The 57,671-nt window shown below is 44.1% G+C and carries 53 protein-coding genes, 1 riboswitch and 1 other annotated feature (2 of these 55 running past the window's edge); of the genes, 9 read left to right on the top strand and 44 right to left on the bottom strand.

Annotated features, from left to right (window positions below):
- On the top strand, positions 1–454 hold the 3' portion of the coding sequence (locus tag HFM85_RS00765; RefSeq protein WP_173736825.1) for an AraC family transcriptional regulator. The gene continues 365 nt to the left of window position 1, outside the view; the window shows 454 of its 819 coding nt (coding positions 366–819); its start codon lies beyond the left edge, outside the window; the stop codon is at positions 452–454.
- A 134-nt stretch (positions 455–588) separates the two neighbouring features.
- Here HFM85_RS00765 and HFM85_RS00760 read toward each other — a convergent pair whose 3' ends face one another.
- The 5 genes from HFM85_RS00760 to HFM85_RS00740 all read right to left on the bottom strand — a co-directional run bounded on the left by HFM85_RS00760 (position 589) and on the right by HFM85_RS00740 (position 6,391).
- Positions 589–2,190: an ABC1 kinase family protein gene (locus HFM85_RS00760; RefSeq protein ID WP_173736824.1), complete on the bottom strand. Its 1,602-nt coding sequence runs from the start codon at positions 2,188–2,190 to the stop codon at positions 589–591.
- Positions 2,191–2,259: 69 nt separating this feature from the next.
- Entirely contained in the window at positions 2,260–2,685 is a 426-nt protein-coding gene (locus HFM85_RS00755) for a hypothetical protein (protein ID WP_243251449.1), read from the bottom strand.
- Positions 2,686–2,726: 41 nt separating this feature from the next.
- Positions 2,727–3,104: a diacylglycerol kinase family protein gene (locus HFM85_RS00750; RefSeq protein ID WP_173736823.1), complete on the bottom strand. Its 378-nt coding sequence runs from the start codon at positions 3,102–3,104 to the stop codon at positions 2,727–2,729.
- A 263-nt stretch (positions 3,105–3,367) separates the two neighbouring features.
- Positions 3,368–5,683, bottom strand: a complete 2,316-nt coding sequence (locus tag HFM85_RS00745) for an ABC transporter permease (protein ID WP_173736822.1) — start codon at positions 5,681–5,683, stop codon at positions 3,368–3,370.
- Between the two features lie 9 nt (positions 5,684–5,692).
- Positions 5,693–6,391, bottom strand: a complete 699-nt coding sequence (locus HFM85_RS00740) for an ABC transporter ATP-binding protein (protein WP_173736821.1) — start codon at positions 6,389–6,391, stop codon at positions 5,693–5,695.
- Between the two features lie 232 nt (positions 6,392–6,623).
- Here HFM85_RS00740 and HFM85_RS00735 point away from each other — a divergent pair, with 232 nt between their 5' ends.
- From HFM85_RS00735 to ilvN, 3 genes are all read left to right on the top strand, one after another.
- The gene (locus HFM85_RS00735) at positions 6,624–7,910 is read left to right on the top strand and encodes an HlyC/CorC family transporter (RefSeq protein ID WP_173736931.1); all 1,287 of its coding nucleotides are present in this window, start codon (positions 6,624–6,626) and stop codon (positions 7,908–7,910) included.
- Positions 7,911–8,099: 189 nt separating this feature from the next.
- Positions 8,100–8,339: a binding site (T-box leader), on the top strand.
- A 100-nt stretch (positions 8,340–8,439) separates the two neighbouring features.
- On the top strand, positions 8,440–10,158 hold the full coding sequence (ilvB, locus tag HFM85_RS00730; protein ID WP_173736820.1) for a biosynthetic-type acetolactate synthase large subunit: 1,719 nt from the start codon (positions 8,440–8,442) through the stop codon (positions 10,156–10,158).
- Positions 10,159–10,170: 12 nt separating this feature from the next.
- Entirely contained in the window at positions 10,171–10,680 is a 510-nt protein-coding gene (gene ilvN, locus HFM85_RS00725) for an acetolactate synthase small subunit (protein ID WP_015526065.1), read from the top strand.
- A 447-nt stretch (positions 10,681–11,127) separates the two neighbouring features.
- Here the strand turns inward: ilvN and HFM85_RS00720 are convergent, their stop codons facing one another.
- From HFM85_RS00720 to pcrA, 15 genes are all read right to left on the bottom strand, one after another.
- Positions 11,128–12,090, bottom strand: coding sequence for a carbohydrate kinase family protein (locus tag HFM85_RS00720; protein ID WP_173736819.1), 963 nt, complete (start codon positions 12,088–12,090; stop codon positions 11,128–11,130).
- Complete coding sequence (locus tag HFM85_RS00715) at positions 12,074–13,438, bottom strand: MFS transporter (protein WP_117823769.1); 1,365 nt, start codon at positions 13,436–13,438, stop codon at positions 12,074–12,076. The genes HFM85_RS00720 and HFM85_RS00715 overlap by 17 nt, the downstream gene beginning before the upstream one ends.
- 18 nt (positions 13,439–13,456) lie before the next feature.
- Positions 13,457–13,849, bottom strand: a complete 393-nt coding sequence (locus HFM85_RS00710) for a VOC family protein (protein ID WP_173736818.1) — start codon at positions 13,847–13,849, stop codon at positions 13,457–13,459.
- A gap of 9 nt (positions 13,850–13,858) precedes the next feature.
- Positions 13,859–14,887 (bottom strand): zinc-dependent alcohol dehydrogenase, encoded by a 1,029-nt coding sequence (locus HFM85_RS00705; protein ID WP_117823768.1) that lies wholly within the window; start codon positions 14,885–14,887, stop codon positions 13,859–13,861.
- Positions 14,888–15,288: 401 nt separating this feature from the next.
- Complete coding sequence (locus tag HFM85_RS00700; protein WP_330594661.1) at positions 15,289–16,413, bottom strand: ROK family transcriptional regulator; 1,125 nt, start codon at positions 16,411–16,413, stop codon at positions 15,289–15,291.
- A gap of 378 nt (positions 16,414–16,791) precedes the next feature.
- Entirely contained in the window at positions 16,792–17,343 is a 552-nt protein-coding gene (locus HFM85_RS00695; RefSeq protein ID WP_173736817.1) for a flavin reductase family protein, read from the bottom strand.
- 1 nt (position 17,344) lies between these two features.
- Positions 17,345–18,202 (bottom strand): dCTP deaminase, encoded by an 858-nt coding sequence (locus tag HFM85_RS00690; RefSeq protein ID WP_173736816.1) that lies wholly within the window; start codon positions 18,200–18,202, stop codon positions 17,345–17,347.
- On the bottom strand, positions 18,189–18,788 hold the full coding sequence (locus HFM85_RS00685; protein ID WP_173736815.1) for a nucleoside/nucleotide kinase family protein: 600 nt from the start codon (positions 18,786–18,788) through the stop codon (positions 18,189–18,191). The genes HFM85_RS00690 and HFM85_RS00685 overlap by 14 nt, the downstream gene beginning before the upstream one ends.
- A 37-nt stretch (positions 18,789–18,825) precedes the next feature.
- Positions 18,826–20,559 (bottom strand): 23S rRNA (uracil(1939)-C(5))-methyltransferase RlmD, encoded by a 1,734-nt coding sequence (rlmD, locus tag HFM85_RS00680; protein WP_173736814.1) that lies wholly within the window; start codon positions 20,557–20,559, stop codon positions 18,826–18,828.
- Between the two features lie 210 nt (positions 20,560–20,769).
- On the bottom strand, positions 20,770–21,000 hold the full coding sequence (locus tag HFM85_RS00675; protein WP_173736813.1) for a hypothetical protein: 231 nt from the start codon (positions 20,998–21,000) through the stop codon (positions 20,770–20,772).
- 218 nt (positions 21,001–21,218) lie between these two features.
- Positions 21,219–21,572, bottom strand: a complete 354-nt coding sequence (locus HFM85_RS00670) for a CGGC domain-containing protein (protein ID WP_173736812.1) — start codon at positions 21,570–21,572, stop codon at positions 21,219–21,221.
- Between the two features lie 36 nt (positions 21,573–21,608).
- Positions 21,609–22,364 (bottom strand): ABC transporter ATP-binding protein, encoded by a 756-nt coding sequence (locus HFM85_RS00665; RefSeq protein ID WP_021651662.1) that lies wholly within the window; start codon positions 22,362–22,364, stop codon positions 21,609–21,611.
- Positions 22,364–23,449 carry a FecCD family ABC transporter permease gene (locus HFM85_RS00660; protein ID WP_330594660.1) on the bottom strand — a complete coding sequence of 362 codons (1,086 nt, stop codon included), beginning with the start codon at positions 23,447–23,449 and terminating at the stop codon, positions 22,364–22,366. The genes HFM85_RS00665 and HFM85_RS00660 overlap by 1 nt, the downstream gene beginning before the upstream one ends.
- Positions 23,450–23,463: 14 nt before the next feature.
- Positions 23,464–24,558 carry an ABC transporter substrate-binding protein gene (locus tag HFM85_RS00655; RefSeq protein WP_021651660.1) on the bottom strand — a complete coding sequence of 365 codons (1,095 nt, stop codon included), beginning with the start codon at positions 24,556–24,558 and terminating at the stop codon, positions 23,464–23,466.
- Between the two features lie 106 nt (positions 24,559–24,664).
- A riboswitch (cobalamin riboswitch) is annotated at positions 24,665–24,954 on the bottom strand.
- A 101-nt stretch (positions 24,955–25,055) separates the two neighbouring features.
- Entirely contained in the window at positions 25,056–27,299 is a 2,244-nt protein-coding gene (gene pcrA / locus HFM85_RS00650; protein WP_173736811.1) for a DNA helicase PcrA, read from the bottom strand.
- A 159-nt stretch (positions 27,300–27,458) separates the two neighbouring features.
- On the opposite strand from pcrA, the gene HFM85_RS00645 reads away from it, so the two are divergent.
- Positions 27,459–28,079 (top strand): DUF1836 domain-containing protein, encoded by a 621-nt coding sequence (locus HFM85_RS00645; protein WP_173736810.1) that lies wholly within the window; start codon positions 27,459–27,461, stop codon positions 28,077–28,079.
- A gap of 82 nt (positions 28,080–28,161) precedes the next feature.
- On the opposite strand, the gene HFM85_RS00640 is transcribed toward HFM85_RS00645, so the two are convergent.
- Complete coding sequence (locus HFM85_RS00640) at positions 28,162–28,479, bottom strand: YerC/YecD family TrpR-related protein (protein ID WP_173736809.1); 318 nt, start codon at positions 28,477–28,479, stop codon at positions 28,162–28,164.
- A 252-nt stretch (positions 28,480–28,731) separates the two neighbouring features.
- Between HFM85_RS00640 and HFM85_RS00635 the strand changes: the two genes are divergently transcribed.
- Genes HFM85_RS00635 through HFM85_RS00625 form a run of 3 tightly spaced genes read left to right on the top strand, consistent with a single transcriptional unit; the run spans position 28,732 to position 30,877 of the window.
- Positions 28,732–29,409: a YesL family protein gene (locus HFM85_RS00635; RefSeq protein WP_173736808.1), complete on the top strand. Its 678-nt coding sequence runs from the start codon at positions 28,732–28,734 to the stop codon at positions 29,407–29,409.
- On the top strand, positions 29,409–30,350 hold the full coding sequence (locus HFM85_RS00630; protein WP_173736928.1) for a TIGR01212 family radical SAM protein: 942 nt from the start codon (positions 29,409–29,411) through the stop codon (positions 30,348–30,350). Before HFM85_RS00635 ends, HFM85_RS00630 begins: the two co-directional genes overlap by 1 nt.
- 14 nt (positions 30,351–30,364) lie before the next feature.
- Positions 30,365–30,877 (top strand): DUF4364 family protein, encoded by a 513-nt coding sequence (locus HFM85_RS00625; RefSeq protein ID WP_173736807.1) that lies wholly within the window; start codon positions 30,365–30,367, stop codon positions 30,875–30,877.
- A gap of 48 nt (positions 30,878–30,925) precedes the next feature.
- Here HFM85_RS00625 and HFM85_RS00620 read toward each other — a convergent pair whose 3' ends face one another.
- The 11 genes from HFM85_RS00620 to infC form a co-directional block, all read right to left on the bottom strand.
- Positions 30,926–32,248 carry a replication-associated recombination protein A gene (locus HFM85_RS00620; protein WP_173736806.1) on the bottom strand — a complete coding sequence of 441 codons (1,323 nt, stop codon included), beginning with the start codon at positions 32,246–32,248 and terminating at the stop codon, positions 30,926–30,928.
- A gap of 243 nt (positions 32,249–32,491) precedes the next feature.
- A complete protein-coding gene (locus HFM85_RS00615; RefSeq protein ID WP_173736805.1) occupies positions 32,492–33,256 on the bottom strand; it encodes a polysaccharide deacetylase family protein in 765 nt (254 codons plus the stop codon).
- A gap of 102 nt (positions 33,257–33,358) precedes the next feature.
- Positions 33,359–33,979, bottom strand: a complete 621-nt coding sequence (locus HFM85_RS00610) for a cytidylate kinase-like family protein (RefSeq protein ID WP_119239317.1) — start codon at positions 33,977–33,979, stop codon at positions 33,359–33,361.
- Between the two features lie 10 nt (positions 33,980–33,989).
- Positions 33,990–34,700, bottom strand: a complete 711-nt coding sequence (locus HFM85_RS00605; RefSeq protein ID WP_119239318.1) for an ABC transporter ATP-binding protein — start codon at positions 34,698–34,700, stop codon at positions 33,990–33,992.
- A 13-nt stretch (positions 34,701–34,713) separates the two neighbouring features.
- A complete protein-coding gene (locus HFM85_RS00600) occupies positions 34,714–35,472 on the bottom strand; it encodes an ABC transporter ATP-binding protein (protein WP_119239319.1) in 759 nt (252 codons plus the stop codon).
- Positions 35,473–35,474: 2 nt separating this feature from the next.
- On the bottom strand, positions 35,475–36,548 hold the full coding sequence (locus tag HFM85_RS00595) for a branched-chain amino acid ABC transporter permease (protein ID WP_173736804.1): 1,074 nt from the start codon (positions 36,546–36,548) through the stop codon (positions 35,475–35,477).
- Between the two features lie 10 nt (positions 36,549–36,558).
- Positions 36,559–37,443 (bottom strand): branched-chain amino acid ABC transporter permease, encoded by an 885-nt coding sequence (locus HFM85_RS00590; protein WP_015526088.1) that lies wholly within the window; start codon positions 37,441–37,443, stop codon positions 36,559–36,561.
- Between the two features lie 96 nt (positions 37,444–37,539).
- On the bottom strand, positions 37,540–38,697 hold the full coding sequence (locus HFM85_RS00585) for an ABC transporter substrate-binding protein (RefSeq protein ID WP_173736803.1): 1,158 nt from the start codon (positions 38,695–38,697) through the stop codon (positions 37,540–37,542).
- 237 nt (positions 38,698–38,934) lie between these two features.
- Positions 38,935–39,291, bottom strand: a complete 357-nt coding sequence (rplT, locus tag HFM85_RS00580; RefSeq protein ID WP_015526090.1) for a 50S ribosomal protein L20 — start codon at positions 39,289–39,291, stop codon at positions 38,935–38,937.
- A gap of 33 nt (positions 39,292–39,324) precedes the next feature.
- Positions 39,325–39,522 carry a 50S ribosomal protein L35 gene (rpmI, locus tag HFM85_RS00575; protein ID WP_019162770.1) on the bottom strand — a complete coding sequence of 66 codons (198 nt, stop codon included), beginning with the start codon at positions 39,520–39,522 and terminating at the stop codon, positions 39,325–39,327.
- Between the two features lie 83 nt (positions 39,523–39,605).
- Positions 39,606–40,100 carry a translation initiation factor IF-3 gene (infC, locus tag HFM85_RS00570; RefSeq protein WP_021977873.1) on the bottom strand — a complete coding sequence of 165 codons (495 nt, stop codon included), beginning with the start codon at positions 40,098–40,100 and terminating at the stop codon, positions 39,606–39,608.
- Positions 40,101–40,699: 599 nt separating this feature from the next.
- On the opposite strand from infC, the gene HFM85_RS00565 reads away from it, so the two are divergent.
- The gene (locus HFM85_RS00565) at positions 40,700–41,020 is read left to right on the top strand and encodes a DUF1540 domain-containing protein (protein ID WP_173736802.1); all 321 of its coding nucleotides are present in this window, start codon (positions 40,700–40,702) and stop codon (positions 41,018–41,020) included.
- Positions 41,021–41,125: 105 nt separating this feature from the next.
- Here HFM85_RS00565 and ftsZ read toward each other — a convergent pair whose 3' ends face one another.
- The 12 genes from ftsZ to HFM85_RS00505 form a co-directional block, all read right to left on the bottom strand.
- A complete protein-coding gene (gene ftsZ, locus HFM85_RS00560) occupies positions 41,126–42,277 on the bottom strand; it encodes a cell division protein FtsZ (protein WP_173736927.1) in 1,152 nt (383 codons plus the stop codon).
- Positions 42,278–42,627: 350 nt separating this feature from the next.
- A complete protein-coding gene (locus tag HFM85_RS00555) occupies positions 42,628–43,917 on the bottom strand; it encodes a cell division septal protein (RefSeq protein ID WP_173736801.1) in 1,290 nt (429 codons plus the stop codon).
- The gene (gene murA, locus HFM85_RS00550) at positions 43,914–45,194 is read right to left on the bottom strand and encodes a UDP-N-acetylglucosamine 1-carboxyvinyltransferase (protein WP_330594657.1); all 1,281 of its coding nucleotides are present in this window, start codon (positions 45,192–45,194) and stop codon (positions 43,914–43,916) included. The genes HFM85_RS00555 and murA overlap by 4 nt, the downstream gene beginning before the upstream one ends.
- Before the next feature lie 29 nt (positions 45,195–45,223).
- Complete coding sequence (locus tag HFM85_RS00545) at positions 45,224–46,324, bottom strand: FtsW/RodA/SpoVE family cell cycle protein (RefSeq protein ID WP_173736799.1); 1,101 nt, start codon at positions 46,322–46,324, stop codon at positions 45,224–45,226.
- A 57-nt stretch (positions 46,325–46,381) separates the two neighbouring features.
- Positions 46,382–47,737, bottom strand: coding sequence for a UDP-N-acetylmuramoyl-L-alanine--D-glutamate ligase (gene murD / locus HFM85_RS00540; protein WP_173736798.1), 1,356 nt, complete (start codon positions 47,735–47,737; stop codon positions 46,382–46,384).
- Positions 47,738–47,751: 14 nt separating this feature from the next.
- Positions 47,752–48,708 carry a phospho-N-acetylmuramoyl-pentapeptide-transferase gene (gene mraY, locus HFM85_RS00535; protein ID WP_119239324.1) on the bottom strand — a complete coding sequence of 319 codons (957 nt, stop codon included), beginning with the start codon at positions 48,706–48,708 and terminating at the stop codon, positions 47,752–47,754.
- A 65-nt stretch (positions 48,709–48,773) separates the two neighbouring features.
- Complete coding sequence (locus tag HFM85_RS00530) at positions 48,774–50,549, bottom strand: peptidoglycan D,D-transpeptidase FtsI family protein (RefSeq protein WP_173736797.1); 1,776 nt, start codon at positions 50,547–50,549, stop codon at positions 48,774–48,776.
- Between the two features lie 67 nt (positions 50,550–50,616).
- Positions 50,617–52,581, bottom strand: coding sequence for a peptidoglycan D,D-transpeptidase FtsI family protein (locus HFM85_RS00525; RefSeq protein ID WP_330596713.1), 1,965 nt, complete (start codon positions 52,579–52,581; stop codon positions 50,617–50,619).
- A 124-nt stretch (positions 52,582–52,705) separates the two neighbouring features.
- Complete coding sequence (locus HFM85_RS00520; RefSeq protein ID WP_173736796.1) at positions 52,706–53,278, bottom strand: FtsB/FtsL family cell division protein; 573 nt, start codon at positions 53,276–53,278, stop codon at positions 52,706–52,708.
- 22 nt (positions 53,279–53,300) lie between these two features.
- Positions 53,301–54,239, bottom strand: a complete 939-nt coding sequence (gene rsmH / locus HFM85_RS00515) for a 16S rRNA (cytosine(1402)-N(4))-methyltransferase RsmH (protein ID WP_173736795.1) — start codon at positions 54,237–54,239, stop codon at positions 53,301–53,303.
- A gap of 35 nt (positions 54,240–54,274) precedes the next feature.
- Complete coding sequence (gene mraZ, locus HFM85_RS00510) at positions 54,275–54,706, bottom strand: division/cell wall cluster transcriptional repressor MraZ (protein WP_119239329.1); 432 nt, start codon at positions 54,704–54,706, stop codon at positions 54,275–54,277.
- 304 nt (positions 54,707–55,010) lie between these two features.
- On the bottom strand, positions 55,011–57,671 hold the 3' portion of the coding sequence (locus tag HFM85_RS00505) for a glycoside hydrolase family 2 TIM barrel-domain containing protein (protein ID WP_173736794.1). 387 nt of this gene lie beyond the right edge of the window; the window shows 2,661 of its 3,048 coding nt (coding positions 388–3,048); its start codon lies off the right edge, out of view; the stop codon is at positions 55,011–55,013.

Raw genomic sequence — 57,671 nt, 5'->3', positions numbered from 1 at the left:
GCAAAACCTCCTTGACACCTTTTCCGAAAACAACGGAAACGGCCTTGCCTCCGCAGGAAACCTCCTCCTGATGCTATCCGTCATGCAAAAAAAGCCTTCCGAAAGCAGAACCGACATCTCAACCCTCTACTTTCAGCAAGCTTCCGAATACATCAGGAACAATTACGCCTACCCTATCCATATCTCTGACGTGGCACGCTACGTAGGAATCGAACGTTCCTACCTTTACCGTATCTTTATGGAACACGAAAACACATCACCAAAACAATATCTCCTGAAACACCGCCTCCAGATGGCAGCCCAGCTTCTCTGTTCTTCCTCCTGCACAATCACAGAAGCAGCACTCTCCTGCGGTTTCCGGGACGCCCCATCCTTCTGCAACTATTTCCGACAGGGAACCGGCTACACTCCAAAGGAATTCCGCAAATCCTACAGCGGAACTATCTACATCTGACCAGATACCTGCACTCCGTCATTTTTCTGCCTGATGAAAGATAATATCTCTTAACTGCAGACAGTCCGGAACAATTTCATAACAGCAAAAAAGACAGAAACCATCCTGCAGACTCTGCAAATGATCTCCGTCTTTTATTTTTTTCCTGAAAAGAAATGCTTGATAAACACATACAAAACAATAATAAAAGCAAACACATAACCAAAGGCACCCAACGCCGGAATCCCCCACAGCTTTGGTTTCATATCCGTAGTACAGATAATGCTGGAACTGATCAGAAGTGCCATCACCCACAACCCCATCACAATATTCCGCACCAGCCGGCGCAAAAGCCACGCCAGATCATCCGAGGCATGAAGATCCAGATTGATCTTCGTCTGCCCTTTCATACAGCCCTGAAGAAAATCTGCTGCCAGAGAAGGAATATCCACTGCACGTTTCAGGGACCAGGCAAGATTTTTTCCTTCTTTTTTTATCTCACGCTTCCAGTTCCCGTTGCTGAACAACTGCTCCTTGAGCCTTGCTGCGGCAATCTGTGTCATATTGATCTCCGGGCAGATCTCAGCCAGAACCCCTTCAACATGGGTCAGTCCTCGCGCAAGCATGGTCAGTCCGTGAGGCATCATGATCTTATTCTCCTTCATGACCTCCATCAGATCCACCATGACTTCTGCCACATCAATGTTTCCCATATCTGCAGTACCGTATTTATCCATAAGTCCACGGATATCCTCATAAAGCTTGCTGGAATCCGGTTTGCCTTTAAACTCACCAAGAGCCAGGACTGCATCCTGGATCTTGCCTATATTGTTCATGGCAACACCTTCGATGGCTTCGCTGATCAACTGGCGGTCACGCTCCGTCAGCCGTCCCATCATTCCCATGTCGATCCAGACGATTTTTCCCTCCTGGATCCTTACGTTTCCTGGATGCGGGTCTGCGTGGAAAAAGCCGTCCTCCATCACCTGTTTGATAAAATTATCCACATATTTCGTTCCGACCTCATTAAGATCATAACCATTGGCCAGAAGATCAGCCTTATCATTGATAGCAAAACCGTCAATATATTCCATCACAAGAATATGCGGCGAAATATACTCACGGTATAGGATCGGCACTTTCACAAAAACCACATCTTTGTTCTTTTTTGCAAATTCTGCCATGTTTGCAGCTTCCGTCAGGAAATTCATCTCCTCCTGGGTCACAGTCCACAGTTCACTTAAGACCATGTTCAAATCCACCATACCCTTAATGCTCACCGGTGGCATCAGACGTACAGCCTTGTGCATCAGACCGATATCCCTGGCCATGGTTTCATAGATTCCTTTTCGCTGAACCTTGATCACAACCTCTTCGCCTGTTTTCAACGTGGCCCGATGCACCTGGGCAATCGATGCTGCTCCCAGAGGTTTCTGCTCAATATACTGAAATTCTGCCTGCCACGGACAGCCCATGGACTCTTCCAGTACCTCGATCACCTGGGAAAAAGGCATCGGCGGTACATCAGAGCAGAGCTTCATCAGCTCATCACAGTATCTCTTTGGAAGAATATCAGAACGGAGGGACATGATCTGACCCAACTTGATATAAGTTGGGCCCAGATCTTCCAGTATGAGCCGGAGCTTCTCAGGAGAAACGCCCCGGGTGATTGCATGCTTTTTCAGAACGGCTGTGATCTCTCTCAGCCGTTCTCCATATCCGTTATTTTCTTTCTTCTCCTGTTCTTCTCTGCCCATAAGCTTCTCCGTTTACTGCTTCGTCTGCGTTGTCGTTTAGTCAATCGGATATTTACGATCCGCAGTCGGTTACTCTGCTGCTTGTTCTTCGCTCCCGGTATCTTCTGCATTTTCTGTTTCCGCAGAAGCTTCCTGTACAACTTCCTCTGCCGGTTCTTCTGTTGTCTCGGCTTTCTCCTCAGCAGCCTCGGCCTGCATGCGCTCGATCTGCGTCTTCACAGCAGCCAGCTGCTCCGGTGTCAGCCTGGAAATCGTTGCCTTCAGTTCTTCCTGATCATTCTTTCTGGCTGCAGATTCCTTTACAGAATCAGCAGCTGTCTTAACCGTTGATTTGATGTTATGCTTCAGCTCCTGATTAAGAACCTTACCCTGTTCAACCGTAAGCTCACCCTTTTTTACCAGTTCATCCAGAATTTCTTTGGATTTCTCTGCTGTCACTGCTGCTGTACCAATACCCACCAGTAAAATTTTCTTCAGTCCTTCACCTAATTCCATAATATTTTCTCCTTTCCTGAAACAAAAGTTTTCTGTTCCTGTCATATTCCCAGAAAAGCAAGTCCCTTGGGAACAAAAATGATCAATCCGACGATCGCTGCCATGATCGCTGCGATCAGTACTGCTCCGGCTGCTGTGTCCTTGGCGATCTTTGCCAGAGGGTGACGTTCCTCTGTGACCAGATCCACAACAGCTTCCACTGCCGTATTCACCAGTTCCAGCGCCATCACCATTCCGAACAGTCCTAGGCAGATGCACCAATCTGTCACGGAAATCCCAAGGATCAGTCCTGCGATCACCACAAGCGCTGCCACCATACAGTGGATCTTCATATTTCTTTCCTTGCGGATGCAGGTAAAAATCCCCTGAAACGCATATCCGAAGCTTTTATACAGCGGATCCTTCTTTCTGCCTGCCATGTTCCTCACCTGATTTCCTGTTTGAATTATTCCCTCCAACGGGAAGTATGGGATTATTATAACAAGTTTGTAGTAATATTTCCAGTATTCCGGAAAATTTATGAATATTTAAGGAGTATATGTGGTTATTCACAGATAACTGTTTAAGCGGATAAAAGCATCCGCATTCGGTTAAACCACACATACTCCTGATCCTGTTGTATATTCTGTAAAATTTTCGGATATCCTGAAGTATTTTTCCGGATATATACGAATGTCACATATTATTCCACATTTTTCAGTGCTTCATCCATAGGCACATGACGGATCCTCCGGAATTCCAGCACTGCTACCACTGCATAGGCTGCGATTCCGATCCCCATCATTTTCACATAGATCATGGGATCCACCCACATGGTGATCCATCCCGAAATACTGGAAAGCATCATCTCTCTGAATAGCACTTCCATGATCTGCCGTTCAACCGGAAGGCTTAACAACAGGCAGAACATCACCACAAATGATGTAGAAAGTATATACAAACGACTGATCTCGCCATTTGTATAACCCAGGATCTTGGTCATGGAAATCGACTGGGCATTTTTTTCGATGATAACCTTGGAAAGCAGATAGATCACCACCAGAAAAATGATCACGGAAAATCCATACATCATTCCCATCATATCTCCCATGGAAACATCTAGCTGCCTGGATATTTTTGTAAGAGCTTCCAGGTCAATGACAGAACCGATATATTTTGAAGGGATATCCCTGATCTCTGTATCGGAAAAATATCCTCCAAAGTGATCATCCCCAAGATCAAACGCCTCATTCAGCTTATCACGTTCCATAAATACACAGAGGCTTGCCGCATAATCATAGATCCCATCTACTTTAAAGGAATACTCATCCTTCTCGTATTTTTCCTTCAAAGTTATGGTATCCCCCTCCTTGATCCGGAATTTATCTGCATAAGCACTGGAAATATAAACACCCTCTCCCGAAAGATCTGCACGGATATACTTGCTATCCGGCTCTACACCATAGAGAGTGATCTCCTCACTTTTATATTTACCAGGCATAGTATTCAGGGAATATGCAGAAAATTTTTCTGCATCCTTATTATCCGTTCTGGTATCCATATAATATTCCATAAGAGAACTCATGGCATCCGCTTTATTTCCTGAATAGGCACTTGCCGGAACCGAAAGCATGTACTGGTATTTCGCCAGCATATTTTCCTGGATCTCAAGCTGATAATGATCCAGCGTAGACGGAAGAAGCATTCCGAAAAACAGCAGCAGATTTGCGAAAATAACTCCCACAAACAGCACCAAATAACTGCTGACATTCTGAAAGATCACCCGGAGGCGAAATCTGGAAAAAATTCCTATCTTCGGGCTTAAATACACTGCACGTTTCTGTTTTTTACCGGAAAAATCCCTTCGCAGGAACTTCAGAGGCGAAAGCTGCAGGCGGTACCTGAGCACCGCATGATCGATCAGTATCATAATGATGACCGGAACTACAGTTGTCAGAAGAAAGGCATCTGCATTCCATACGGTCACATAAGTCGGCAGACTATAGCTCCCGTAATACATGTCTGCACATACACCCTTAAATACGGTATATCCAAGAATATTTCCGATCAGGGCACCTGCCAGCGTGACCAAAACCGGAAGCGTTATATAATGAAGGATCAGCTCCCGTCTGGTATAACCGGATGCACGTAACGTACCGATAACACCGGCTTCCTTTCGGATCGTATTGCTAATGGTAATTCCAAACACAAAAGCCATGATCACGATCACAATATAAAGAAGCGTGATGACCATTGCCCTGTCTCCGCCCATATCATCGCCGGTGAAAATGATCGCCTGGTTAAGATAACGTGGGACAAAGGCTTCCAGGGCTACCACTTTGCCGATATCTTCCATGAGATTTTCGGAAATCTTCTTCTCCTCTTTTTCGTTTTTTGGCTGATGATCATATATCCATGCATAATTGTACCGGAGCTTTTCCTGATCCAGGTTTTCAAATTCCTCCGGAGTTACGATCGCCACACCAAACTTTACAGAATCAAACATGGAATCATTATTATTCTGAAACAGGGCACTGTAATCCGAAAGTGCCACCAGGCCTGTGATCTTCCAGGATTTTTCACCTCTGATCAGGGTATCTCCTACCTTAAGACTGTTGTTATCCGCATACATACGGTCAATGGCGATCTCGCCCTGCCCTGACGGCATTTCTCCCTTCATCAGGCAGACCTTATTCACCTTCTCACGGTTTTTAAAAAAACGCATGGTGCTTCCGTTATCCAGATCTTCTTCTATATAGTAGTTCGCATAAAGCTTAACACCGGCAGCTTCAATATCCTTCCACTGAGAACTGTAAATCTTTTCCGCAGTACGGAAATTTCCGTTTTCGATGTTATATTTATCAAAGCTCTCATTATAAGCCTTCAGCATGCTTCCATCGGCTACCAGAAAGCCGGACACAAACCCGATGGTCAGTACCATCAGCAGGAAAACCACCAGATATTTTCCAAATTCCCCTTTCAGTTCTCTGGGGATACGCTTACGTAAAGGATTCTTCATAATGCCCCCTTACCATTCCAGGTCAGCAGCCGGAATCTTCTGCTCATTCTGATAGTTTCTGCGAATCATACCGTCACGAAGCTTTACCACACGGTCTGCCATATCCTTGATGGCATCGTTGTGAGTAACCATGACTATGGTATTTCCGTATTTGTGATTGAGTGTTTCAATCAGCTTCAGGATTTCCTTGGAGGTGTTGTAATCCAGCGCACCGGTAGGCTCATCGCAAAGCAGAATATCCGGATTTTTTACAATGGCACGGCCAATGGCGGTTCTCTGCTGCTGGCCTCCCGAAAGCTGGTTCGGAAGCTTCCGCTGATGTTCATAAAGTCCCAGTGTCTCCAGCAGCTCATCCACATCCAGCGGTCTGTCACTTAAATAAGCACCAACTTCAATATTCTCCCTCACAGTCAGATTGGGGATCAGATTATACATCTGAAAAATATATCCAAGATGTTTTCTGCGGTAGAGAGAAAGCTTCTTTTCCTTCATATCCCCCAGCTGTTCTCCCTGAATGGTAATGCTGCCTGCATCTGCTCCGTCAATGCCGCCGATGATATTTAACAGAGTAGATTTTCCGGAACCGGACGGTCCCAGAAGCACACAGAATTCTCCCTTTTCAATTTCCAGATCGATCCCCTTTAGAACATCTACGTAGCTCTCTCCTGCCCCGAAGGATTTTTTTATTCCTTTTATTTCCAGAAACATAAACCTCTCCTTCCATTCCTGTTCATTTCTTTTTTATATATGAATACAAATATATGTTAGTTCAGACTTACTCTTTTGTCAAGAAGCAGACTTATTTTTGTATTTTTTCCATATATCTATATGCGCTGTATCAGTCCGGCTCTTGCCAAAATCCGATAAAACATATATAATGGAGAAGTATCTGTATATTTTTAACCAAATAATCTTATTTTTAAAGGAGTGAATATTGAAAGTGGACCCCAGCGACACTTACCAGATAATCATATTACTTATTCTGCTGGCATTGTCAGCCTTTTTCTCATCTAACGAAACCGCGCTGATGTCGGTAAACAAGATCCGTCTCCGCTCTCTTGCAGACGAAGGAAACAAGCGTGCAGCCATGGCTCTCGATATCCTGGAGAACCAGACTCCCAAGCTTCTCAGTGCGATTCTCATCGGAAACAACATTGTGAACATTTCGGCTTCTTCCCTTGCAACCACACTTGCATACAGCTTTGGCGGCTATATGGTCAGCATCGTAACGGTGATCCTGACGGTTCTGATCCTGATCTTCGGCGAGATCACCCCCAAGAACTACGCAACCATTAACTCTGAAAAGATCACCCTCCGCTATATCCCGGTCTTTAAATTTCTTATGACCATCATGACACCGGTGATCTTTATCATCAATCTCTTTTCAAGAGGTGTGATGCGCCTGATGCGTGTGGATCCGGATGCAGCCGACAAGGCCATGACCGAGGAGGAGCTTCGTACCATCGTGGACGTCAGCCACGAGGACGGTGTCATTGAATCCGACGAAAAAGAAATGATCTACAATGTGTTTGATCTTGGAGATGCCACAGCCAAGGATATCATGGTTCCAAGAGTACATGTTACCTTTGCAGATGTGGAATCCACCTATGATGAACTAATCGATATTTTCCGCGAGGATAAGTTCACACGTCTGCCGGTTTATAAGGACAGCCAGAATAACATTGTGGGAATCATCAACATGAAGGATCTTCTTCTTTACGACAAAAATGAGGAATTTGTTATCGATCATTTCCTCCGAAAGCCGCATTTCACTTACGAAACAAAAAGCATTTCCGATCTTCTTGTGGAAATGAAGGACTCCACCTTCAACATTGCCATTGTACTGGATGAATACGGTGATATGGCCGGATTGATCACACTGGAGGACATCCTGGAGGAGATCGTGGGCGAGATCCATGACGAATACGATGAGAAGGAGGACGAGCTTGTCCAGAAAATTTCCGACCGGGAATACATCATCGAAGGCTCCATGCATCTGGATGACGTAAATGATCATCTGGGTACGGAACTGGATTCCGAGGATTACGATTCCCTGGGTGGATTTATCATCGAACATCTGGATCGTCTGCCTGTTGCCGGTGACGAAGTGATCACCGAGGACGGAATCCATCTGATCGTAGAAAAGCTGGATAAGAACCGTATCGAGAAAGTGCATGTCTACCTTCCGGAAAAAGAGCCTGAAACACCGGAAAATACCGAATCCTGAGTAAGCAGGCTCCAACTCCGTAACAATAAACAGCTGATGTACCGGAAAATACTTAATATTTAATACTTAATATCATCCATATCGGAACTGTTATCGGAATTCCCGGCTCACCCATTGAGCCATCATGATTTCTGATTGACAGTTCCGATATTTTATATTATAATAATATAAAATTTTTATCTATATTTACTAAATGCAATGACAGGGAGTAGTACATAGTCTCCGGATGCCCAGAGAGAAGATGGCCGGTGAGAATCTTCGTGACAGAGCTATGGAAGTAGCCCTCGAGCAGTGGACTGAACCATGAATTTTCATGCAGTAGGCTCCAACGTTATTCCTACGTTACAGGGAAGCAGTATATTTGTACTGACAGAGAGCAGAGTTTTACCTCTGAAAACAGGTGGTACCGCGGAATCATCCGTCCTGAGCATATTTATTCGATATGCCGGGACTTTTTTATTGGAAAAAATATTCCGTGGCAACCCTTATCTGCTTAACTATCCACATCACCAAAGGAGGGAACCAATTCATGAAACAGATTTCCGGAAACAAATTGCTTGTAAAAGCCTTAAAAGAAGAAGGCGTTGATGTTCTGTTCGGTTATCCTGGTGCCTGCACCATTGATATCAGCGACGAATTATATAAACAGAGCGACATTGACATCATCCTGCCGCGCCATGAGCAGGCCCTCGTCCATGAAGCTGACGCCTACGCCAGAACAACCGGAAAAGTCGGCGTATGCCTCGTTACCAGCGGCCCTGGTGCCACCAACCTTGTGACAGGTCTTGCAACTGCCAACTACGACAGCGTTCCACTTGTATGCTTCACCGGCCAGGTAGCCCGTCACCTGATCGGAAACGATGCTTTCCAGGAGGTTGATATCGTAGGAATCACAAGAAGCATTACAAAATACGGAGTAACCGTCCGTAATCGTGAAGATCTTGGCCGTATTATCAAAGAAGCATTCTACATTGCACGTACCGGACGCCCCGGCCCTGTTCTCATCGACCTTCCGAAAGATGTGATGGCAGAGCTTGGAAGTGCCGAGTATCCTAAAAGCGTCAATATCCGTGGCTACAAGCCGAATACCAGCGTTCACATTGGTCAGCTGAAACGAGCTCTCAAAATGCTCCAGAAGGCAAAGAAGCCTCTGTTTCTTGCAGGTGGCGGTGTGATCATCTCCCGCGCGCAGGAGATTTTTACTCAGGTTGTTGAGAAAACTCAGGTTCCGGTTGTTACTACTGTTATGGGACGTGGCGCGATTTCTACCAGAAACCCTCTGTTTATCGGAAATCTTGGCATGCACGGTGCTTATGCTGCGAACATGGCAGTCAATGAATGTGATCTCCTTTTCTCCATCGGAACGCGTTTCAATGACCGTATCACAGGCAAGCTCCATGAATTTGCACCGCATGCACAGATCGTCCACATTGATATTGATACTGCTTCTATTTCCAGAAACATCCATGTTGATATTCCGATCGTTGCTGACGCAAAAGAAGCCATAACCAAGATGAACGAATATGTTCAGGAATGCAGCACCGACAAATGGCTGAAACAGGTCCAGGAATGGAAAGAAGAACATCCGCTCACCATGAAAGACCGTGGTATGATGGGGCCTCTGGATATCATCGGCGAGATCAACCGTCAGTTTGATAAAGCAATTCTTGTTACAGATGTTGGACAGCATCAGATGCTTGTAAGCCAGTATGCGGACATCACCGAGAACCGTCAGCTGATCATGTCCGGCGGACTTGGAACCATGGGTTACGGCCTTCCAGGTGCTATCGGTGCAAAGATTGGAAATCCAGACACACCTGTCATCTCTGTTTCCGGTGACGGCGGCATGCAGATGAATATCCAGGAGCTTGCCACCGCTGTTCTGGAAGAGCTTCCGATCATCTGCTGCATTTTTAATAATGAATATCTGGGAATGGTCCGCCAGTGGCAGAAACTTTTCTATGGAAAACGCTACGCTATGACAAACTTAAAAGCCGGTGCCCTCTCCCGCCGTACAGAAGGCCAGGAGTATCCGGAATACACACCAGATTTCATCCGTCTTGCAGAAAGCTATGGGGCAAAAGGTATCCGCGTAACTGAAAAAGATCAGATTGCGGCTGCTTTCGAAGAGGCTAAGAAGAATACAAAAGCTCCTACGATCATCGAATTTATCATTGATCCGGAGGAAATGGTTTACCCGATGGTTAAGCCGGGTGGTACTCTGGCTGATCTGATCATGGATTGTTAGGAGGAATGAAAAATGGATAAAGGAATGAAAAAAAGATGGATCTCTCTTTACGTTGAAAACCAGGTTGGTGTTCTTTCCAAGATTTCCGGTCTTTTCTCCGGAAAGTCCTATAACCTGGACAGTCTTACAGTTGGAACTACTGAAGACCCGACCGTTTCACGAATGACTATCGCTACTGTCAGTGATGATGAGACTTTTGAGCAGATCAAAAAACAGCTGAACCGTATGATCGAGGTTATCAAGGTCATTGACTTTACAGATGTATTTGTCCGTATGAAAGAGATTCTTTATATCAAAGTCAAAGGCTGCTCACCGGAAGATAAAGTGGAACTCTTCCAGATTGCCGAAACTTTCAAGGCCCGTGTCATCGACTACGGCAAAGACAGCCTGCTCCTGGAATTCGTCCAGACCGCAACCAAAAACGACGCAGTCATCAAGCTTATCAAAGAAGAGTTCAAGCATATCGAAGTTGTCCGCGGCGGAAGTGTCGGAATTGAGTCCATCAGCATGATGGAGAGGTAAAAACTGAATAATACTCCGACAGAAAAACACGGGGCTGATGCTTTAACGATTAATAAATCGTGAGAGAGTATGAAATTTTTCTGTAAAATAATGTTTAGAAGGTTCTTCTATGATACAATAAATATCATTAGGAGGACCTTTTGTTATGGCAAGACAAAAGAAACCTGTACATCGAGTACAAATGACCGAAGGAAAACGAGACATCATCCATCAGCTCCTGGAAGAATACGGACGTCTCCAAGAGTAACGAATAAACTGGCGAATAAGACGGGCGGAAAAACGCCTGCTCTTGACATGCCATTCAACAACTGTTATATATAAAACAAGGGTGAGACGCCTGATTTTCAGACTTACCACCCTTACATATCATAGAAGAATCTTATTTACAGACTTTTTCTCACAGTCTCGGAGAATTTTTACAGCCCCGAGTTTGTTCATATACCTTCATTATTTCTGCATAAATTCAAACACCGCCTCTTTCGTCGGAATCGCAGGGATTCCCCCTCTCTTTTGCACACACAATCCAGCAACTGCATTTCCCAAAACAGCACACTTTTTGATTTCTTCCCATTCCATTTTTTCAACATTCTTATTCATGGAAAGGATACTGCATAATACGCCTCCCCAGAATGAATCACCTGCCCCAGTCGTGTCGACCGCATGTATCTGAAATGCTTTGATGATTTCTTTTCTGCTTTTTGTCGCCATAAGAACGCCCTGTTCTCCCAATGTAATGGCAACCAGCTTTGGTCCCATGGCAAGGAGTTGATCTGCAGCCTGCTCATAACTTTTCGCCTCTGTCAACAGAGTACTCTCTTCATCCGATACCTTCATGACATCTACCAATTCTATGACAGATCTCATTTTTTTCACTGCATCCTCTTTGCTCTTCCAAAGAGACGGTCGATAATTTGGATCATAGGAAATAAGTACACCCGCTGCTTTTGCCATTTTTACCGCTTCGATCGTTGTACTTTCTGCCGGTTCATCTGTCAGCGATAATGATCCAAAATGAAAAACTCTACAACCTGAAATTAATGTCTGATCCAGTTCTTCTTTTTTTAGCTGTGTATCTGCACCCGGTTTTCTTGCAAAAGAAAAATTTCGTTCTCCATTTTCACCGATTTCCACAAATGCCAACGTTGTAAAATAACCCGGGTCTTCAACAATAGCATCTGTATTGATTCCTTCCTTTTGCAATGTCTTCTTTAAAAATTTACCATGCATATCGTTTCCAACTTTTCCAATAAAAGATGTGTGATACCCAAAGTGGCTTGCAACAGTTAGAAGATTTGCCGGAGCACCTCCGGGATTCTGTTCGAACAATTTCCTCCCATCCTGACTATGTCCTGCTTCCGTAAAATCAATCAGCAATTCTCCCAATGCCACGATATCAACTTTTTCTTCCATTTTTCAGTTCCTCCACAATCTCGTTATAACGTTTTTTATTTAACCGGTAGAAAAATAATACAACCGCAGTCACAATCCAAAGTGCACCTGGAATCGTCGTAAATGCATGTTTCATAATTGAAAGTACAGTTGCATTTTGTGTCTGATTTGCAATATAACCATATTTTCCAAGTAATCCTGCTAAAAGTGCTGTTCCAACTGCCATTCCGATTTTATTTCCAAGTGAAATAAATGCATACTGAAAGCCGTCATTTCTAAGTCCGGTTTTCCACTCCCCATATTCCACACAGTCTGGAATAATTGCATAGATTGCGGTATTAAATCCAGAGAAGAAAAACTGTGTGAGACCAGATAATGCATAAAAAATAGCTGGTGATTCTTTGGCATTGAAGAAAAACATAGACAACATTGAAATTCCTGTAAATAAAGCAAAGAGAGATGCTGTTCTTCCTTTGTTATTCAACTTGCGGAATACTGGTTGAAAACAGGCTGCCCCGATGATAGAAGGAATAATGATGCACATCGAATAAGTTGTGTAGTAGGAGGCATTCCCTTCCACATATGTAAAATAATACAGAATATCTGCGTTTCTACCATATAATGTAAATCCAAACAATATCTGTCCTACCAATGCAAGAAGATATGGTCTATTCTGCATGACTGCTTTCAACTGAACCTTTACAGAAATTTTTTCTTTTTCCGGAGTGATCACTGCCTCTTTCGTCTTCGCAAAGCAGAAGAAATGACAGGCTGTAAAAATACATCCATATATGACCGCAACCGTCAGATATCCTGTCTTTGCACTATGACTGCCGAATTTGCTGAGCAGTGGAACTGTGATAATATTTAACACCCCAATTGCAATCATCGCTGCAACCGAACGGGATGTATTTATTTTTGCACGTTCATCAATATCCTGTGTCATAGCACCACACAAGGTTCCATACGGAATATTCACACAGGTATACCCCAAAACCAGCAGACAATATGTAATTACCATATAAATGATCTTTCCATTCTGCGGCCAGTCGGGTCTTGCCCAGAACGTCATAACAAGAAGAATCGCTGTAATTGGTGCCGCTACTAACAGCCATGGACGGTACCGTCCCCATCTCGATTTTGTTTTATCCGTAAGTCCCCCGACGATTGGATCATTGATTGCATCCCAGAATCTTGAAAAAAGCATAAGTGCTGAAACAGCCGCCATACTGATTCCGAACACGTCTGTATAAAATATCATCAGAAAATTACTGACGAACATCCAGCTGAAATTACATCCAACATCACCAAACCCATATGCAATCTTACTGATCAGCGGTACTTTTCCATTTTTGTTTTCGCTTCCCATATGTCCCTCCTATTTTTATCAGAGTTTCTGACAGAACTCTATTCTTTCCTCATTTGGTCCCTTAATCATAAAAAACTTCACACCATTTTCCCAAAATGGTAGTTCTTCGATTCCGTCTGTAATAATTGTGTATTTTTCATTGCGGATTTTCTGATACATACTTTCAATATCTTCCACATCAAGTGCAACATGTTGGTATGCACCGTCTGACATTGCCGCCTGCCCATTTTCAAAAGTCTCTATACAGTAATTTTCTATCTGTAAAAATGCCACTTTTTCCCCTGCTTTTTCATTATAAGACTGCATAATCACTTCAAATCCAAGACTCTTATAAAACTCAACTGTTTTCTGTAAATCGTTTGTCGGAAGCCCGACATGGGCAACTCCGACAATTCCATATTTATTTTCCATATACGCTCCTTACTTTTCACTGACATTGATAATTACTTTCATCGTTGTCTCACGGTTATCATCAATATACTGGTATGCCTTCAGATAATCTTTAAAAGCAAATGTCTTTGAGATAAGCGGTTTCAAATGCACTTTGCCCTCATTTACCAGTCTGATTCCATCTATATAATCATCATGGCGGTACATCATCGTGCTCTTAATGTCAAGTTCGTGGTCATTTGCCACTGCAAGATCTACTTCTGCCATTCCTGCAAAAACAGCCACCAGTACGATCGTGCTTCCTTTTCTTGCATATTTAATTGCCTGTCCCATTGTGATATTGTTTCCAGCACAGTCGTAGATTACATCCGCCTTATCCGGTCCAAATGCTTCGATCATTGCCTCACCGAAGTCTTTATTTTTGGTATTCACACACACATCAATTCCACATTCTTTTGCCTTTGCCAGTCTAAGATCACTGATATCTGTGATCATCACTTTCGCTGCCCCCATTCCTTTTGCTGCCTGTGCCACGAGATTTCCAATCGGTCCTGCTCCAAGAACTGCAATATTCATGCCAGCTACATCACCTATCTGTTTTACACCATGAACTGCCACAGCAAGAGGTTCAATCATAGCGCCTTCTTCATAGGACATATCTTCTGGAATAGGTGTTACTTTCGATGCATCCACTGCAAAATACTCAGATGCTGTTCCTGTCGTCTGAAATCCCATTACTTTTAATTCCTCACAGAGATTATACTTTCCATGACGACATGGATAGCAATGTCCACAATATACCTGAGGCTCTATCGTCACCTTCTGTCCCACATGAAACTCTGTGACATTTTTTCCAAGTTCTGTGATCTCACCTGAAACCTCATGTCCCTGTGTTACCGGATATTTTGTAAACGGATGTTTTCCATGATAAACATGAATATCTGATCCACAGACACCAATATTCATAATCTTTACCAACACCTGATTTTCCTTTACCTCCGGAACCGGAACCTCTCTGAAAATAATTTCTCCTGGATTTGTCATTACCTGCTGTAACATAATTGTTTCCTCCTTTTTATGTTGTTTTATTTTGTGTTTTATAAAATATTTTATTAAAGTAATTATATTATTGCCATGTAAACACAATTTGTCAATATGTTTTTTCATATTTTTATATATTTCATAATTTTAAAACACATTTTTTGTATATTTTTCACAATTAACACGCAAAAAAACGGAAAGGAAACCGTAGTTACTGTTTTCTTTCCGTTTTTTACTATAATATCTTTTTTTAATTTTACACAACTTCTCGTTTTTCCCACATATAAAGCGGACATCCTCATTCGCTTTGTAACCTGTCAGTGGGAGCTTTTAACTCCAACAAACTAAACATCCCCTTACCCTACACGTAATGCCCTACGCACCAGATGCGGTGTACTGCTTATCTGAGTTCAAAAAATTTACAATTCTACCATATGTTTTGTAAAAAAGTATTTCGCGGCTCCAACAGCCGACGCTTCTTTCTTATACGAACAATTTTTCAAGTATGAAACATCATGCTCAAAGCCATTATATGCCATCACTTTTTCTCCCAGTGGTATCATATAATCTGACAATACACCTCCCACATCACCTCCTAGTATGATATCCATATCATAAGCCATCCGCAAATTTGATATCAAAACAGCAAGATGATCCAGATACTCATTCCATGTCTGCAAAATTTTTTCATCACCACTTTCAATTTTTTCCATAAATGCATCCAGTGACTGCCTGTTATCTTGTGTCAGTACACTTGCAGCACAATATGCATCTGCACATCCTGATTTACCACAATAACACTTTCTTCCACCGGGAACGAGTATCATGTGACCAAACTCCCCTGCTTTCTGGTTCTGCCCTCGAAACAGCTTTCCATCTATGCAGAATGCACCTCCTAAGGTGTGGTTCAAAGACAGATATATCGCATTTGGATACTTTTGCTTTTTTTCTGCAAGCATTGCAGCATTAGCATCGTTTTCAAAATATACTGGAATTTCCAAAGCCTGCTCTAAAAAGCGCAGACTATAATTCTCTATACCTAAAGCATGAGATTTTAAAACAATCCGTTCTTTCTGATCAATAATTCCTGGAATCGCCACTCCAATCCCAAGTAGCGTATCCTTCGCTAATTCGCCTTCAAGAAAAGTTTTGACCTTTTGTGCCACCTCTGTACAATAGGATAATTCTGCCGTAAATTTTAAACGGATGCGATCTTTTTTTATAATCTCATCTCCAAGATTTACTAATACCATTTCTATATGATTCGCTGTAATCAAAATTCCCATTGCATGACAGTATGACTTATTAATACCTATACTTTTTGCCTTCCTTCCACCGGTTGAAGCATATTCCCCAGTTTCTTCCAACACCCTTTTTTCTAACAAGTCATTCACATTTGCTAACACAGTCGGCATACTCAAGTTTAACTCTTTTGCGATTCCCGCCTTGGATGTAACATGATTGTCTAGCACATAATTAATTATTTTTTTTCTTGTTATATTTTTTTTATCTTTATTTTCCGTTTTCTTACCCTCTTTTATCAAATATATTATAAAAGAATTATATGCTTTTTTATTCTTCTTGTAAAGTAATGTTTTATAATAAATCTCCGACAGAATTTATCTTATAAACAGCAAAAAGCTCCCGAAGGAGCTTTCCACGCTTTAGATATACACCAATTCTTTTAACACAATCTCTTGTGGCTTCTGTCGGGACAAAAGAACTACCGTCTCAACATGAGTATCAAATCAAAACATATCCCCACAAAATTACGGCAATATGGGCAATATTTATACAGTAGTAAGACCGCTCGTACATCCCTTGTCCCACAAAATTATGAATAAATTTGTAGTCATAATCAAAATTCTAAATTTTCACTTAAAATATTTATACTCAAAAACACATTATCAGAATAATCATCTTTATATTGTATCATGTGTCTTACCATAAACTCCCAATATTTGTTTATTCAATGAATAATAGTTAGGTCGAAAATATGTTACAGGGTTTAAAGACTCATGTAAATTTGTTCCACTTATATGCTCATCAACTAATTTTTCAACTACTCTTGCCACTATTAAATGATGGCTTCCCAACTCTAATACTCTTTCTACTTCACATTCAATATTTATTGGACACTCTAGTATTAAGGGAACATCTATCATTTTTCCTGGAATTTTTGTTAAATTACATTCTCTAAACTTATCATGATTTTTACCCGAAAATGTTCCACAATAATCTGCTATTTCCAGAAGATTTTCGTTAATAATATTTGCGGTAAAACATCCTGAATTGCATATAAGATTATATGAAAATCTTGTTGGTTTTACTGAAATAGTTATATATTCTGGATGAGAACATGCTATACCAGACCAAGAAACGGTAAATACATTTTCTTCATTACCAAATTTTGAAGTTATCAGCAAGATAGGGCACGGATATAATAATAATTTGTCTTGTAATTTCTTTTTCATCTTATCTTTCCCTTTCACTTTTTTCCGAGATTTTATAAAAATACCAGCTCATTATTATATATAAAACAGATAAAATTACCATTATTACAATTGCCCACATTTTATTATCCATAAAACCGATTATACCAATTCCGACAGTTATTGCAAAACCAAAAATTGACTGGAAAAGGGTATTTAATTTAGCTGAAGAAGTTTTCCTCTCTAATAAAGACTTTTTCTTTGGCTTTAAACGCTTTATACACTCTTGAGTTCTCTCATCATATTGCTTTCTATCGCTAGATTTAATTACAGGCAATTTATATCTATCTTCCAAAGCGAATGTGCCATTGTATGGATTTTCATTGTGATTTGTCTTTTCAACAATAAGTTGCGCTAATTTTTGATATGGGAATATCTTTAATACGGTATTTGAATTATTTTTAATCTGTAAAGCAGCAATTGAGTTTATTCCACTTGAAAATTTCTCTTGTGTACAATGAACCGATAATCCAAAACGAGAAAAAGTACTCCTCCCACTAATTCTACCAATTAAATCACCAACCAAATTTATTCTTTCTAAGGTATCGACGAATAATAATGCTCCTGGTTTTAAATCATAGCCAGTTTCAGCATTTAATTGCACTTCCTCAAAATATTTCTCAAAATTTTCATCCGAAAGAGTATTAACAAACTGATAATCATTTGATAAAATATAACCTTTATTATTAATTCTTAAGTCTATTGAATCATTTCCTATTTGTTCAATTGAAAAGTCATCGTAAATTGTGGTTATTAAAATGCTATCCTCACCTATATGATTTTTTAAATCCTCCTCAGAAGTACGCAAAATGCTCATTATTCCTGTCTTATCTATTACCATTTTTTCTTTCTCCTTCTATGTAATTTATAATAACATTGCACTTTTTTTCTATGGGCAACTCTTCTGGTATTAATTCGATGTTCATAAACTCAGCTAGGCTCGAATTAATAGTTTTCAAATATGCACTTTTAGTAGTCTTTAACCATTTTAATGATTTTTTATTTGAATCTCTAATTTGTCCCTTTTTGGGGTCTACATCAAGTATAAATACTTTCTGTGGGAATAATTTTACTTCAAAAAAAAGTAATATTGTCAACAGCCTGTTATTTTCTAAAGCTTTAGGATAGAAATAGCATATATTACTTAAAAAACATCTATCCATAATTATAATTTTATCTCTACTTTTATTATTAATTTTAAATAAAATATAGTTTTTGTAACTAAGTAATAAATATATAGGAACTTGCAACATATAAAATTTCTGCATAATTGCACTTGACACTATCCTATCTATAAACTTTCCTTTATGAGTTCGTTTATAAACTATACTTTTTTCGCCAAAGTAACGACAAATTTCATTAATTAATGTTGTTTTACCTGATCCATCTATACCCTCTATAGCCACAACAATTTGACTTTTATTCAACTAATTCCTCCTTTAACCCAATATTATAGATATCACTTTAAATAACTCCATAATATCTCAAAGCATCCTTTATCGCTTCCACTTTCTCTGCCGTTGGATGCTTCCTCGGCTGTTTCAATTCTTCTACCGCATTAGGAGCATCACACATCGGCAAGCCTAAATCTCTCTTTACCTCTGCGATATATGTGGTATGTACTTTGAAGCCGTATTTAGCTTCTATGTACTCCTTTATCATTTTGTAGGTCACTCGTTCTTTGGGCTTATAGCTTTCCGCTCTTTTAGCAATATTATCAAGGGGAACTTTTCCCTCACCCTCGCCAAACTCAACTTTTACGTTGATATGTCCGTCTGGCTTTTTGTGGGAAAGCAGTACGACCGTCTCCACATGAACTCCCTGACAGAACTGATCAACTGCACAGGCGTTGGTCATCTCGTATCCGGCTTCATAAAATGCCGGAAGGTCTCTCACAAGGCTTGTAACCTTGCAGGAAATGTATACGATCTGGTCTACTCCGTAAGCCAGGATCTTTGGAAGGGCTTTAGGGTGAACGCCATCTCTTGGTGGATCAAGGATGATCATATCCGGTTTCTCCGGCACCTCGTCCAGAACCTTCAGCACGTCTCCGGCAATAAAACGACAGTTATTGATGCTGTTAAGTGCAGCGTTTTCTCTGGCGGCTTTTACCGCATCTTCCACGATCTCCACACCGATCACCTCGCTGGCAACGGACGCCGCAAGCTGGGCAATGGTGCCGGTTCCGCTGTAAAGATCAAACACCACCTTATCTCTGGTATCTCCTACATATTCCCGCACTTTGGAGTAAAGGATCTCCGCAGCCAGGGAATTTGGCTGAAAGAAGGAAAATGTACTGATCTTAAATTTCAGCCCAAGAAGTTCTTCATAGAAATAATCCTTTCCATAAAGGATCTTCGTCTCATCGCTTTGTACCACGTCAGATAAAGAATCATTTAAAATGTGCATGATTCCCACGATCTTACCTTCCAGCGGAAGTGTGAGAAGCTGCTCTTTCAGAGACTCCAGATCATATTCTTCCTGGGTAGTCGTTACCACATGCACCAGGATCTCGCCGCTTGTCACACCTCGTCGTATGAGAAGATGGCGGAGATATCCTACATGCTGAAGCTTCTTATAAAAACTGGCATTTCGTTCCAGGAAAAACTCCCGCACACAGACAAGGATCTTCGTCATATCCGGATGCACCAGCTTACAGTCATCCGTGTTCAGGATATCGTAAGTGCTGCCCTTCTTATGAAGCCCAAGGGACAGCGGCCCATCCTTATACTCATCCCCAAAGGAAAACTCCATCTTATTGCGGTACCCGAACTCAATGGGACTGCCGTAGATCCCATCCCAGTGATATAAATGCTCTGTAGCCTCAGCTTCTTCTGTCCCATCACCGTTCTTCCCGATCTTAGCCAGGCTCTCTCTTACTGCCCCATCCAGAAGTTCTCTCACCTGACGCTCCTTCATCTCCTTCTGTGCCTCATAGCTCATGGTCTGGTACATACAGCCGCCGCATGCCGGAAACTCCTGACAGGCAGGTTCTCTTGTTTCCAGGGGAGATTTCTCCAGGACCTCCAGAAGACGTCCTTCCGCCCGGCCGGAACGTTTCTTATTGATCATAAACCGGACTTTCTGTCCCGGGATTCCGTTTTTTACAATTACTTTCTGGTCATCAACCCAAACAAAACCTTTGTTTGGAAATTCCACTTTTTCTATAATACCTTCGTAAATTTCACCTTTTTTCATAAATCCTCTTTCTGTTTTATAACCAGCAGACAATAATTCGAACATTCAGGATCCTCTTTACTGTCTGCTCATGAACGCCAGCGTTTCACGGTCCGTCTTCAAAAATCAAGCCCCGGTATCGCGCCGGGGCTTCAATTATCCGCTTCTCATATTCATACATAACAGACAGCCATTCTGCTCTGCTCAAAACAGCCTCTGCAGCGAAAGTTCTTACTCTTCCTCATCCTCGAAATAATCATCGAAATCATCATCAAAATCCTCTTCGAAATCTTCCAGATAATCCGGAGCGAAGAAACGGTATACTGCAAATGCAATACCTGCAACAGCTGCAACTGCACCGATGATCGCCAGTACCCAAAGGACTGTGTTCTTGTCTTTCTCTTCTTCTTTCTTCTTCAATGTTGCAAGCAGCTCTTCAAGTTTTGTTGTATTGAAATTCATAACACTGCACCATCCTTTCTTTCTGTTCGGCTGTACTTTCTGTCAGTAAATCTACAGCGCAGCGTTTTTTGAGGTCGCTGCACCCGAGCCTTTTTTAATGTCCTTATTATACCACCATATGTCTGGTTTTACCAGAACTTACACAAATTTTCGCAGAAACATTCTGTAAAAAAATCGCCGTATTTCTGGCATTTCCGGAAAGATACGGCGGTTTTCTCTTATTCTTTATGGGTTCCTCGGATCACTTTGATCCCGCGTTCTTCTATCAGACCGCAGATCTGTGTTATCCGCGGACATTCCTTTTTTTCCTCATTCAGACGGCATACCCCGACATGGATGACGCTGATCTTTTCACTGACCAGCCGGTCTGCCTTTTCCAAAATCCCCTCATCTTCAGCAGGTTCTTTTTCATTGGTTTCTTTGCATCCGTTGCATGTCATCACAGCTGCCAGAATCGTATCTTCCGGATAGCCGGAAAAAAAATCTCTTCTTTCCCGAAATGCAGACAGACATCCTGCCCTGGTACACACATCATTAGAATTAAGGCATGTCAAAATCCCGATCTTTTTCATCTTTTTCCCTCTATGCATCCCGCCTCACAGCCAGAATCATAAAAACAAAATATGCATCTTTCCGCGGCTGTCGTAAACGATCTCCGCTTCTACTTTATAGATCCTGCGGATCAGCTCCGGGGTCAAGACTTCTTCCGGCGTTCCGTAACCTTCCAGAACTCCGTCCTTCAGTACATAGATCTTATCACAGTATGCTGCTGCAATATTCAGATCGTGAATAGCGGAGATCACGGTTACATTAAGTTTTTTCACCAACTCCATCAGCATGATCTGGTGGGTAATGTCCAGATGATTGGTAGGCTCATCCAGAATCAGTGCAGAGGTCTGCTGGGCAAGTGCTCTTGCCAGGATCACCCTCTGCTGCTCTCCTCCGGAAAGAGTGGAAAAGGTACGGTCTGCAAACGCCTCCATCTGTACGGTTTTCAGCGCTTCATCCACGATCTGGTAATCTTTTGCATTGTCCCGTTCCAGAGTCTTTTTATGAGGCGCACGCCCCATAAGAACCACCTCGCGGACCGTAAAATCAAAATTATAATAATTGTGCTGTGCCACCACGGCCATTTTTTTCGCAGAGCTTCGAACACTCATGGAATGAAGCTCCTCGCCGTCCAGATACACGGCTCCTGCGTCTGGTTTCAGAATACGGTAAATGCATTTCAGCAAAGTGGATTTTCCGCTTCCGTTTGGTCCGATGATTCCTACCAGTTCCTTATCCTGGGATTCCATGGAGATTCCCTTCAGGATCTGTCTGGCGTGAAAGCCAACCTGAATATTTTCTGTGGTGATCTTCATTACCGGGCACCTCCGAATCCATAGGATTTCCGCACAAGCAGATAAATAAAGCAGGGAGCACCGATAATGGATACCAGCACACCGATGGGCATCTCGGAATTTTTAAGGATCACACGACATGCCACATCGCACCAGATCAGAAACGATGCACCAAGAAGCGCACTTAAGGGGAGCAGTTTTCTGTGATCTGTTCCAAAAAGGATCCGGACCACATGAGGGATCACCAGTCCCACAAATCCGATCACACCGGCACAGTACACGGCAAATCCGATCATAACAGAAGCAACGATCAGATAAAAAGTCCGCAGTCTGTGCAGATCTGTTCCAAGGGTAATGGATACGTCATCTCCCAGAAGCATCAGATTCAGGTTCCGGTACTGCGTCCAGAAAACAGCCACGCACACCAGCGTAACCGGAAGCATTACACCCACTCTGGTCCAGCTTGCTCCGGCAAGACTTCCCATGCTCCACTTCATAACTTCTGTTGCCGCATTTTTGTCATTGGTAATATAAATGACAAAATTGGAAAAAGCAGAACAGACTGCGCTGACCGCCATTCCCGCAAGGATCAGTTTTGCGGAAGTTGCCTTTCCACCCATGTTTGCAATGGCGATCACCGCAAAAGAAGTGATCATCGCGCCAATGAAAGCTGTGATTCCCACAGAGTTTCCGCCAAGAAAGCTTCCGATTCCAAGCATGATGGCCAGTGTGGCACCCAGAGATGCACCAGATGAGATACCCAGCACATACGGGTCTGCCAGCGGGTTCTGCACGATAGCCTGCATCACCACGCCGCACACGGAAAGAGACATTCCAACTGCCAGAGCCAGAAGGACTCTAGGCAGCCGGATCAGCCACACAACATCATGAACTGCGCCTTCCGCATAGGCGGACAGACTTTTTATATGAAACAATTTATAAGCGATAACGCTGTATACATCCTTCAGTGACAGATCCGCATTTCCAAAAGTGATGGCTGCAAGTATGGAAAAAATAAGGAATCCTGCAAGTCCGATGAGAACTGCCACATACATGGATGTTCTGAGCACCTTATCTTTTTTTCTCTGTGAAGCTGTTTCTTTCACTGCATTTTCTCCGATCAGTCAAGATTTACGTCCGGATATAATCCCTTTGCAAAAGTTTCGATTCCGTCCTGGGTACGTGTTGCACTTGCATACATCTCACTGAGCATGATCGGGTAAACACGTCCGTTCTTTACTGCGTCAAGGCTCTTCAGGGACTCATCATCCTGGATCACTGCAAGCTGGCTGTTCTTAACAGTTTCCGGATCATCTCCTGCATATGGCATGTAAACCACAAAGATCACGTCAGGGTTGGCTGCGATGATATCCTCTTTTCCAACGGTGGAAGCATCCGGGTTTGCAAGAGTTGCGCCTAACTGTGTTACCATATCTCCGCCAAGGCTCTTTACGCCATAGTTTGTGATGTCATCTCCAAGAGGCTCCAATACCATTACGCTTGGTTTGTCTTTTACATCTGCAGTTGCAGTAAGAGTTTTGTCGATCACTGCTTTTGCATCATCAACGATAGCCTGCGCTTTGTCCTGTACATCGAAGATCTTTCCGATATTTAAGATATCTGTGAATTCATTTTCCAGTGTTCTGTCGCCGTCCGGACGAGTATTGGTGTTGTAGTAGGTGTTGCAGCCTTTGTCGATCCAGTCTGTTACATTTCCCAGATTCTTATCAGAGAAAAGAGAGCTCCAGGATAAGATCATGTCCGGCTCCAGCATTGTTACAGTTTCAAGGGATGGGGTAAATTCGTCAAGATAATTTGTTTTTGAGAATGCTTCTTTGAGATCTTCCGGAACTTCATTATCAAGACCTGCGGTAGCTACCAGGTGGTCTTCCAGACCAAGTGCGAGCATAGTCTCAATGCTTCCCTGATATACAGCAAGGACTTTTTCCGGTGCTTTTTCATAAGTGGTTTCGATTTCGTTTCCATCGTAATCATAGGTTGTGATGGTCAGAGGATATTCTGTCTTGGTTGCCTCTGCGGAAGAATCTTCGGTGTCTGCAGACTCTGTACTGTCTTCTGCTGCCGGCTGGTTGTCTTCCTTGATGGTCTCGGAGTCTGCTCTCTCTGCGGCATAAACAGCCGGAGCTGCAGATACGGTCATTGCCGCTGCCATTACCATTGCCATGATTCTTGTGGATACATACTTGTTTTTCATTTCATTTCCTCTCTTTTTGCCTGTTTTATCTCCTGTTGCCTATGGGTAACCGAAAAGATGGGGCTTCATAAAATCTGCACGGAACACTTTGTACGGAAGCTCCCACTTACATACTGTCAAGCAGGTTTCCTGACTTACAGACTCAGAAAAAACTCCGCAAAATAAAAACTGATACACCATTCATCTTTTAACCGATCATGAATGATGTATCAGAATTTTCTCCAGAATCTCTCTGACATCGGGATTTCGCCTTCTCACATGAGTTTCTGCAATGGCATGTGAAATCCCTTCTTCTGTATACAGTGGCCGCAACCGCTCAGGCTTTTTACCCGATTCCCTCTCACAGTATCCGGCAGCATATGTGCCGGTGATACTGTTCACTTCACAGCAATTCAATTACGCTGATACTAATTCTAGCATACCGGTTTTCCAATTACAACCTTGAGGCCGGATTTTTACAGTTTTTTGCAGAAATAGTCTGCCCGGAGAGATCCCTCTCAGATCTTTTTCAGCTTGGCAAAACCGGCGAACATCTTCTTTACACCGACTTTATCGAAGTCAACCGTAACCTCGTAATCTCTTCCGCCTTCGGTAATATTCTTCACGATACCAACACCGAATTTCACATGGCGTACCGTATCTCCCACGCCGTAGTCCAGACTGGAAGCCTTGGTAACTGTAAAATCCTTCTTCTGCAGACTGCTTTTTGCCTGGAAATTCATTTTCATCTGGGCATAGGCACTCTTTGGCGACATGATGTTCTCTACCTGCGGCTTTTTCTCCTGAATGGTATGTCCCAGATCTACCAGCTCCCGCGGTACCTCCCTCACAAAACGTGATACTTTATTATACTGTGTCTCACCACGGATCATCCTCTGCCTTGCACAGGTAAGCGTCAGGTTCTTCATGGCTCTTGTGATTCCTACATAGCAGAGTCTTCTCTCCTCTTCAATATCAGAAGGATCTCCTGACCAGATAGACGCATATCCCGGGAAAACTCCATCCTCCATTCCCACCATAAATACATTTGGAAACTCCAGACCTTTGGCACTGTGGAGCGTCATAAGAAGTACATAATCCTGATCCGGGTCAACAGAATCAATATCAGCCACCAGCGCGATCTCCTCCAGAAAAGCTGAAAGTGTAGCCTGCTGTCCGGCTTCTTCCATGGCTTCCTGGAAAGATTCTGTCTTGGATATCAGCTCATCGATATTTTCGATCCTTGCCTGGGCTTCTTCTGTTTTCTCAGCTTCAAGCTCCTTCACATAACCAGTCATCTCAATAACTTCTTCCAGGGTTTCACGGACTGTATAAGCCTCTGCCTTGCTCTTTAATCCCTGGATAAAGGAAACAAAATCATTGATCTTGGAAGCAGCACGTCCAATGGACGGCACTTCCTCCACCACGCGGAGCGCATCATAGAAGCTTAAATTCATATTGTCCGCATAATCCTGGACACGACCGATACTGGTAGCTCCGATTCCACGCTTCGGCACATTTAAGATTCTGCGCACTGCAAGATCATCACTTGCATTATCAATAGTCTTGAGGTAACTCAAAAGATCCTTGATCTCCTTGCGCGCATAGAAATTAACCCCACCAACGATCTTGTAAGGAACATTCGCCAGGAGGAATTTTTCCTCAAAAAGACGTGACTGGGCATTGGTTCTGTAAAGTACCGCACAGTCCTTGTACTGGAATCTGCCGCTCCTGCGTCCCTGCATGATCTCACCGGTTACATACTCCGCTTCCTCGAAACCATTGTTGAACTGACGGAAATGGACTTTATCCCCCTCTTCGTTCTCTGTCCAGAGAGTTTTTTCCTTACGCTCTGTATTGTGGACGATCACCTCATTGGCTGCGTTAAGGATATTCTGGGTAGAACGGTAATTCTGCTCCAGGCGCACTACCTTTGCTTCCGGGAAAACCTTTTCAAAGCCCAGAATGTTCCCTATATTAGCTCCGCGGAAACGGTAAATGGACTGATCATCATCACCTACAACGCAGAGATTCTTGTATTTCCCAGCAAGAAGGCTTACAAATTTAAACTGTGCTGTGTTTGTATCCTGATACTCATCTACCATGATATAGCGGAAACGCTCCTGATAATAATCCAGGATGTCCGGATTATGCTGAAAAAGCTCCACAGTCTTCACGATCAGGTCATCAAAATCCAGGGCATTGTTTCCGCGGAGAATGGACTGATATTCCTTGTACATTCCTGCGATTTTCCGTGCATCCGGGTCACTTCCTGCGTTCAGTTCCATCTCCTCCGGAGTGATCAGCTCATCTTTGGCATGAGAGATCTCGCCAAGCACAGCTCTCTCTTTATAAATCTTCGTATTGATATTGAACTTCCGGAAAATTTCCTTCATGACAGTCTTCTGGTCGTCTGCATCATAGATTGTAAAATTACTGCTGAATCCAAGCACCTCGATATGTCTGCGAAGAATCCTGACGCATGCGGAATGAAAAGTGGAAACCCAGACACTCTCTGCGCCCATTCCGGCAATCTTGTTCACACGCTCACGCATCTCACCGGCAGCCTTGTTGGTAAAGGTGATGGCCAGGATATTCCATGGATTAACCTCTTTTTCTTCCATTAAGTAGGCGATCCTGTGGGTCAGCACTCTTGTCTTGCCGGAACCTGCTCCTGCAAGGATAAGAAGCGGTCCCTCTGTATGTACGGCAGCTTCCCTCTGCATGGGATTTAATGTATCCAAAGCTTCATGTATACTCATTTTAATCTCCATTTCTTTTTCCATATGAACAGTATCTATATACTATCATGACTTTTCCCCATGGTAAACCCACAACATCAAATTCCTTTTTCCGGTAAAAAAAGTTTCTTTACAAGTAGTATTTAAAACTATATAATAGGGAGCAGAGGTGATAATACGATGACAAATAATGAAAAAGAGATGATGAACAGCATTTTTGCAAAAATTGCTGAACTTGATTATATAAAACCTGATGAGATTCCGAATATCAATCTGTACATGGATCAGGTGACAACTTTTATGGAAGAGAATCTTGCTTCCACCAAGCGTCACGAGGATGACAAGATCCTGACCAAGACCATGATCAACAATTACGCGAAGAACAAGCTTCTCCCGCCGCCTGAGAAGAAGCGTTACTCCCGTGAGCATCTGCTGATGCTGATCTTTATCTACTATTTTAAGAATATCCTTTCCATCAGCGATATCCAGACTCTTCTCGGACCTATCACGGAGAAATATTTTAAATCCATGACAGAGAAGGACATGACTTACATCTACCAGGAAGTTTTCAGCATGGAACAGACACAGATCCGCTATCTGGAAAAAGATCTCATGCGCCGCTTCAAGAGTGCAGGTGAGATCTTCGAAGACGCAGATCCGGAGGACAGGGAATTTCTTCATCAGTTTTCTTTCATCTGCCTTTTAAGTTTTGACGTTTACATGAAAAAGATGATCATTGAGAACATGATCGATCATATGAACTCATCCAAAGGCGATGGCACATCCAAAAAAGAGAAATAAAGAAGAAAAGAGACAGACCATCACGCCTGTCTCTTTTTTACGTTATCGCAGTCTCTGCTGTCGCTGTTACAGCCGACATACATTACTCTGCTTTATCGTTCTTCTCTTCATCGTTCTTTTTCATACGTGCAAATACCATCTCATACCCGTCATTTCCATAATTCAGAGAACGGTTCACACGGCTGATCGTAGCTGTGGAAGCCCCTGTCTTCTCTGAGATATCAAGGTATGTACGCTTGTCAGTGAGCATCTTCGCTACTTCGAAGCGCTGAGATAATGAAAGCAGCTCATTGATGGTACAAACATCCTCAAAAAATGTATAGCACTCTTCTTTATCCTTCAGGCACAGGATCGCTTCAAACAGGTGATCCACGGCCTCCGTCCTGATTTTTTTACTCATTGTTACGCTCCTTTAGATTACATAGTTTTTCATCTGATATAATACTGATATTTTAACACTCTAAATCGTGATAAGCAAGCCTTTTACGGAAATTTAATAAACTATTTCATTAAATTGTCTTTGTATGGCGGACACTTGCTCTTATTCGTCCAATCTTCATCTAATCTATTTGGGGTTTGCTTTTTCTGCTCTGATTGGTTATACTTAAAATAATATCTTCAAAAAGAAAAGAAAGAAAAGGAGACTTACCAAATGAACCGTTTTTTTAACATGGACAATAAGTTCTTCGTGTTCATGGGACGTGTGGCAGACCTTATTCTTCTGAATATCCTCTGCATTCTCTGCTGTATTCCGATCGTTACGGCCGGAGCTTCCATCACAGCACTTTACTACGTCACACTGAAGATGGCAAGAGACGAAGAATCCTATATTATCCGAAGCTTTTTCCGCTCCTTCAAACAGAATTTTAAACAGGCCACCATCATTAATGTAATCCTGCTGCTCACAGGTGCAGTCCTGTTTATCGATCTTCGAATCGCAAAAGGCGGAAGCGGAATGCTGTACAAGGGTCTTTTCACATTATTTATCGCATTCGCTATTATCTATGCGCTGATCCTTCTGTACATTTATCCGATCCTTGCCAAGTTTTTCAACTCCATCAAAAATACTTTTGTGAACTCATTTCTGATGTCGATCCGTCACCTTCCGCAGACGGCCCTGATGCTTGTGATCTCAGCATCACCGATTTTGCTTCTGTGGCTTTTCGCTTATGTGAGCTTCGCACAGGTGACATCTATCCTGATCATGCTTTTTGTGCTGATGGGATTCTCAACACTGGCTTACTGGAAATCGAAGATCTTTGTTAAGATTTTTGATAACTACATACCAGCTGATGAAGAAGCACCAAAGAACGAGCCTGATCAGGCATGATGAAACGCTGGAACGATAAACCGTATCATTCCCTGGACTACATGCTCCGGGAACGGTACGGTGAGAAGGTCTACCGGGTAGCCCTGAACGGAGGCATGTCCTGCCCTAACCGTGACGGCACCCTTGGAAAAAAAGGCTGCATTTTCTGCAGCCAGGGAGGAAGCGGTGATTTTGCTGCAAGCGCATCTCTTTCTATCACGGAACAGATCGACACCCAGATCGCAAGCCTTTCTTCCAAAAGACCGATTCATAAATATATCGCCTATTTCCAGGCATATACAAATACTTACGCTCCTGTGGAATATCTTAAGAAAATTTTTACAGAAGCGATCTCTCACCCGGATATCGTGGCACTGTCCATCGGAACAAGGCCTGACTGTCTGGGCGATGATGTGATGGAGCTTCTTTATTCTCTTAATCAGATCAAACCTGTGTGGGTCGAACTGGGGCTTCAGACCATCCATGAAAAAACAGCCAGATACATCCGGCGCGGTTATTCGCTTTCCTGCTTTGATGATGCAGTAAACAGGCTTCGGGCAGGAGGGATCGAAGTGGTCGTCCACACGATTCTGGGGCTTCCAGGCGAAAATCCTGACGACATTCTGGAAACCATTTCCTACCTGGATCAAATGGATATCCAGGGGATCAAGCTCCAGCTTCTCCACGTGCTTAAGGGCACAGATCTTGCCGGAGATTATGAAGCAGGGCTTTTCCGGACATATGACAGGGAAGAATACCTGGATCTTGTGATCCACTGTCTGGAACATTTACGGCAGGATATTGTCATTCACCGCGTAACCGGAGATGGTCCGAAAGATCTGCTTATTGCACCTTTATGGGCCAGCCGCAAGCGCGAAGTTTTAAATCTTCTTCACCACAGAATGAAGGAGCGCGAAAGTTTTCAGGGAAAAGCCCTCGAAGCTCTTTCCCTCAGCCAGTAAAAAGGAGGATTCTTATGGCATCACCTTTTACAACATACAAGCTTATTATCTTATATATGCTACAGAATTCCGAAGGGGATCTCACCAACTCACAGATCACTGATTTTATCCTGGACAGGAAATATACCAATTATTTCCAGCTTCAGCAGGCTATTTCCGAGCTTGTAGAGGCAGATCTGATTGAGATGTCTTCCCAATCCAACCGTTCCTACTACCGACTGACCGGTGAAGGACGGAATACCTTGAAATATTTTTCCAGGGAACTCTCTTCTGATATAAAGAAAGAAGTGGAAGAATATCTCAATACCCTGCACTGCAAGATTGAGGAACATCTTCTCACACCTGCTGACTACTATCCTACCAAAGAGGGAAGTTATTCCGTGCGCTGCCGTATTATTGAGAACGATGTCAATATGGTTGACCTGAGCATCAATGTTCCCAATCTGGCTGCTGCACAGTCTGTATGTGAGAGCTGGCCCTACAAATATCAGAACGTTTACGACAAAATAATGGAGGAGCTTCTTTAAGAAAGCTCCTCCATTTTTTTCATAAATCAAGACTACCCTCTCTGTCTCTTATTCTGCTTCATCATGTATCTTCTTCATGTGTTCTTTTAATTTTTTCTCATATCCCATATCACTGAGTTCATAGAAATGTTCTCCTTCGATCTCAGATGGTAGATACTGCTGATTTACATAATGATTTCGATAATTGTGGGCGTATTTGTAGCCGATGCCATGTCCGAGGCTTTCGTGTCCGCCATAATGGGCATCCTGGAGATGCACAGGAACTGTGGTCTTCTTCGCCTTTACACAGCGCATGGCCTCCTGAATGGCATTCACTGCAGAATTGCTCTTCGGTGCACAGGCCATGTAGGTAACAGCCTGGGAAAGGATGATCTGGGATTCCGGCATCCCTACCCGCTCCACAGCCTGTGCCGCTGCTGCTGCCACGCAGAGAGCCTGTGGATCTGCATTTCCGATATCCTCGGAGGCCAGTATCATGATCCTTCTTGCAATAAACTTCACATCTTCCCCTGCGTAAAGCATTTTTGCCAGATAATAAACTGCCGCATCCGGGTCTGAGCCACGCATGCTTTTAATAAATGCAGAAATAATATCATAATGATTGTCACCGTTCTTATCATAACGCACCACACGCTTCTGAATGCACTCAGAAGCCACGTCAATGGTCAGATGGATCTTCCCGTCCTCTGACCTGGGTGTTGTAAGGATTCCCAGTTCTACGGCGTTTAAGGCGCTTCTGGCGTCTCCTCCTGCCATATCTGCCAGAAACTCCAGGGCATCCTCATCAATCACAGCATCATAACTCCCCATTCCTCTTTCCGGATCGTTCACTGCCCGCCTGATCAGTTCCTTCACTTCCGGGATCTCCAGAGCCTTCAGCTCAAAGATGATAGATCTGGAAAGGAGCGCGCCGTTTACCTCAAAATATGGATTCTCAGTTGTAGCTCCGATAAGTATGATGGTTCCGTCCTCCACAAAAGGAAGGAGATAATCCTGCTGGCCTTTGTTGAAACGATGGATCTCATCGATAAAAAGGATCGTTTTCTTTCCATACATGCCAAGATCATCCTGGGCCTGCTTCACTACAGCTTCCATGTCTTTCTTGCCTGCTACCGTTGCGTTAATCTGGGTGAAATTCGCGCTTGTGGTATTGGCGATAACTTTTGCCAGTGTAGTCTTTCCTGTTCCCGGAGGGCCGTAAAAAATAACTGAAGTCAGTTTATCGGCTTTAATGGCGCGATACAGCAATTTATCTTTTCCCACGATATGCTGCTGCCCTACCACCTCATCCAGAGTTCTCGGGCGCAGTCTGGATGCAAGCGGGGATTCCTGATCCAGAGTTTTTGATTTCGCATATTCAAATAAATCCATATTATTCTCTCCTGATACAAATAAGGGGTCTGCTGCACCCCTGTTCTGTCTGAAAACCGCCATATAAATACAGCTGCTGATAAGTTCTTTATTCTTAATATTACCTGCTTATATAAAAAAAAGCAATCGTTTCCTGAAGTCTGCACTGCCGGCATGTTACCACGTGTTACTGTTCCCTCTGTTCTCAGCAACATGCTTCGCGATATACGAAAATCCTGCTTTACGTGATTTCGCGCTGCAATTCTACATCACCAGCAGCTCATCCGCAGTCACCAGATCATACCCTTGCTCTGTGAGCATGTCTGCAATCTGCAATGCTGCTTCTACTGAACTTGAAAAGCTGTCATGCATCAGAATAATGGAGCCATCCTTCACTTCCCGCTGAACGATATTTTCCACAGACTGCACATTCTTCGATTTCCAGTCCAGAGTATCCACATCCCAGAATACAGGCAGCATGGTAACACAGAGCTCCAGATCCTTCGGCCAGGCTCCATAGGGCGGACGAAGATACATGGGATACTCTCCTGTAATCTCATAGATCTCATTATTTGTCTTTATGATCTGCTGGCAGGCCTGATCATTGGGAAGCTTATCAAGCTGTACGTGATCATAGGTGTGATTGCCGATGAGATGGCCGTCTCTCTGCATCTGCGTTACGATTTCCTCATTTCCCCGGATATTTTTCCCCATAAGAAAAAATGTGGCATGGATCCCCCGCTTCCGCAGACCATCCAGAAGCAGCGGTGTATATGTTGCATGAGGTCCGTCATCAAAGGTAAGAGCCGCACGTGGACGATCCTCTTTTTCACTCCTGTCAGAGGCTGTCTCCGCCACCGATTCTGCTTCTTTTTTTCCGTACTGCGCCACCACCAGCCGGAGCATCCCCTTACCGGCGATCATTCTGGCCATCTGCATCCGAAATGCACTGTCTGAGATTTTTCCATATCCGCTGAGCAGGATCAGTACCACTGCCATTACACAGAAATATTTTTTTCGCTTATCCATATTTCCCGCCGGATCAAATATACTTTTCCACAATATATGAAAAAATCCCCGGGAAAAGACTTTCTGCTCTTCTTTCCCGGGGAATATTCTCTGATATATGTCTTATTTCTTCAGGATCTCAAGTGCGCTCTCGATCTCCTCCACACATTTCTCATAACCAAGGGTACCGTTATCCAGGCACAGATTATATTTCGTCATGTCTGCCCAGTCAACACCCATGAAACGTTTGCAGAAATCTTCTTTACGCTTGTCATCCTTCTGCATGAATTTCTCAATATCCTTTGTAGTTCCGCTGAGCTTCTTACTTGCCTCACGGATACGGAAATCCCAGTCTCCGTAAACAAACACACGGAGAACATTCGGATAATCTTTCAGGATCATGTTTGCACAACGTCCGATGATCACACAGGACTCTGTTTCTGCCAGATGACGGATCACCTTCGCCTGATAATTAAACAGGTTCTCATCGGATGTGAAAGCCTTACTCTGCGGTGGGATCAGCTCACCCTTGTAGATTCCGGACTTTGCAAAAAATCTCTGCTTGGTGCTGACATTTTCATCTGCCCGTCCAAAAAGCTCCTGGCGGATACCGCTCTCATCGGATGCCATACGAATGATATCCTTATCATAGTAAGAAATCCCTAATTTCTTTGCAAGCTTCTCTCCGATGGTACGTCCGCCGCTTCCATACTGTCTTGCAATGGTAATTACGAAATTATCCATGATCTTCCCCCTACTCTCCAAGATATGCCTTCTGAACAGCTTCGTCATTCAGAAGATCCTGGGCCTTTCCATCCATGGTGATGCTTCCCGTCTCAAGAACATAAGCACGATCAGCAATAGAAAGTGCTTTCTTCGCATTCTGCTCAACAAGAAGTACGGTTGTACCGCTTTCGCTTACCTCACGGATGATATCAAAAATCTCATTTACAAAGATTGGTGACAGACCCATGGACGGCTCATCCATCAGGATGATCCTCGGTTTGCTCATCAGTGCACGCCCCATGGCAAGCATCTGCTGCTCACCACCGGAAAGAGTTCCTGCACGCTGTCCTTTACGTTCTTCCAGACGCGGAAATCTCTTGTATACACCGGCAAGGCTCTCTGCGATCTCTGCCTTGTCTTTTCTTGTGTAAGCTCCAAGAAGAAGATTCTCATAAACGGACATATCCGCAAATACTCGTCTTCCTTCCGGAACGTGTGCCATTCCCATTTCTACGATCTTATGGGCTGGTGTTCTTGTGAGGTCTTTTCCCTCAAACACAATGCTTCCGGACTTCGGAGAAAGAATTCCGGTAAGTGTCTGAAGTGTGGTTGTCTTTCCGGCGCCATTGGCACCGATCAGCGCAATAACCTCTCCCTGATTTACATGAAAAGAAATTCCCTTCAGGGCCTGGATCACACCATAGTAAACCTGGAGGTCTTTTACTTCCAACATTGCCATTGTCTCGTCCTCCTTATTCTCCCAGATATGCAGTAATAACAGTCGGGTCTTTCAGTACTGTGGATGTCTCACCCTGGATCAGTACCTGACCGAAATTCAGAACAGTCAGTTCCTCACAGATGCCGCCAACCAGTTTCATATCATGCTCAATAAGAAGCACTGTCATATCAAAATGCTCACGCACAAAACGGATAGTATCCATCAGTTCCTGTGTCTCATTAGGATTCATACCGGCTGCCGGCTCATCCAGAAGAAGAAGCTTCGGCTCTGTGGCAAGTGCTCTGGCGATCTCAAGCTTACGCTGTTTACCATAAGGCAGGTTGCCGGCCAATGTGTCAGCTTCTTTATCCAGGTCAAAAACCTTCAGGATCTCCATCGCTCTCTCGTTCATCTCTTTTTCCACCTTATAGTATTTCGGCAGTCTTAAGATCCCGGTCAGTGTGGAGTATGGATGATGATTGTGAAGTCCTACTTTTACATTGTCAAGAACAGGCATATCCTTGAAAAGACGGATGTTCTGGAAGGTTCTTGCGATTCCGGCCTTGTTGATTTCAATGGTGCTTTTTCCTGTGATATCCTGGCCGTCAAGTTTGATGATTCCTTCTGTTGGTTTGTATACCCCTGTGAGAAGGTTGAATACAGTTGTCTTACCGGCTCCGTTAGGTCCGATGAGGCCATAGAGCTGTCCTTTCTCAATGGTCATGTTAAAGCCGTCAACAGCACGAAGACCGCCGAACTGGATAGACAGATTATTTACTTCCAGCATTGCCATGATCAGGCCACCTCCTTTTTCTCTTTTTTGCCTTTAAATTTCTCTACCATGCGTGCTCTCCAGTCTCTCGCCGCCGGTGCCCAGTTAAAGAGCATCATGATGATCAGTACGATAGCATAGATCAGCATACGGTAGTTTGCGAATCCACGGAGAAGCTCAGGCAGTGCATAGAGGATAATTGTTGCAATGATAGATCCTCTGATATTTCCGATTCCTCCAAGTACTACATACACAAGTACCAGAATGGACATATTGTAATCGAATACAGAAACCTTAAGAAGAGAAAGGTTATGTGCATACAGCACACCTGCAACTCCTGCAAGGGCTGCAGAAATGGTAAATGCCAGCAGCTTATATCTGGTGATATTGATTCCTACAGACTCCGCTGCAATACGGTTATCCCTGGTTGACATAATAGCACGTCCGCTTCTGGAGTTTACAAGGTTCTGTACAATAAACAATGTGAGAAGAAGCAGGATCACGCCGATCAGGAAAAAGTAATTCTTGATATCTTTATAAAGAGTTGCTGTTCCCGAAATACCAAGAGCGCCTTTTAAGATCTGCTTTCCGCCGGCTTCCAGATGAAGACCGGCTGCACTTGTTGCAACGTGAAGTCCTTTGTCATCCACGCCAATGTAAAGTACATTGATCAGGTTCTTGATGATCTCACCAAAAGCCAGTGTAACAATAGCCAGGTAGTCACCGCGGAGACGAAGTACCGGAATACCGATGATCACACCGAACAGTGCTGCAACTGCTGCACCTACAAGGATTGCAAGGATAAAGCGAGGAACCTGCGGAATGGAGTCTGCAGCAACCTGTGAAAACAGGGCACTGGAAAAAGCTCCCACGCACATGAAGCCCGCATGTCCAAGGCTCAGCTCACCGGAAAAACCGACTACCAGGTTCAGGGAAACTGATGCAATGGTATAAACACAAAGGGGAACAAGAAGTCCCATAAGAAGTCTGGAAAGATTTCCAGTTGAGGAAAGTGCCTGTACGATCACAAAGAGTACAATGACAATTCCGTAGTTGATCATATTATTTCTTGTTGTTTTGTTTTTCATATTCTTCATATCGGCCACCTTACACTTTCTCCTGGATGTTCTTACCGAACAATCCGGTCGGTTTTACAAGAAGCACGACGATCAGGACTGCAAACACAATGGCATCTGCAACCTGGGAAGAAATATAAGCTTTTCCGAAGATCTCGATGATTCCCAGAAGGATGCCGCCGACCATAGCTCCCGGAATCGAACCGATTCCACCGAATACAGCAGCTACGAAAGCTTTGATACCAGGCATGGCTCCTGTGTACGGAGTCAGTGTCGGATAAGTCTGACAGAGCAGAAGGCCTGCGATCGCTGCAAGTCCGGAACCGATGGCAAATGTGAGGGAAATTGTCGCATTGACGTTAACTCCCATCAGCTGTGCTGCATCTCTGTCCTCGGAAACCGCCTGCATGGCACGGCCAGGTTTTGTCTTTTTTACAAAGAGGGAAAGTCCCACCATGATGATGATACATGCAAGGATGGTTACGATGGTGATTCCCTTGATGGTAAGCTCACCGTCAAACAGTGTGATGGACGGAACTTTGATAACAGCTACGAAACTCTTGGCATCTGCGCCGAAGATCAGAAGTGCCAGGTTCTGAAGCAGATAACTGACACCGATAGCCGTGATAAGAACGGCCAGGTTTGAGGAAGCTTTTCTAAGTGGACTGTAAGCTACCTTCTCAATGACAACACCAAGCAGTGTACAGATCACAACGGAAAGGATCACTGCAAGAATCGGTGACATACCGCCTCTTGTGATACAGGTAAGAATGATATAAGCTCCTACCATAATAACATCTCCGTGTGCGAAGTTCAGCATCTTGGCAATACCGTAAACCATGGTATATCCAAGCGCAATGATCGCATAGATACTGCCAAGACTGATGCCGTCTTTCAAATAAGATATAAAACTCATAACGCACCTCTTTTAATTGTTTATTGATAAGGGAAAAAGGGGACGGTTCCCACTAAAGGTGACCGTCCCCTGACCCCTAACGTTAACAGAAATTACTTATTTCATCTCTACATAAGCACCGTCTTTGATCTCGAATGCTTTCGGCTCTTTATCACACTCGCCATCCTCGGTCCATTTTGCTTTTCCGGTAAGTCCGTCAAGCTCGATGTTTGCCATGGATGCGCTCATTGCTGCACTGATGTCTGCATTTTCCATATCTGGTGTGATCTTTGCATCGTCAGCTGCAAGCTGCATTGCGTAAAGTACATCATATGTATCTGCCGCAAACTGGTTCGGGATCTCACCGTTGTGAGCATCGCCGTATGCTTTTACGAAGTTCTGGCTCTTCTCATCTGTGGATGTTGCGGAGAATGGTGTCAGGAGCATAACACCCTCTGCAAGGGATTTATCGAAGTTCTCTACATTGAGGATACCATCCATGCCATCTACACCAAAGAATTTAATGTCAAGTCCTGCCTCAGATGCCTGCTGAAGGATCAGCGCATTGTCGGAATAGTAGTTCGGAAGGAAAAGAAGCTCAGCGCCGCTCTTCTTGATCTTTGCAAGCTGTACAGAATAGTCTGTGTTGCTGTCTGTTGTGTAAGCCTCATCTGCAACTACTTCAAGTCCGTCATCAGCTGCTGCTGCAACGAATGCGTCATGTACACCGGAGTTGTAGTCAGCAGCGGAATCATAAAGTACTGCTACTTTCGTTGCAAGTTTGTGCTCGGAAATGTACTGAGCAGATTTGGTTCCCTGTGCCGGGTCTGTGAAGCACATACGGAACTCGTTTGTTCCTGCTGTGATACAGTCAAGTGCTGTTGCGGAGGGTGTGAAGAGGAATGTATCCTCAGCTGCCTCAGCTCCTACTGCGATACAGGAACCGGATGTTACAGTTCCACAGAGCATCTGCATTCCTTTATCGATCAGGTCATTGTATGCGTTAACAGCCTTCTCCGGATCTCCTTGGTCATCACCTGCGTCAAGAATCTCTACTTTATATCCGTTGAATCCACCGTTCTCGTTGATCTCATCAGCTGCGATCTTGGCTGCGTTGTATACGTTGGTACCGTACTGTGCGTAATCACCTGTCATCGGTCCGATCACACCGATCTTAAATGTCTCATCTGCTGCAAAAACTGATGTAGGCATCATCATAGCTGCTGTCATCGCTGCTGCTGATGCAACGCCGATTACTTTCTTCCAATTCTTCATAATAATCTCTCCTCCTGCGCTTTGTCGCGTTACTAATGTTTAATGGTAAAATTATAGCATCGCATATTTTTTATTTCAAGGGCAAATTTAGTTATCTGTTGTTTTTCGTCTGATTGCACAACGCGGACACTTGTCCGCTGTACAGCTTGTGTCGTTTTTCGGCAAATTGTCTGAATTTTTTCGCACAAAAAAATCCAGGGAAAACTCCCTGGACTTCTTCGTCTCTTAATACTTTACTTATGCGATTGCTTTCTTAGCGATCTCAGCAAGTGCTGTGAAGCCTGCTGCATCGTTAACTGCCATCTCTGCAAGCATCTTTCTGTTGATGTCGATGTTTGCAACTTTAAGGCCGTGCATCATTTTGCTGTAGGAAAGTCCGTTCATTCTTGCAGCTGCGTTGATACGGGCGATCCAGAGCTGTCTGAACTGACGTTTCTTCTGTTTTCTTCCTGCATAGGAGCTTGTAAGAGCTCTCATTACAGACTGTTTTGCTACTCTATACTGTTTGGAACGGGCTCCTCTGTAGCCTTTTGCCAGTTTTAATGTACGGTTATGTCTTTTCTTTGCGTTTAATCCGCCTTTAATTCTTGCCATTTCTTAATTCTCCTCCTGCTCGTCTTCTCTATCTTATAAATATGGTAATGCTTTCTTCATGCTCTTTACGTTAGTAGAATCAACAACAGTAGATTTTCTCAGATTTCTCTTTCTCTTCTGAGATTTCTTTGTAAGGATATGGCTCTTGTAGGCTTTATTTCTTACTAATTTTCCTGTACCTGTTTTTTTAAAGCGCTTTGCTGCTGCTCTGCAAGTTTTAATTTTTGGCATTATGAATTCCTCCTTGATTTGGTACTTCTAAATTTTATATAACATCCCGTTCTGCCCGGCTGTTGCCGTGAAGACTGAGATATCTACCGTTTCTCAGTCAGAAACATTGTCATGCTTCTGCCTTCTACCTTCGGAGCCTTCTCTACAGTCGCTATATCGGACAGAAGATCTGCGAAGTCGTCAAGCACATGCTTGCTGCTGGACATATGTGCCATCTCTCTTCCGCGGAAACGAAGTGTAACCTTAACTCTGTCACCCTTGCTAAGGAACTTTCTTGCTGCATTTACCTTCGTCTTTAAATCGTTCGTATCAATGTTCGGGGAAAGACGCACTTCTTTGACATCGATGGTTTTCTGCTTTTTTCTGGCCTCTTTTTCTTTTCTGGCAAGCTCGTAACGGTATTTACCGTAATCAATGATCTTGCATACCGGCGGTTTCGCCTGTGGGGCAATCTTTACAAGGTCAAGTCCTGCCTCCTGTGCTTTCGCCATCGCTTCTCTGGCGGACACGATTCCAAGCTGTGCTCCGTCCGGACCAATCAAGCGTACCTCTCTGTCTCTGATCTGTTCGTTAATCATTAAACCGCTAATTGTTGTACACCTCCATGAACATGATAGAATTAATTTTTTCTTTCTCAACACTGTGCCGGGATCTCTTCCTGCACAAAAAAAGCGCAGACAGATGTCCACACTTCAAATAATTACACCTGCGCACTGACAGTTTATCCGTTCGCAGTACTGTGCAATATTGACCTGAGTCGTTTTCCAAAACGCTGAGGTGAGAGTGAACTCTGCTTTCTTTTCGCTACGTACTTTATGAGAATACCATGGTGTTTATGATTTGTCAACTGTTTTTTATTATATTTTTATACTTTTTTGACCGCAGCTTTTTACTTGAAAAGGGGGGAAGCTCTTTTGTCAGCTCCTCCTGCTGCTGCGATTTTTTTGAAATATTTCTTATTTACCATAATCATGCACCTCCACTGTTCTGTTAAGTACAATTACTCTTCTGAAATTATATACTTATTATATCAGTTATACTCTTTCGCCAGCTCTTTCTTGAAAATTTTTTTCTCATATACATATTTTTTGTATTTTGAGACATACTTCTTTCTGTGGAGCAATACATGGTTCTTCTGTGCTTTGTTCCGCAAATCTATTATCAGGAGGAAAATACTATGACACTTTTAAAATGTTCCGCACACAACTGCTGTTACAACAAGGATTCCCTCTGTTCCAAAGGTTCCATCAATGTAGAGGGTTCAGAAGCACGCTCTGCAGATGATACTGCCTGTGAAAGTTTCCGAAATAAGGATAGTGCTGCTGTCAATTTTGCTGATTCCGGCTGTGGCTGTGAAAGCATCAACATTGACTGCAAAGCGCACAACTGTACCTACAACGAACACTGTAAATGTAGCGCTGTCTCCATTAATGTAGCTGGCGACAATGCCCACCGCTGCTGCGATACAAAATGCGATACATTTGAATGTAAGTGCTGATATCAACTGACAGCAGAGTCGTCTTATATGGCGTCTCTGCTGTTTTTTTGCATCAAAATAAGCCGCATGCAAAAATAGCATACGGCTTATCATATTTCTTATTATTTATCTATTCTTAAGAAAATCCGGAATCTGAATGTCTTTCTTCTGTACAGTGCTTGTCGGTGCCTTGGAATTGAACTGTGTGGAGTTCATATTCGGAAGACTGAAGCTCGGCATGTTAAAATTCATGCTCGGTGCAGGTGACGGACTTGTCTTCTTAGCTGTTCCGAAAACAGAATTGGAAGCTCTGTTTCCAAATGGAGATGCCTGAAGATTGTTGTCTGTAAGTCCTGTAGCAATAACAGTGATCCTTGCATAATCCGCAACAGAATCATCATACATAGCACCAAAGATGATGTTCGCATCCTCGCCTGTAAGCTCCTGAACATAGCTTGCAGCATCGTTGGCATCCATAAGGGAAATATCACCGGAAATGTTGATGATAACATGTGTTGCTCCCTTGATGGTTGTCTCAAGAAGCGGAGAAGATACAGCCTGCTGTACAGCCTCCATAGCCTTGTCATCGCCTCTTGCCTCGCCGATACCGATGTGAGCGATTCCCTTGTCAGTCATAACTGTCTGTACGTCTGCAAAGTCAAGGTTGATCAGTGCCGGCAGATTGATCAGGTCTGTGATTCCCTGAACTGCCTGCTGAAGAACCTCATCAGCCTTACGCAGTGCTTCCGGCATTGTTGTTCTTCTGTCAACGATCTCGAGTAACTTGTCATTTGGGATGACAATTAAAGTATCAACTGCTTTCTTCAGATTTTCAATTCCTGCAAGTGCATTATTCATACGGGTCTTCGCTTCAAAGCGGAATGGCTTGGTAACAACACCGACAGTCAGGATACCCATCTCTTTCGCTGCGCCAGCGATTACAGGAGCAGCTCCTGTACCTGTTCCGCCACCCATACCACAGGTAACGAAAACCATGTCAGCTCCTTCGATGATCTTCTTAACTTCCTCGATGCTCTCCTCAGCAGCCTTCTGGCCAACCTCCGGCTGCGCGCCGGCGCCGAGACCCTTAGTAATTTTTTCGCCAATCTGAAGTACAGTCGGAGCTTTACACAGAGTCAGAGCCTGTTTATCAGTATTGACACCTACAAACTCAACTCCACCAATGGCTTCTTCCACCATTCTGTTTACTGCGTTATTACCTGCGCCGCCTACTCCAATTACAATAATCTTCGCAGAAGACTCAGCCTCATTCGTCATTATCTCTAACAATGTACTTCCTCCTTTATTTCTAACCTGATATCCGATTCAGTGTAATTTATTCCAAGCTACATATACACATAGATATATCATATATTTTTTTGAGTAATTAATCAACCACTAATTTTGTTTTTTTATACTTTTTTTACTAAATTTCGGCACTGTTTCTATTAACGTGAAGGTTTGCGAAACAATCTCTGGCAAAATGTCCAAAGGTTTCCAGACCGTTTTTCGAAAGAACTCTTTCCTAATTATAATATGCCGATAAACCAAAAAAACACCCGGGAATTTGAAACCCGGGTGCTGTCAGGCGAACAAAATCATCCGTATCTGATTGATCTGTAGTTTTGTTATTCCCATTCCGAATCGCTGGTGTAATCTCCGTTGTCACTGTAGCTGTCTGCCTCATCACTATATCCGGAATCAGTTTCTTCACCGGAATAATCGTCAGTATCGCCGGTGTCGTAACTCTGCTCTCCGCTGTCACCGGTGTCTGTACTGTCAGAATTACTTTCGTTCCCGGAAGTGCCTCCATCTTCCGATGCACCAGAACTGTCAGCTTCATCTGAATTCTGTGCATCTTCCACAGATCCTACATAATTGCCGTCTCGGTCATACTCGCTGGCTCCATCGTAGCTTCCGTCCTCACGGTATCCACCTGTCCAGCTGCCATTGGCAGCCATGCTCTCCTCAGTTGGTGCAGGTCCTACATAATTCATATCGGCATCATACTCGCCGGTTCCTGTGTAATCGCCTTCCTCATCATATCCGCCGACCCACTTGGAAAGTGCATATTCCAGATCTGTCTGCGGCTTGGCTCCCACATAGTTTCCGTTCTCATCGTACTCGCCTTCACCTGTATAATTGCCTTCCTCGTCATATCCGCCTGTCCAGGTTTCGGAAGAATCTGAAGTTTCATCCTTCTCCTGCTCCAGAGTGATCATCTTGGAATTATCATTTACATTCTCAGCATGAAGGATTCCCTTCTTATCAGAAATCAGCGGAAGGATTGCAAGCACCCTGGTCATCTTGTCTTCCAAGTATTCATCCTTCCCAAGCTTCACTGTGATATCACCGTAGAGCAGGCTGATCTGTCCGTCATCACTGAACTCAATATGATCCGGAATCTTATCGTTCTTCTGAAATATGGTGGACAATGCCACCGCTGTATTCATAACCATCTTATCTTTAATCGGAAGTTCTTCATTGTAGATCACATGTTTCACCTTGATTCCATCAAAAAATGGAATCTTCTCATTTCTCTCTGTAGCACTCTCAATGAATGTTCCGTTCCTGTCAAAATAAATGTAGCTGTCCAGATATGGAATACAGCCTACAATATCTTTTTCTTTTACGCTGACACAGATGGTGTGCCTGTTCAGTCTGGTGACAGTGTAGCCTTTCACAAACGGAACATCTTTTGTATTTTTTTTAGTATAGATTATGGGAGCCAGAATAGAGTTCGATGCCATCGGTCCTCTGAGAACCATTTTTTTAATCTGCTTTTCTGAGTAATGGCTGCTTCCCATCACCTGTACTTCATCAACCTGATAATACGTAAAAAAGAAAATAACACCTGCCAGCAGCAGAACCACGATCAGTCCTGTAATTTTCAGCTGATTTTTTTTTGATAGTTTCATAAAGTTCCTCTGTCCTTTATCAAAAGACCGCCCAGTGCGGTCAGGTCTTCGCAGATATGCTCATAACCTCTTTCAATGAAACGGCAGCCCCGGACTTTTGTTGTTCCGCCGGCAGCAAGAGCTGCAATCACCAGTGCAGCACCGCCACGAAGTTCCTGAGCTTCCACTGTGCATCCCGTAAGCGGATATCCGCCATGGATCACTGCCACGCCATTCCGGATTCTGATATCTGCACCCATGCGGCACAGCCATGGAGCTGTCTTATATCTGTCTTCAAATATCTTCTCACGGATTCTGCTCTCACCTGATATCGTGACCAGTACTGCCATCGCCGGCGACTGCAGATCCGTAGGAAACCCCGGGTACACTTCCGTTTCCAGAAGCTTCAGCGGATTACCCGTATTTTTTCCGTTGACTATTAGTTTACCACCAAAAATATCATATTGTCCACCCATTTTCCGATATACTTCCAGGATTCCGTCCATTTCTCCTAAAGGTGGATTCTCTATTATGATCTCCCCGCGGGTGGCTGCTGCTGCCAGAAGATAGGTTCCGGCAACGATCCGGTCAGGCGGTATCACCCCGTCTCCCGGCCGCAGAGATTCCACGCCCTCAATGCAGATAATATTTTTTTCCGAAAAAAATATCTTCGCGCCCATTCCGTTCAGGTAACTGCACAGCCATCCGATCTCCGGCTCACAGGCACACCCCCTTAAAACCGTTCTGCCCTCTGCAAGCACTGCTGCCAGGATTCCCTGCTCCGTAGCCCCCACACTGCTTTTTGAAAAAAATATCTCCGCACCTTTCAGTTTTCCACAGGATGCTCTGATCTCTGTACCGTTTTCCACGATTTTCGCGCCAAGGCTGCGCAAAACTTTTATATGAAGATCAACCGGACGTTTTCCGATGACGCACCCGCCGGGATAGCCTGTGCTGGCCTTGTGGTTCCGCCCAAGCATCGCCCCCAGAAGGATCACGGAAGACCGCATTTTTCCCGAAAAATCTGCTGGTATCACAGTGCCGTCAGCCTGACTGCAATCCAGATAGAGGTCATGACCCTGCCACCAGGTTACAGCCCCCAGCTCCCGGAGGATTTTTTCCATGAGAAATACATCTGCAATCCTTGGGCAGCCGCGAAGCACACTGATTCCTTCACTTAAAAGAGCTGCTGCCATCATTGGCAGAGCTGCATTTTTTGAGCCCTGGATCTTTACGGTTCCATTCAGTGGTCTTCCTCCGGTTACGATGATCTCATCGATCTCATTCAAGTCTTCCACTCCTAAAAAAGGGCCTCTTGCTTTTTATTCTATGTAATTATTCCTCTTCTGTGACTGCTGACGCTTAAGGCCAGCCCCATCTCTCCCATCAGAAAAACCACAGATGTTCCGCCGTAGCTCACAAAGGGCAGCGTAATTCCTGTATTCGGGATCGTGTTTGTAACAACTGCGATATTAAGGATTACCTGTATTGCCATATGTGCCATGATTCCTGCACACAAAAGTGTTCCTTCCAGATCCCGGCAGTCAAGTGCAAGAACGCAGAGCCGCCACATCAGAAGAACAAACAGAAAGATCAGTAAAAAAGCCCCGAAGATTCCGGTTTCCTCGCACACAATTGAAAAAATCATATCATTCTGAGCTTCCGGCACAAATCCCAGTTTCTGCAGACTGTTTCCTAAGCCTCTGCCAAAAATTCCTCCGCTCCCAATAGCATATAAGCCCTGTATGGTCTGAAATCCTTTTTCATATTTTTCCGGATCACGCCAGATGGCCAGGCGTTCCAGACGGTAGCTCTCTGCAGCAAGAAATACAGCAATAAATCCGATGCCCGCACTTCCCAGTGCAAGGAACTGGAGATATCTTGGATTCGCCACAAAAATAAGCACAACACCGATTCCCAGAATGATCACCGCCGTACTTAAGTTGTTGGAACCAACCAGCCCCACTACCGGAAGCAGGGTCAGCATTGTTCTTGCCATAAACCAGAAGCCTGTTGTCTTCTTTTTTGTCCTGCTGATCTGCCATACCAGAAAAAGGATCACTGCCATTTTTGAGAATTCTGAGGGCTGAAAGGATAAAGGACCCAGATTGAGCCATCGCCTGGAACCATTGATCTCCTGTCCGAAAATAAGGACTGCCGTTGAAAGAAGCAACGAGAGAAGGTACGCTGCCGGAGCCAGAACAACCGGCAGATGGTAGTCCGTTTTTGCCACCAGATACATAACAAGCAGCCCCAATGCTGTAGCAAAGAGCTGCTTCTTAAAATAATAGGCAGAGTCGTGGAAACGTACTCTGCCATTATATTCGCTTGCCGAAAAAAGTGCCGCCAGGCCAAAGACTACGAGAATCAGTACCAGTGCCACAAGAACCGTATCTGTCTTTCCGGTCTGTTTCAGTTCTGCCTTCATAACTCCGGCCTCCAAAGCGGTCTCTTATTTCAGCATATGTATTTATTTCTGTTGTTATTACAGCTCTCTGACATACTCCTTGAACATATCACCACGCTGCTCATAATTATCAAACTGTCCCCAGCTTGCGCAGGCCGGTGAAAGAAGAACTGCATCTCCAGGGTTGGCCTTCTCGGCACAGACCTTAACTGCTTCTTTCAGATCTTCGCAGAGAATAATGTCTGTAAATCCAAGACGCTCTGCTGCTGCTTTGATCTTCTCTTTTGTCTGACCGATGAGAACAAGATAGCGTACTTTTCCATCGAAAGACTGGATCCACTCGTCATAGCTGGATTCTTTATCATAGCCGCCGCCGATCAGGAGGGTCGGGCGGTTCATAGCCTGAATTCCCTTGATCGCTGCATCCGGGTTGGTTCCCTTAGAATCATTGTAGTAGGCAACTCCGTTCTTCTCTGTCACATACTCGATCCTGTGAGGAACTGCCACGAATTCACAGACGCTCTTATGAATGCTCTCAACAGAAACTCCTGCATAATACGCCATAGCTGCTGCTGCCATTACATTCTCGTGGTTATGGCGGCCAAGGATCTTAAGTTCACCTGTCTTAACGATCGGGATCTCTTCTGTCTCAGTTTTCAGGATGATCTGATCTCCGTCAAGATAGATACCCTGCTCAAGCTTTCGAAGGCTTGAGAAATACACAACCTTCGGTACAATGTTCTCACCAAATTTGCGGAGTACTTCGTCCTCATAATTCAGAACGCAGACATCTTCCGGTCCCTGGTTTCTGGTGATCAGCTCTTTCACACGGATGTACTCTTCCATTGTATGATGTCTGTTCAGGTGATCCTCTGTAATGTTCAGGATTGCACTTACCTTCGGTCGGAACTGATCGATAGTCTCAAGCTGGAAACTGCTGATCTCCGCAACTGTCACAGAATCATCCCTCATCTCAAGTGATTTCGATGTATATGCAGTTCCGATATTTCCTACAACAAATGCAGATTCACGGGCATCTCCCATGATCTTGCCAAGAAGTGCTGTTGTTGTTGTCTTACCGTTAGTTCCTGTAATCGCAAGAACTTCACCTTTACCTGTACGGTATGCAAGCTCCACTTCACTCCAGACCGGAAGGCCTTTTTCATAAAATTTCTTTACCAGCGGAAGATCTGTTGGAACTCCGGGGCTTAATACTACAAGATCAAGGCTGTCAAGCTCTCCTTCCGGAAAATCTCCCGCCCAGATCTCAGGCTGATATCTGCCATTTGTTTTATGTAAAACAGCTTCTTTGTCAAGGTCTGCATTTCCGTCATAGATTACCGGCTGCGCACCAACGCTGCCAAGCAGATCAGCTGCACCGATACCGCTTTTTCCGGCTCCGAATACGAGAACCTTTTTTGATTTTAAATCCATTGTTCTGTTCCTCCTTATAATGCCAGGAGAGCGATCAGGCACATAATGGCTGTTACAACAGAGAACACTGCAACCACCCGTGTCTCAGACCACCCGCAAAGCTCGAAATGATGGTGGATAGGTGCCATCTTGAAAATTCTTTTTCCATGTGTTGCCTTGAAATAGGATACCTGGATCATAACGGAAAGCACCTCGATGAGATAGATCAGTCCTACCAGGATAATAAACAGCGGCATCTGCATTGCATAAGCCACTCCGGCAACAAAACCGCCAAGTGCCAGGGAACCGGTATCCCCCATGAACACCTTGGCAGGGTATACATTGAACAGAAGGAAGCCCATAAGGCTGCCCACTACCGCACATGTGATAGGCTCAACACCGCTGCCCAGTCCCAGTGAAACAACAGTGAAAAATACTGCAACGATCAATGTAACGCTGGATGCCAGTCCGTCAAGTCCATCTGTAAAGTTTACTCCGTTTACAGTACCGATGACTGCAAAGAACAGTACCGGAACAGCGAACCATCCAAGATTCAGGTAATGACCGCTCCAGAACGGGATCCTCATAGTCAGGGATACATTGGAGTAATTCACAAGATAAAAAGCAAATACTGCTGTCACAACGATCTGCAGAGCCATCTTCTGCCATGGCAAAAGTCCATCAGAACGTTTCAGGACTACTTTCAGGTAATCATCCAGAAATCCGATCAGTCCAAATCCCAGAGTCAGGAAAAGTACCGGAATGATCATCGGATAATCCTTGATATAAAACAGTGATGTTACGGTCGTCGCAATAAGGAAGATCACACCGCCCATGGTTGGTGTACCATTCTTCTTCAGGTGGGACTGTACGCCCAGCTCTCTCTCTGTCTGTCCCATTTTAAGTCTTCTTAAAAACGGGATAACAACCGGTCCTAATACAAGGCTGATCGCAAATGAGATCAGCACAGGGATCACTACATGAAACTCCATCCTCACACCTCTTTAATTCTTTCGTTTTTTTATAGTTCCTCACCAGTATAAAGCTTTTCTTTTCATTAATCAAGTGCTGACTTTCCGCCTTGTCTGGTTTCCTCCTGAGCTGTTTTTTCGATTCCAAGATATGGAAGTATATTTTCAAAAATACTCCGGATCACCGGGGCTGCGATAATTCCTCCATAATACATTCCCTGGGGATTGTGGATGATGCAAAGCCCCAGTACTGTAGGATTCTCCGCAGGTGCAAACCCTAAGAATGAGGAAATATACCTTCCGGAACCTCTGGGAAGTGTCTGTGAAGTTGCTGTTTTTCCACCGATGGAGTACCCTTCAATACCTGCATTTTTTCCGGAACCTTGGGAGACTACTTTTTCCAGAACTGATCGCACTGTTTTGGATGTTTCTTCTGATAGGATTCCTGTTTCCACCGGATATTCCAGCGTGTTTATCTGCGTTCCGTCTGCACTTTCCACACTGATCCCGAAGTGGGGCGTGATCCTGTTCCCACCGTTGATGATAGAACTGACCGTAGTTGCAAGCTGAACCGGCGTGATCTGGAAGGACTGGCCAAAAGATACTGTGGCGAGTTCCACCTCGCCCATATTTTTCGGATTGTGCATAATGGTTCCTGCCTCACCCGGAAGATCGATTCCTGTTTTTTTCAGAAGACCAAACTGTTTGAAATATTTATAATATCTGTCAACTCCAAGGCGCAGACCCACCTCAATAAAAACCGGATTGCAGGAGTTCTGTGCTCCTTCCACAAAATTCTGTGCTCCGTGCCCGGTCCGTTTGGCGCAATGGATACGCCGATCCTCCACCACTTTATACCCCGGACAGAAAAAACGATCTTCTGTTGAAACCACGCCTGCTTCCAGACCTGCTGCCATGGTGATAATCTTAAACGTGGAACCTGGCTCATATGTATCATTCAGGCAGGGGTTGCGCCACATCCGGTTGAGAAGATCCTGTTTGCTGCTTTCTGAATCCGTGCCGGTCACTGTTTCTTCTGCTGTATTCAACGTAAACGGATCATTCAGATCAAACTCCGGCACATTGACGCACGCATAGATCTCCCCGTTCTGCGGATTCATAAGAAGAACAGAAACCCTCTCTGCCTGCTTCTCCTCCATCACCTTCAAAGCTGCCTGCTGCACATACTCCTGGATACTGATATCCAGACTGGTTCGCAAGGTGTCTCCTGCAACCGGCTCTTTCCGCCGCTCTCCTGTCCCGTCCAGCTCCACTCCCCTGGCATCTGTAACTGTGAGGATTTTTCCCGGCTGTCCTGCAAGGATCTCATCATATTTTACTTCCAGCCCAATGATTCCCTGATTATCTCCCCCTGTAAATCCCAGAACCTTGGATGCCAGAGAACCATATGGATAATATCTCCTGTAATCCTCATCCACTTTCACCCCATTCAGAGCATATTCACGGATGGCATCTCCGATGGTTTTGTCTACATTTGTTTTAATTCTTTCAATAGAAGAAACTTTCTCGACTTTTTTGCGTATCATCTCTTCATCCATAGATAGCTGCTCTGTCAAAACCCTGATTACTTTTTCCGGTTCTTTAATCTGACTGTGGATCACGGAAATTGTACAGACAGTCCGGTTATCTGCCAGAACATTTCCTTTCACATCCAGGATCTTGCCTCTGGCTGCTTTGATATCACGTTCCCTCTCATGAAGATCATCTGCTTTCTGGATATAATAATCCGACTGGACACCCATAAGATAAACAAGTCTTGTCGCCAGCCCAATAAGAAGCAGGACACAGCCTGCAAAAATCACCCAGATCTTTTTCCTGTGAAAAACCATTGTCCGGATCATAAAAAAATCCCTCTCAGAGATCGTCACTGTAATATATGACGTTCCCCTGAGAGGGTATTCAGATTCTTTATTCCAGACCAGCTTCTTCATTGGTCAGGCCATCGCTCTGCATATCGTTATTGTCCTCTGTATCCTCCTCTGAATCTTCTTCCGGCGGACTCGGAACATCTTCGTTAGAGATGGCTTCCTTCTGGCCGTCTGCGGCAGATCCTGTTGCAGAATCACTGATTCCATTGAAAATATCCCACAGCTCTGTAGTAGGAACTTCCCCGTCCTCTGCTTCATCCGGCTGTACATTCAGATACGGAAGTGCTTCAGAAAGGATTCCCTGCGCAATATACTGTGCATAAGTACTGCTGGCCTGATCCTCTACATTCGGCTCATCTACAACAACATAAATCACAAGTGCAGGATCATCCACCGGTGCAAAACCGATGAAAGAAACCAGATATTTACCATTGCCTCGCGGCAGCTTCTCAGCTGTACCTGTCTTACCACCTGAACTGTATCCCTGAACCTTGGATGTACGGCTGGTACCATGATCCACACTGGCTGCCATATAAGAACGGATATTTGCGGAAATCTTCTCGGAAATAGTCTGCTTCATCAGTGTCGGAGAGATCGTCTTCACAACTCCGCCGCTGCTGTCCTTGATCTTCGTCACTAGATGCGGCTGATAGTAATAACCACCGTTGATAACAGAACATATGGCATTGATCTCCTGGATCATAGTCAGTGTATAACCCTGTCCGAAAGCCGAGCATGCAAGCTCTGTCTCGCCCATAGTCTCGCTGGTATGAACAACACCGCTGCCTTCATTAGGAAGGTCAATACCGGTTCTGGTGCCAAAGTTAAAAGTACTCTGAGTCTTGAGGAAATTGTCTTTACCCATCCTGGCTGCGATCTGCATCATACCATCGTTGCAGGAATTGGCAATAACATCCGCAAGTGCCTCCGTTCCATGTGCATCCGGCCATACCGCACATTTGATAAATGTGCTGGAGCCCTCTGCGCCAAAAGACTGCCCTCCATCGCAAACAAAATTATCTGTCTCAGATATTGCGCCCATCTCAAGTGCAGAACCCATAACGATAGGCTTGACAACAGATCCCGGCTCATAGGCATCTGTTACACAGAAGTTACTCCACATGCCATTCAGTGCTTCCACAGTCTGTTCATCATTCATGGCTGCGATCTCACTCTCCGAATAAATATTGGAAAGATCTCTCGGATTGTTCAGATCATAACGGTCGCCGCCGTCCATAGCCATGATCTCTCCGGTTTTTGGATCTTCAATGATAACGCCTACATTCTTGGCTCCCATCTTCTTCTCAAAAGTATTTACATACTTCTCAACAATCTGCTGTAGCCCAAGATCAAGGGAAATCTCAATACTCTTGCCGTCTGTTGGCTCAATAATGGTCTGCTCAACATCAGAATTATTGTTGATGTATCCGTACTGTCTTCCGTCAACACCGGTAAGTGTGGCATTGTAATATCCTTCAAGTCCGGCATCTGCAACATCTCTGGAAAGTGTAAATCCAATAGTATCACAGGCTGTCTCATTAAAAGGATAAGTCCTCAGATAATCCTCTTCGAACCATACGCCTGTGATATTGGAACGTTCCTTAAGCTGTGTTTTTGTCAGTCCGCTGTCTTCGCCCGGATTCTCATATTCCTCAAAGGCCTTCTTATCATCCATGGATATCTGTTTCTTCACGATCTGATACTGGCTTTCTTTGGTCGCATCATCCGTAAGAAGATTGCGCATCTCTGCTTCATCCAACCCCAGAACTTCTACAAGAGCCTTGATAGTAGGCTCAACAGTGTCCTGATCCTCATTAATCTCCAGGCAGTCAAGGATCACATTATAAACCTTATTGCTGGTTGCCAGAATGTTTCCGTTTCGGTCATAAATATCGCCTCGTTTCGCCGGAAGCGTCTGGTTCTCATATTTCTGCTGTGCCTGACTTAATACCTGTTTCCGGTATTTACTACCACTTGTAGCATTAATATAGGTAATTCTCGCCACCAAACCGACTAAAGCCAGCAACACTAAAGAAAATAGTACTGCCAGCTTTTTTTTCATTTTGTAATTTATTTTTTTTACAGGCCTGCGCCTTCTTGTACTCAATCGATCACCTCTGTAATATCTGTCACTTATGTGTGTCTACATCCTGATACTGTCTCACATAACTGTTTCCTTCTGTTGTATAGGTCTGTATCTGATCTTCTGAAGGATATTTCATTCCCAGTTCACCGATTGCTTTCTTCTTGATCTCACTGATATCTACATTCGATGTTACCTGACTGTAATATGCGTCATTATCTTCCTTGAGCTGTGCAAGTTCTGATTCCAGATTGGCAACATTCTTCATACTTGCCGTAATCTCTGATTTTACCTGCAGAAAATTGATGCAGGTAAAAAGCACTGCAATGGAAACTGCTGTGAGAAACATAACGAAGCCCTTGTTCATGGCCATCGCTTTCTCTCTGTTTCGCTGTGCCTGCCTACTCACCACCTGTTTCGCAGGTGTGGCAGGAACTGCTGATTTCTTCTGTTCTCTCTCCTGCGCCAGCCTTCGTCTTTCCTTAATATCGGGCAGATCAGTTCTTCGAGGAGCTTCCTGCAGCCGTTTTACCGCATTTCCCTGAATGTACACATCTCTCGAGTGTCTTACGGTATTCGGATTTCTTCTGGCGGTTGTTCCTCTTCCTGTCTTAGCCATTTGCCTACCTTCCATCCTTTATTTAAAACATTTTTCTTTCAAAGATGCGGAGTTTCGCACTTTTGGACCTTGGATTCTCCTCCATTTCCTCTTTACCTGGCAAAATCGGTTTCCTTGTGATCACCTTGCCTTTGGATTCCTTACCGCATACGCAGACCGGAAAATCCGGCGGGCATGTACAGGGATTCTCATTTTTGCGGAAAATGGTCTTCACGATCCTGTCCTCCAGAGAATGGAAAGTAATGATACAGATCCTTCCTCCATCGTTCAGAAGATCGATCATTCCGTCAAGAGAATCTCTTAGCACATCAAGCTCTCTGTTCAGCTCAATGCGGATCGCCTGAAAAGTTCTCTTGGCCGGATGTCCTCCTGTAGCCTGTATTTTCATAGGGATCGCTCCCCTTATAATCTCTGTCAGTTCCCCGGTTGTCCGAATCGGTGCCTGCTCTCTGGCAGCCACAATATGTTTCGCTATATTCCTGGCGAATTTATCCTCGCCGTAATCGCGGATAATACGGTAAAGTTCCTTCTCATCATAGCCATTGACAATATCTCCGGCTGTACGGCTCTGCCTTCTGTCCATTCTCATGTCCAGAGGTGAATCGTATCTGTAGGAAAAGCCTCTCTCTTCATTATCCAGCTGATAAGATGACACTCCTAAATCTAACAGGATCCCGTCCACTTTATCAATGCCACGGGATCTCAGCTCATCTGCCATGTAACAATAATTGCTGCGAATGATTGTCACCTGGTTAAAGGCTGACAGCCGTTCACTCGCAGCAATTATCGCATCCTGGTCTTGATCTATGCCAATAAATCTCCCCTTGGCAGAAAGTTTCTTACACACCTCTGTGGCGTGCCCCGCTCCTCCTAAAGTGCCATCCACATAGATTCCATCGGGTTTCACCCTTAAACCCTCGATGGTTTCATTGAGTAATACAGATTTATGTTTAAATTCCATATCCATCTCCTGTGGGATTTCTACCTGCGCGTTGCTCAAATGACGATTCCAATGTTCTGCATGCTCTCGGCAATGCTGTCCATATCATCATAATTGCAGTTCTCGCTCCACTTCTCCTTGCTCCAGACCTCAATCCGGTTCAGATTACCCGTAAGCACCACATCCTTATCCAGACCAGCGAATTCGCGCAGCGTCTGCGGTACGAGAATTCTCCCCTGCTTGTCCAGCTGGCATGTTGTTGCTCCGGCTACAAAGAAACGTGAAAAGGTTCTTGCGTCTTTATTTGTAAGTGGTAATGCTCTGAGTTTCTCTTCAAAGGCAACCCATTCATCCATCGGATAAATAGAAAGGCAACCATCGAGCCCTCTTGTCAGTACGAACTCTTCCCCTAAGAGTTCCCTGAACCTGGAGGGAATGATCAGACGCCCCTTCGCGTCGATCGTGTGATTATACTCGCCCATGAACATGAAACCCACCTACTCTCTTGAAACACGATTCTCCCCTTCGTGTTTCCAGGGTACAAATGGTGTGTTCTGCCACTCATCTCCATTTGCTACCACTATTCACCACTTTCTACCACTTATGTAATCATTCTAAACTATTTACCCTGAAAAAACAAGTGCATATCCAAGTTTTTTTTAATTTCATGAAATATCCACAGGGGGTTTTTTAAGCATATCAGATTTATAGGCATTATTATGAAATAAAAAAGCTTCCGGGCTGTTCCCGAAAGCTTTTTTTTAACTGTATGTTCTGTTATTTTATGACATTTTAAAGGCCTTTGAACACAAAGGAAAATTCCATTTTTCCATCTGTATTCAGAAGGTATTCCGGATGGGTATGCGCACCCCAGCTGTCGTCTCCGCCTACACCCATCTGGTCTTTTGCAGCGCGCACTACTGTGTAGTGTACCTCCGGCAGTTCATATGGATGCATGGCATTTTCCATCTCATGCGGTGTGTACGGCAGCGCAGAGAACATCATCGGGCCATTGTTTTTGTCCATCTCAAAGAGCATTCCTCTGCCCTTTCTGTCAGTGATGCTTGCCCAGCGGACTCCCTCTTTGTTGCCGCATTCCTGAGGTACAAGATAACGCGCCATATTGTCTGATACAGAGTTTTCATAAATGCCAAGTTTTGCACCATGCTTTCTGTCTGAATAAGTTTCTGCCGGTCCAAGACCGTACCATTTCACATGATCATAATCTGCATTGAATTTAAAGAGAACACCAAACTCCGGCATGTCTCCCAGCTCTTTCACAGGATCATATGTCAGAGTTGTTTTCACTCTTCCATCGCCAAACACTTCGTATGCCAGACGGCACTCGCTGACCGGTGTGGTAGGCATCAGATATTTAAAAGCGACCTCTACACTGTTTTCATGAACTGTTGTCTCCGGTGCATTGGACGGTGCATATCTCTCTTTGCTCCTAAAATCTTTGTGTGTTGCATACATACTTGCGATCTTCCACTGTGCATAGCGCATTGGCATCAGGTTTCCGCAGTCGTTATCTGTAGGTGCTCTCCAGAAATTCGGCTTCGGGATCGCCTCGATCATCTCTCTTCCTGCATATTTATACGAAACCAGCCCTCCGTTAAGTACTGAGAACATCACCTGGAAATTCTCTCCTCGGACACCGATGTTGTGAAGGCTTTTTACAAGCTCAACGCCGCATTCAGAAAGTTTTCCGGTTTCTTCGATCTGGTACACATACTGGCCGAAGGCAACCTCATGTCCTGCTTCAGCCCAGAGTGTTTTTTTCTTCAGAAGGAAAGATACCGTTACTGTATACTCTCCCGGTCGGGTCTGTTTTCCAAATGGAAGTACGTAGTTATTTTCGCTTAACGGATCTACGGATGTTTCCAATATCTCTGTACGAAGGACATGTCCGTTCTTTGCAAGTGTTACCTCACAGTCAAAAGTATCAGTATTTACAAAAAGGTTCTTGTTGATGACTTTAACGGAATTCTCACTTACCTGTGCAGTGATATTCTGGTAATTGAATTTTACTTCCTGCATCTTCGGGGAAGCATCTCTGTTCCCGCCGTATGCAATACCGTTTCCGCTGAAATTGTAGTCTGTCGGACGCTCTCCGAAATCGCCGCCGTAAGCCTGGAACTCTTTTCCGTAGCGGTCTTTTTTGTAGATGGACTGGTCAATGTAATCCCAGATAAAGCCGCCCTGATATTTCGGCTCTGTGTCTGTGAGATCTGTATATTTATGCATTGCACCACAGGAATTTCCCATTGCGTGAGTGTATTCGCAGCAGATAAACGGCTTGCTGTCATCCTCTGCAAGGAATTTCTTAATTGCATCTACAGACGGATACATCTGGCTTTCCATATCACTGGTATCATTATATCTTCGGTCATGGATAACACCTTCGTAGTGCACAAGTCTGGTGGGATCGTTCTTGCGGTAGAACTCTGACATCTCGAAGATATCTTTTCCGCCGAAAGATTCATTTCCGCAGGACCAGATCAGGATCGCCGGGTGGTTTTTATCCCTCTGATACATGGAATTTACACGGTCCAGCATCATGCCAAGCCACTCCGGTTTGTCGTAAGGTACCACATCCGTGTAATCCTTTGTAAACTCTGCAATATCCCAGGAACCGTGTGACTCCAGATTGTTCTCCGCGATCATGTAAAGTCCGTACTCATCGCAGAGACGGTAGATCGGTGAAGCATCCGGATAATGACAGGTACGGATGGCATTGATATTGTTCTGCTTCATGGTGATGATGTCCTTGAGCAGTTCCTCCTCAGATACATGTCTTCCTGTAATGGAGCTGAACTCATGTCGGTTTACGCCCTTAAATACAATACGTTTGCCATTGAGTGTCATAATTCCGTCCTTCATCTCAAAACGGCGGAATCCAACTCTCTCAGGGATGATCTCCTGAAGTGTTCCTTCTCTGTCATAGACTTCCATTTCCAGATCATAGAGCTGTGGGTCTTCTGCACTCCAGAGAACCGGGTCCGGGATCTCCCAAGTATATGTATTCTTTCCTCTGAGATCTTTTTCCTCTGAAAAAAGGATCTCACCTTTTCCGGAAAGTGTAACCTTGATTTTTCCTTCTCCCCAGGTATCTGTAGTAAGCTCCAGGGTGGCACTCTTTAATGTTTCGTCCGGAACCGCACGGATCTGCAGATCATATACATGTACTTCCGGCACTGTATAAAGATATACATCTCTGTAAATTCCGGAGAAGCGGTAAAAATCCTGATCCTCACACCAGCTGCTTGCTGTCCATTTGAATACCTGGACAGCCAGTTTGTTCTCTCCGTCCTTCAGATATTCTGTCAGTTCGAATTCTGATGGGGTAAAAGAGTCCTCGCTGTATCCCACAAAGCTTCCGTTGAGCCATAAAGCAAGTCCGCTCTCTGCTCCCTGGAAGGAAATGAAAACTCTTTTTCCTTTCATGTTCTC

The sequence above is a fragment of the Blautia schinkii genome, assembly GCF_013304825.1.
Lineage (GTDB): Bacteria > Bacillota > Clostridia > Lachnospirales > Lachnospiraceae > Blautia_A > Blautia_A schinkii_B.
This window is presented reverse-complemented; position numbering and strand designations above follow the sequence as displayed.

Bases quoted from the DNA above. Each gene is read 5' to 3' on its own strand.
- rplT (WP_015526090.1), bottom strand. From the start codon at position 39,291: ATGGCAAGAATTAAAGGCGGATTAAACGCAAAGAAAAGACATAACCGT.
- HFM85_RS00740 (WP_173736821.1), bottom strand. From the start codon at position 6,391: ATGTTTCTGGAAATAAAAGGAATAAAAAAATCCTTCGGGGCAGGAGAG.
- HFM85_RS00595 (WP_173736804.1), bottom strand. From the start codon at position 36,548: ATGAAGAATATGAAAAACAAAACAACAAGAAATAATATGATCAACTAC.
- ilvN (WP_015526065.1), top strand. From the start codon at position 10,171: ATGGATAAAGGAATGAAAAAAAGATGGATCTCTCTTTACGTTGAAAAC.
- mraZ (WP_119239329.1), bottom strand. From the start codon at position 54,706: ATGTTCATGGGCGAGTATAATCACACGATCGACGCGAAGGGGCGTCTG.
- HFM85_RS00600 (WP_119239319.1), bottom strand. From the start codon at position 35,472: ATGGCAATGCTGGAAGTAAATAATCTGTCTATCCAGTTCGGCGGTCTT.
- HFM85_RS00715 (WP_117823769.1), bottom strand. From the start codon at position 13,438: ATGGGAAGCGAAAACAAAAATGGAAAAGTACCGCTGATCAGTAAGATT.
- HFM85_RS00665 (WP_021651662.1), bottom strand. From the start codon at position 22,364: ATGAAGATCACCACAGAAAATATTCAGGTTGGCTTTCACGCCAGACAG.
- infC (WP_021977873.1), bottom strand. From the start codon at position 40,100: ATGATTAACGAACAGATCAGAGACAGAGAGGTACGCTTGATTGGTCCG.
- HFM85_RS00750 (WP_173736823.1), bottom strand. From the start codon at position 3,104: ATGGCAGGCAGAAAGAAGGATCCGCTGTATAAAAGCTTCGGATATGCG.
- HFM85_RS00720 (WP_173736819.1), bottom strand. From the start codon at position 12,090: ATGGAAGAAAAAGTTGATATCGTGGCATTGGGAGAATTGCTGATTGAT.
- HFM85_RS00565 (WP_173736802.1), top strand. From the start codon at position 40,700: ATGACACTTTTAAAATGTTCCGCACACAACTGCTGTTACAACAAGGAT.
- HFM85_RS00520 (WP_173736796.1), bottom strand. From the start codon at position 53,278: ATGGCTAAGACAGGAAGAGGAACAACCGCCAGAAGAAATCCGAATACC.
- mraY (WP_119239324.1), bottom strand. From the start codon at position 48,708: ATGGAGTTTCATGTAGTGATCCCTGTGCTGATCTCATTTGCGATCAGC.
- HFM85_RS00555 (WP_173736801.1), bottom strand. From the start codon at position 43,917: ATGAAACTATCAAAAAAAAATCAGCTGAAAATTACAGGACTGATCGTG.
- pcrA (WP_173736811.1), bottom strand. From the start codon at position 27,299: ATGAGTATACATGAAGCTTTGGATACATTAAATCCCATGCAGAGGGAA.
- HFM85_RS00755 (WP_243251449.1), bottom strand. From the start codon at position 2,685: ATGGAATTAGGTGAAGGACTGAAGAAAATTTTACTGGTGGGTATTGGT.
- HFM85_RS00615 (WP_173736805.1), bottom strand. From the start codon at position 33,256: ATGGATAAGCGAAAAAAATATTTCTGTGTAATGGCAGTGGTACTGATC.
- HFM85_RS00530 (WP_173736797.1), bottom strand. From the start codon at position 50,549: ATGATCCGGACAATGGTTTTTCACAGGAAAAAGATCTGGGTGATTTTT.
- HFM85_RS00695 (WP_173736817.1), bottom strand. From the start codon at position 17,343: ATGAAAAAGAAATTACAAGACAAATTATTATTATATCCGTGCCCTATC.
- HFM85_RS00645 (WP_173736810.1), top strand. From the start codon at position 27,459: ATGACAAATAATGAAAAAGAGATGATGAACAGCATTTTTGCAAAAATT.
- ftsZ (WP_173736927.1), bottom strand. From the start codon at position 42,277: ATGACGAATGAGGCTGAGTCTTCTGCGAAGATTATTGTAATTGGAGTA.
- HFM85_RS00675 (WP_173736813.1), bottom strand. From the start codon at position 21,000: ATGAATTTCAATACAACAAAACTTGAAGAGCTGCTTGCAACATTGAAG.
- murD (WP_173736798.1), bottom strand. From the start codon at position 47,737: ATGGATTTAAAATCAAAAAAGGTTCTCGTATTCGGAGCCGGAAAAAGC.
- HFM85_RS00605 (WP_119239318.1), bottom strand. From the start codon at position 34,700: ATGGCAATGTTGGAAGTAAAAGACCTCCAGGTTTACTATGGTGTGATC.
- HFM85_RS00630 (WP_173736928.1), top strand. From the start codon at position 29,409: ATGAAACGCTGGAACGATAAACCGTATCATTCCCTGGACTACATGCTC.
- HFM85_RS00610 (WP_119239317.1), bottom strand. From the start codon at position 33,979: ATGGATAATTTCGTAATTACCATTGCAAGACAGTATGGAAGCGGCGGA.
- HFM85_RS00655 (WP_021651660.1), bottom strand. From the start codon at position 24,558: ATGAAAAACAAGTATGTATCCACAAGAATCATGGCAATGGTAATGGCA.
- HFM85_RS00670 (WP_173736812.1), bottom strand. From the start codon at position 21,572: ATGAAAAAGATCGGGATTTTGACATGCCTTAATTCTAATGATGTGTGT.
- HFM85_RS00745 (WP_173736822.1), bottom strand. From the start codon at position 5,683: ATGAAGAATCCTTTACGTAAGCGTATCCCCAGAGAACTGAAAGGGGAA.
- HFM85_RS00640 (WP_173736809.1), bottom strand. From the start codon at position 28,479: ATGAGTAAAAAAATCAGGACGGAGGCCGTGGATCACCTGTTTGAAGCG.
- HFM85_RS00690 (WP_173736816.1), bottom strand. From the start codon at position 18,202: ATGGTAATAGATAAGACAGGAATAATGAGCATTTTGCGTACTTCTGAG.
- HFM85_RS00705 (WP_117823768.1), bottom strand. From the start codon at position 14,887: ATGTTACAGCAGGTAATGACAAATCCAGGAGAAATTATTTTCAGAGAG.
- HFM85_RS00545 (WP_173736799.1), bottom strand. From the start codon at position 46,324: ATGAAGGCAGAACTGAAACAGACCGGAAAGACAGATACGGTTCTTGTG.
- rlmD (WP_173736814.1), bottom strand. From the start codon at position 20,559: ATGAAAAAAGGTGAAATTTACGAAGGTATTATAGAAAAAGTGGAATTT.
- HFM85_RS00635 (WP_173736808.1), top strand. From the start codon at position 28,732: ATGAACCGTTTTTTTAACATGGACAATAAGTTCTTCGTGTTCATGGGA.
- rsmH (WP_173736795.1), bottom strand. From the start codon at position 54,239: ATGGAATTTAAACATAAATCTGTATTACTCAATGAAACCATCGAGGGT.
- HFM85_RS00760 (WP_173736824.1), bottom strand. From the start codon at position 2,190: ATGGGCAGAGAAGAACAGGAGAAGAAAGAAAATAACGGATATGGAGAA.
- ilvB (WP_173736820.1), top strand. From the start codon at position 8,440: ATGAAACAGATTTCCGGAAACAAATTGCTTGTAAAAGCCTTAAAAGAA.
- HFM85_RS00590 (WP_015526088.1), bottom strand. From the start codon at position 37,443: ATGAGTTTTATATCTTATTTGAAAGACGGCATCAGTCTTGGCAGTATC.
- HFM85_RS00620 (WP_173736806.1), bottom strand. From the start codon at position 32,248: ATGGATTTATTTGAATATGCGAAATCAAAAACTCTGGATCAGGAATCC.
- HFM85_RS00625 (WP_173736807.1), top strand. From the start codon at position 30,365: ATGGCATCACCTTTTACAACATACAAGCTTATTATCTTATATATGCTA.
- HFM85_RS00585 (WP_173736803.1), bottom strand. From the start codon at position 38,697: ATGAAGAATTGGAAGAAAGTAATCGGCGTTGCATCAGCAGCAGCGATG.
- HFM85_RS00710 (WP_173736818.1), bottom strand. From the start codon at position 13,849: ATGGAAAATAAATATGGAATTGTCGGAGTTGCCCATGTCGGGCTTCCG.
- rpmI (WP_019162770.1), bottom strand. From the start codon at position 39,522: ATGCCAAAAATTAAAACTTGCAGAGCAGCAGCAAAGCGCTTTAAAAAA.